49 protein-coding genes (2 of these 49 cut by a window edge) are annotated in these 57,671 nt (G+C 67.4%); 22 read left to right on the plus strand and 27 right to left on the minus strand.

The window, feature by feature from the left end; genetic code table 11:
* The 3 genes in view from QSU92_RS12170 to QSU92_RS12180 are tightly spaced (at most 21 nt apart) and all read left to right on the plus strand, a layout consistent with a single transcriptional unit that may run on beyond the window.
* A protein-coding gene (locus tag QSU92_RS12170) for a carbohydrate ABC transporter permease (RefSeq protein ID WP_289262214.1) crosses the window boundary here: on the plus strand, positions 1–913 show its 3' portion. The gene continues 50 nt to the left of window position 1, outside the view; only the last 913 of its 963 coding nucleotides appear in the window; its start codon lies off the left edge, out of view; it ends in the stop codon at positions 911–913.
* Positions 913–1,794, plus strand: coding sequence for a carbohydrate ABC transporter permease (locus tag QSU92_RS12175; RefSeq protein WP_289262216.1), 882 nt, complete (start codon positions 913–915; stop codon positions 1,792–1,794). Before QSU92_RS12170 ends, QSU92_RS12175 begins: the two co-directional genes overlap by 1 nt.
* A 21-nt stretch (positions 1,795–1,815) precedes the next feature.
* Complete coding sequence (locus QSU92_RS12180; protein WP_333783427.1) at positions 1,816–3,732, plus strand: glycoside hydrolase family 127 protein; 1,917 nt, start codon at positions 1,816–1,818, stop codon at positions 3,730–3,732.
* A gap of 120 nt (positions 3,733–3,852) precedes the next feature.
* Here the strand turns inward: QSU92_RS12180 and QSU92_RS12185 are convergent, their stop codons facing one another.
* The 11 genes from QSU92_RS12185 to QSU92_RS12235 form a co-directional block, all read right to left on the minus strand.
* Positions 3,853–5,664 carry a DUF4082 domain-containing protein gene (locus QSU92_RS12185; protein ID WP_289262218.1) on the minus strand — a complete coding sequence of 604 codons (1,812 nt, stop codon included), beginning with the start codon at positions 5,662–5,664 and terminating at the stop codon, positions 3,853–3,855.
* A gap of 182 nt (positions 5,665–5,846) precedes the next feature.
* Complete coding sequence (locus QSU92_RS12190) at positions 5,847–7,157, minus strand: UDP-glucose dehydrogenase family protein (protein ID WP_289262220.1); 1,311 nt, start codon at positions 7,155–7,157, stop codon at positions 5,847–5,849.
* Positions 7,158–7,421: 264 nt separating this feature from the next.
* The gene (locus QSU92_RS12195) at positions 7,422–8,471 is read right to left on the minus strand and encodes a glycosyltransferase family 2 protein (RefSeq protein ID WP_289262222.1); all 1,050 of its coding nucleotides are present in this window, start codon (positions 8,469–8,471) and stop codon (positions 7,422–7,424) included.
* Complete coding sequence (locus QSU92_RS12200) at positions 8,468–9,802, minus strand: wax ester/triacylglycerol synthase domain-containing protein (RefSeq protein WP_289262224.1); 1,335 nt, start codon at positions 9,800–9,802, stop codon at positions 8,468–8,470. Before QSU92_RS12200 ends, QSU92_RS12195 begins: the two co-directional genes overlap by 4 nt.
* Positions 9,803–9,824: 22 nt before the next feature.
* Positions 9,825–10,439, minus strand: a complete 615-nt coding sequence (locus QSU92_RS12205; RefSeq protein WP_289262226.1) for a 4'-phosphopantetheinyl transferase family protein — start codon at positions 10,437–10,439, stop codon at positions 9,825–9,827.
* Entirely contained in the window at positions 10,436–10,711 is a 276-nt protein-coding gene (locus QSU92_RS12210; RefSeq protein ID WP_289262227.1) for an acyl carrier protein, read from the minus strand. Before QSU92_RS12210 ends, QSU92_RS12205 begins: the two co-directional genes overlap by 4 nt.
* A gap of 41 nt (positions 10,712–10,752) precedes the next feature.
* Positions 10,753–12,483 (minus strand): fatty acyl-AMP ligase, encoded by a 1,731-nt coding sequence (locus QSU92_RS12215; protein ID WP_289262229.1) that lies wholly within the window; start codon positions 12,481–12,483, stop codon positions 10,753–10,755.
* A gap of 67 nt (positions 12,484–12,550) precedes the next feature.
* Complete coding sequence (locus QSU92_RS12220) at positions 12,551–14,281, minus strand: fatty acyl-AMP ligase (RefSeq protein WP_289262232.1); 1,731 nt, start codon at positions 14,279–14,281, stop codon at positions 12,551–12,553.
* A gap of 58 nt (positions 14,282–14,339) precedes the next feature.
* Entirely contained in the window at positions 14,340–15,317 is a 978-nt protein-coding gene (locus tag QSU92_RS12225) for a glycosyltransferase family 2 protein (RefSeq protein ID WP_289262234.1), read from the minus strand.
* Positions 15,314–15,865 (minus strand): acyltransferase, encoded by a 552-nt coding sequence (locus QSU92_RS12230; RefSeq protein ID WP_289262235.1) that lies wholly within the window; start codon positions 15,863–15,865, stop codon positions 15,314–15,316. The genes QSU92_RS12225 and QSU92_RS12230 overlap by 4 nt, the downstream gene beginning before the upstream one ends.
* Entirely contained in the window at positions 15,862–16,818 is a 957-nt protein-coding gene (locus tag QSU92_RS12235) for a glycosyltransferase family 2 protein (RefSeq protein ID WP_289262237.1), read from the minus strand. The genes QSU92_RS12230 and QSU92_RS12235 overlap by 4 nt, the downstream gene beginning before the upstream one ends.
* Before the next feature lie 248 nt (positions 16,819–17,066).
* On the opposite strand from QSU92_RS12235, the gene QSU92_RS12240 reads away from it, so the two are divergent.
* The 4 genes from QSU92_RS12240 to QSU92_RS12255 are packed head-to-tail and all read left to right on the plus strand — an operon-like array spanning position 17,067 to position 22,200.
* On the plus strand, positions 17,067–18,098 hold the full coding sequence (locus QSU92_RS12240) for a hypothetical protein (protein WP_289262239.1): 1,032 nt from the start codon (positions 17,067–17,069) through the stop codon (positions 18,096–18,098).
* A gap of 9 nt (positions 18,099–18,107) precedes the next feature.
* Positions 18,108–19,679: an O-antigen ligase family protein gene (locus QSU92_RS12245; RefSeq protein ID WP_289262241.1), complete on the plus strand. Its 1,572-nt coding sequence runs from the start codon at positions 18,108–18,110 to the stop codon at positions 19,677–19,679.
* Positions 19,676–20,524 (plus strand): glycosyltransferase, encoded by an 849-nt coding sequence (locus QSU92_RS12250; RefSeq protein WP_289262243.1) that lies wholly within the window; start codon positions 19,676–19,678, stop codon positions 20,522–20,524. The genes QSU92_RS12245 and QSU92_RS12250 overlap by 4 nt, the downstream gene beginning before the upstream one ends.
* Complete coding sequence (locus QSU92_RS12255; RefSeq protein WP_289262246.1) at positions 20,524–22,200, plus strand: lipopolysaccharide biosynthesis protein; 1,677 nt, start codon at positions 20,524–20,526, stop codon at positions 22,198–22,200. The genes QSU92_RS12250 and QSU92_RS12255 overlap by 1 nt, the downstream gene beginning before the upstream one ends.
* 13 nt (positions 22,201–22,213) lie before the next feature.
* On the opposite strand, the gene QSU92_RS12260 is transcribed toward QSU92_RS12255, so the two are convergent.
* From QSU92_RS12260 to QSU92_RS12290, 7 genes are all read right to left on the minus strand, one after another.
* A complete protein-coding gene (locus tag QSU92_RS12260) occupies positions 22,214–22,900 on the minus strand; it encodes a hypothetical protein (RefSeq protein ID WP_289262248.1) in 687 nt (228 codons plus the stop codon).
* 537 nt (positions 22,901–23,437) lie between these two features.
* A complete protein-coding gene (locus QSU92_RS12265) occupies positions 23,438–24,409 on the minus strand; it encodes a glycosyltransferase (RefSeq protein ID WP_289262250.1) in 972 nt (323 codons plus the stop codon).
* Between the two features lie 80 nt (positions 24,410–24,489).
* Positions 24,490–25,677 (minus strand): glycosyltransferase, encoded by a 1,188-nt coding sequence (locus tag QSU92_RS12270; RefSeq protein WP_289262252.1) that lies wholly within the window; start codon positions 25,675–25,677, stop codon positions 24,490–24,492.
* Positions 25,674–26,231 carry an acyltransferase gene (locus QSU92_RS12275; protein WP_289262254.1) on the minus strand — a complete coding sequence of 186 codons (558 nt, stop codon included), beginning with the start codon at positions 26,229–26,231 and terminating at the stop codon, positions 25,674–25,676. The genes QSU92_RS12270 and QSU92_RS12275 overlap by 4 nt, the downstream gene beginning before the upstream one ends.
* Positions 26,228–27,379, minus strand: a complete 1,152-nt coding sequence (locus tag QSU92_RS12280; protein WP_289262255.1) for a glycosyltransferase — start codon at positions 27,377–27,379, stop codon at positions 26,228–26,230. Before QSU92_RS12280 ends, QSU92_RS12275 begins: the two co-directional genes overlap by 4 nt.
* A 118-nt stretch (positions 27,380–27,497) precedes the next feature.
* Complete coding sequence (locus QSU92_RS12285) at positions 27,498–28,541, minus strand: alpha/beta hydrolase family protein (protein WP_289262256.1); 1,044 nt, start codon at positions 28,539–28,541, stop codon at positions 27,498–27,500.
* Between the two features lie 48 nt (positions 28,542–28,589).
* The gene (locus QSU92_RS12290; protein ID WP_289262257.1) at positions 28,590–30,002 is read right to left on the minus strand and encodes a tyrosine-protein kinase domain-containing protein; all 1,413 of its coding nucleotides are present in this window, start codon (positions 30,000–30,002) and stop codon (positions 28,590–28,592) included.
* Between the two features lie 54 nt (positions 30,003–30,056).
* Between QSU92_RS12290 and QSU92_RS12295 the strand changes: the two genes are divergently transcribed.
* A complete protein-coding gene (locus QSU92_RS12295; protein WP_289262259.1) occupies positions 30,057–31,457 on the plus strand; it encodes a P-loop NTPase family protein in 1,401 nt (466 codons plus the stop codon).
* A 3-nt stretch (positions 31,458–31,460) separates the two neighbouring features.
* Here the strand turns inward: QSU92_RS12295 and QSU92_RS12300 are convergent, their stop codons facing one another.
* The gene (locus QSU92_RS12300; RefSeq protein WP_289262262.1) at positions 31,461–32,390 is read right to left on the minus strand and encodes a nucleotidyltransferase family protein; all 930 of its coding nucleotides are present in this window, start codon (positions 32,388–32,390) and stop codon (positions 31,461–31,463) included.
* Between the two features lie 160 nt (positions 32,391–32,550).
* Between QSU92_RS12300 and QSU92_RS12305 the strand changes: the two genes are divergently transcribed.
* Both QSU92_RS12305 and QSU92_RS12310 read left to right on the plus strand, forming a co-directional pair.
* A complete protein-coding gene (locus tag QSU92_RS12305) occupies positions 32,551–34,164 on the plus strand; it encodes a hypothetical protein (protein WP_289262264.1) in 1,614 nt (537 codons plus the stop codon).
* 128 nt (positions 34,165–34,292) lie between these two features.
* On the plus strand, positions 34,293–35,036 hold the full coding sequence (locus tag QSU92_RS12310) for a hypothetical protein (protein ID WP_289262266.1): 744 nt from the start codon (positions 34,293–34,295) through the stop codon (positions 35,034–35,036).
* A 24-nt stretch (positions 35,037–35,060) separates the two neighbouring features.
* On the opposite strand, the gene QSU92_RS12315 is transcribed toward QSU92_RS12310, so the two are convergent.
* The 3 genes from QSU92_RS12315 to QSU92_RS12325 form a co-directional block, all read right to left on the minus strand.
* Entirely contained in the window at positions 35,061–35,195 is a 135-nt protein-coding gene (locus tag QSU92_RS12315) for a hypothetical protein (protein ID WP_289262268.1), read from the minus strand.
* A gap of 157 nt (positions 35,196–35,352) precedes the next feature.
* Positions 35,353–36,072: a hypothetical protein gene (locus tag QSU92_RS12320; protein WP_289262270.1), complete on the minus strand. Its 720-nt coding sequence runs from the start codon at positions 36,070–36,072 to the stop codon at positions 35,353–35,355.
* Between the two features lie 175 nt (positions 36,073–36,247).
* Positions 36,248–36,817, minus strand: a complete 570-nt coding sequence (locus tag QSU92_RS12325) for a YdcF family protein (RefSeq protein WP_289262272.1) — start codon at positions 36,815–36,817, stop codon at positions 36,248–36,250.
* A gap of 190 nt (positions 36,818–37,007) precedes the next feature.
* Between QSU92_RS12325 and QSU92_RS12330 the strand changes: the two genes are divergently transcribed.
* From QSU92_RS12330 to QSU92_RS12355, 6 genes are all read left to right on the plus strand, one after another.
* On the plus strand, positions 37,008–38,579 hold the full coding sequence (locus tag QSU92_RS12330; RefSeq protein WP_422880376.1) for a sugar transferase: 1,572 nt from the start codon (positions 37,008–37,010) through the stop codon (positions 38,577–38,579).
* A gap of 542 nt (positions 38,580–39,121) precedes the next feature.
* Positions 39,122–40,402, plus strand: a complete 1,281-nt coding sequence (locus QSU92_RS12335; RefSeq protein ID WP_289262274.1) for an O-antigen ligase family protein — start codon at positions 39,122–39,124, stop codon at positions 40,400–40,402.
* A gap of 14 nt (positions 40,403–40,416) precedes the next feature.
* The gene (locus tag QSU92_RS12340; protein WP_289262276.1) at positions 40,417–41,277 is read left to right on the plus strand and encodes a glycosyltransferase family 2 protein; all 861 of its coding nucleotides are present in this window, start codon (positions 40,417–40,419) and stop codon (positions 41,275–41,277) included.
* Positions 41,278–41,318: 41 nt separating this feature from the next.
* Entirely contained in the window at positions 41,319–42,356 is a 1,038-nt protein-coding gene (locus QSU92_RS12345; RefSeq protein ID WP_333783470.1) for a polysaccharide pyruvyl transferase family protein, read from the plus strand.
* Positions 42,357–42,414: 58 nt separating this feature from the next.
* Positions 42,415–43,758: a TolB-like translocation protein gene (locus tag QSU92_RS12350; RefSeq protein WP_289262280.1), complete on the plus strand. Its 1,344-nt coding sequence runs from the start codon at positions 42,415–42,417 to the stop codon at positions 43,756–43,758.
* Entirely contained in the window at positions 43,745–44,998 is a 1,254-nt protein-coding gene (locus QSU92_RS12355; RefSeq protein WP_289262282.1) for a lipopolysaccharide biosynthesis protein, read from the plus strand. The genes QSU92_RS12350 and QSU92_RS12355 overlap by 14 nt, the downstream gene beginning before the upstream one ends.
* A 420-nt stretch (positions 44,999–45,418) precedes the next feature.
* On the opposite strand, the gene QSU92_RS12360 is transcribed toward QSU92_RS12355, so the two are convergent.
* The 4 genes from QSU92_RS12360 to QSU92_RS12375 form a co-directional block, all read right to left on the minus strand.
* A complete protein-coding gene (locus tag QSU92_RS12360; RefSeq protein ID WP_289262284.1) occupies positions 45,419–46,543 on the minus strand; it encodes a glycosyltransferase in 1,125 nt (374 codons plus the stop codon).
* Positions 46,544–47,089: 546 nt separating this feature from the next.
* The gene (locus QSU92_RS12365; RefSeq protein ID WP_289262286.1) at positions 47,090–48,049 is read right to left on the minus strand and encodes a hypothetical protein; all 960 of its coding nucleotides are present in this window, start codon (positions 48,047–48,049) and stop codon (positions 47,090–47,092) included.
* Complete coding sequence (locus QSU92_RS12370) at positions 48,000–49,547, minus strand: tyrosine-protein kinase domain-containing protein (protein ID WP_289262289.1); 1,548 nt, start codon at positions 49,545–49,547, stop codon at positions 48,000–48,002. The genes QSU92_RS12365 and QSU92_RS12370 overlap by 50 nt, the downstream gene beginning before the upstream one ends.
* Before the next feature lie 149 nt (positions 49,548–49,696).
* Positions 49,697–50,287: an arsenate reductase/protein-tyrosine-phosphatase family protein gene (locus tag QSU92_RS12375; RefSeq protein ID WP_289262291.1), complete on the minus strand. Its 591-nt coding sequence runs from the start codon at positions 50,285–50,287 to the stop codon at positions 49,697–49,699.
* Between the two features lie 34 nt (positions 50,288–50,321).
* On the opposite strand from QSU92_RS12375, the gene QSU92_RS12380 reads away from it, so the two are divergent.
* The 3 genes from QSU92_RS12380 to QSU92_RS12390 all read left to right on the plus strand — a co-directional run bounded on the left by QSU92_RS12380 (position 50,322) and on the right by QSU92_RS12390 (position 52,656).
* On the plus strand, positions 50,322–51,077 hold the full coding sequence (locus QSU92_RS12380) for a CPBP family intramembrane glutamic endopeptidase (protein ID WP_289262293.1): 756 nt from the start codon (positions 50,322–50,324) through the stop codon (positions 51,075–51,077).
* Between the two features lie 252 nt (positions 51,078–51,329).
* Complete coding sequence (locus QSU92_RS12385; protein ID WP_289262295.1) at positions 51,330–51,878, plus strand: hypothetical protein; 549 nt, start codon at positions 51,330–51,332, stop codon at positions 51,876–51,878.
* A gap of 31 nt (positions 51,879–51,909) precedes the next feature.
* Positions 51,910–52,656, plus strand: coding sequence for a CPBP family intramembrane glutamic endopeptidase (locus QSU92_RS12390; protein WP_289262298.1), 747 nt, complete (start codon positions 51,910–51,912; stop codon positions 52,654–52,656).
* Here the strand turns inward: QSU92_RS12390 and QSU92_RS12395 are convergent.
* Complete coding sequence (locus tag QSU92_RS12395; protein ID WP_289262299.1) at positions 52,620–53,918, minus strand: wax ester/triacylglycerol synthase domain-containing protein; 1,299 nt, start codon at positions 53,916–53,918, stop codon at positions 52,620–52,622. The genes QSU92_RS12390 and QSU92_RS12395 overlap by 37 nt on opposite strands.
* 190 nt (positions 53,919–54,108) lie before the next feature.
* On the opposite strand from QSU92_RS12395, the gene QSU92_RS12400 reads away from it, so the two are divergent.
* The 3 genes from QSU92_RS12400 to QSU92_RS12410 all read left to right on the plus strand — a co-directional run.
* Positions 54,109–55,890, plus strand: a complete 1,782-nt coding sequence (locus QSU92_RS12400; RefSeq protein ID WP_289262301.1) for a fatty acyl-AMP ligase — start codon at positions 54,109–54,111, stop codon at positions 55,888–55,890.
* Entirely contained in the window at positions 55,887–57,341 is a 1,455-nt protein-coding gene (locus tag QSU92_RS12405) for an acyl-CoA dehydrogenase family protein (protein WP_289262303.1), read from the plus strand. The genes QSU92_RS12400 and QSU92_RS12405 overlap by 4 nt, the downstream gene beginning before the upstream one ends.
* 235 nt (positions 57,342–57,576) lie before the next feature.
* Positions 57,577–57,671, plus strand: partial view of a hypothetical protein gene (locus tag QSU92_RS12410; RefSeq protein ID WP_289262305.1) — the start only. It continues 1,192 nt past the right edge of the window; 95 of the gene's 1,287 nt are visible here — the first part of the coding sequence; the start codon lies at positions 57,577–57,579; its stop codon lies beyond the right edge, outside the window.

Below are 57,671 nucleotides of genomic sequence, written 5' to 3' on the forward strand. Positions count from 1 at the left end.
GCGTGGGGGCGGGCGCACCCCCGCCTCGAGACGCCGCATCACCGGCGCCGGCGGCAACCGCCACCTCTTCTTCATCCTCCCCGCCGCGCTCTTCCTCCTCGTCTTCGCCGTCTACCCGGTCGTCCAGCTCGTGCGCATGAGCCTCAGCGACGTGCGGGTCGACAACCTCGGCGCCGATTGGCAGTTCGTCGGTCTCGAGAACGTCATCCGCAACTTCGGTGACGGAGCGTTCGGCGGCGTCATCATCAACACCGTCGTCTTCGTCGCGATCGTGACGGTGCTCGGCCTCGTCGGCGGTCTCGCCGCCGCCATCCTTCTCGCCCCGACGGGAAAGTGGCCGGGCCTCATCCTCGCGCTGCTCGTCTTCGTCTGGGCGCTTCCCCCGGTGGTGAACGGCAGCGTGTGGAAGTTCCTCCTGGGCACGCAAGGCCTCTTCAACACCCTGCTCACCGACCTCGGGTTGGCATCCACCGCGGTGCCGTTCCTCTTCGACGATCGTCTGGCGCTGGTGTCGGTGGCCCTCGTCAACTCCTGGGTCGTCATCCCCTTCAACGCGCTGGTCTACCGCGCGGCGATCATCGGCATCCCCGGCGAGCTCTTCGAGGCCTCGCGCGTCGACGGCGCCTCGCGCTGGCAGGAGATCCGCCACGTGATCATCCCGTCCGTGCGCTCGACGACCATGATCCTGACGGTGCTCACCGTCGTGTACGGCTTCCGGTCGTTCGACTTCATCTACGTGATGACCTTCGGCGGCCCGGGAACGGCGACCACGACCCTGCCCTTCCTCGGATACGTGCAGGCGTTCGTCCGATTCGACTTCGGCCTCGGGGCCAGCACGGCGCTGATCGCGGTGCTGATGGTCCTCGTCCTCGCGGTGATCTACGCCCGCAACGTCCGCCAGGAGGAGAAGTGATGTCGACCGTCACCGCAACGCGCACCCTCACCACTGACTCCCCGCGCCCCCGACGGGCGCCTCGGAAGATGTTCGCGAACCCGGTCGCGGGTGGGCTGCGGATCGTCCTCTTCCTCATGTACGCCGTTCCGCTGCTGTGGATCGTCCTCACCTCGCTGAAGTCCCCATCGGATGTCATCGGCTCGCAGTCGTCCCTGCTGTTCCGGCCCACCATCGACGCCTATGTCACGGCGCTGTCGAACGCCGGCCTCTTCACTGCGATGCAGCAGTCGTTCGTCATCGCCGCAGGAACGACCCTGCTCACACTGGCCATCGCCATCCCGGCCGGTTACGGGCTCGCCCGCGTCAACTCGGCGGTGACGACGGTCATCCTCGGCGCACTCATCGTCTTCCAGATGCTGCCCCAGACCGCCAACGTCATTCCGCTGTTCCAGATCTTCGGACAGTGGGGGCTGCTCGACACCAACTTCGGCCTCATCATCGCCGACACCGCGCTCCTCACCCCCTTCGCCGTCCTGCTGATGCGGCCGTTCTTCCGCGCCGTGCCGGTCGCGCTCGAGGAGGCGGCGATGCTCGACGGCGCCTCGAGCATCCGGGTGTTCCGCTCGGTCATGCTGCCGCTCGCGCGCAACGGCATCGCCACGACCGGGACGCTTGTCTTCCTGCTGGCGTGGGGTGAGTTCCTCTACGCCGTGAACTTCTTCCTCAGCCCCGTCAACTATCCGCTGAGCGCGCTGCTCGCGGCTCAAGTGTCGGCGTTCGGCATCAACTGGCCGGGCCTCATGGCGCTCGCCGTCATCACGTCGGTGCCCATCCTCATCCTCTTCTTCTTCACTTACCGGCTCCTGCGCGAGGGACTCACCCTCGGCGCAGTCAAGTAACCGCCTCGAAAGGTTCGCACCGTGAGCGACGCCCTCCTGCAGCACCCCCATGCCACCACCCCGGTCGACGGACCGGTGAGTCCGAGCCGTGGAACGCTCTCACCGATCGGGGTGACCGGCGTGCGGATCGACGGCGGCTTCTGGGGGCGGATGCAAGAGCTGAACGGTTCCGCGATCATCCGCCACTGCTACACGTGGATGGAGCGGCTCGGCTGGATCGACAACTTCGTCGCCGCCGTAGAGGGACGCTTGCCGAAGGATCGCACCGGGCGGGAGTTCAGCGACTCCGACGTGTACAAGCTGCTCGAGGCGATGGTGTGGGAGATGGCCCGAGCGGATGACGCTGAGCTCGCCGGTCTCTATGAGGCGGTGGTCGCGAAGATCGTCGCCGCGCAGGAGGCCGACGGCTATCTCAACACCCGGTTCGGACGCCCGGGCCAGGAGCCGCGGTACTCCGACCTCGAGTGGGGGCACGAGCTCTACTGCTACGGACACCTGATGCAGGCCGCCGTGGCCCGCCTGCGGACGCACGGCGAGGACGACCTCGTCCGTGTGGCGCGTCGCGCCGCCGATCACGTCTGCGAGGTGTTCGGGCCGGGTGCCATCGAGGCCGTGTGCGGCCACGCCGAGGTCGAAACGGCCCTGGCGGAGTTCGCCCGCGCCACCGGCGAGGCTCGCTACCTCGAGCAGGCTCGGATCTTCGTCGAGCGCCGCGGCACCGGCACTCTCGCCGACATCGAGTTCGGCCGGGAGTACTACCAGGACGACGTGCCGGTGCGCGACGCGGAGGTTCTTCGCGGGCACGCGGTGCGCGCGATGTACCTCGCTGCCGGCGCGATCGATGTGGCCGTCGAGCTGGAAGACGACGAACTGCTGCACGCCGTAGAGCGCCAGCTCGATCGCACGGTCGCTCGCCGCACCTACCTCACCGGTGGGATCGGCGCCCATCACGAGGGGGAGTCGTTCGGTGCGGACTGGGAGCTGCCGTCGGAGCGGGCGTACAGCGAAACCTGCGCCTCGGTCGGATCGATGATGACGTACCACCGGATGATGCTCGCGACCGGGGAGTCGCGCTACGCCGATCTGGTCGAGCGGAACCTCTACAACGTGGTGGCGACCTCGACGGCCGAGGATGGACGCTCCTTCTTCTACACGAACACGCTGCATCGTCGCGCCCCCGGCACGGTGCCGGCCGCGGACGAGGTGAGTCCGCGCGCGGCGGCGAGCATGCGGGCGCCATGGTTCGCGGTGTCGTGCTGCCCGCCGAACGTCGCGCGCACCCTGGCGTCGCTCGGCAGCTACCTGGCTGCAACCGACGGGAACGCGGTCTACCTCGCGCACTACGCCGCGGGGCAGGTGACGGCGGCACTTCCGGGTGGCAGCCTCACCGTCGACGTCGAGACGGCATACCCCCACGACGGCCGGATCACCGTGCGGGTGACGGCGGCGCCCGAGGGCGGGGCGGATGTGGTGTTGCGAGTGCCGGCGTGGGCGGAGTCGGGCGCCGTGCTGACAGTCCGGGGCGAGTCAAGCCCGGTGTCGGTCGGCTGGGCCCGAGCGGAGTCGGTGCGTGTCGGCGACGAGGTCGTTCTCGACCTGCCGATGGCACCGCGCGTCGTGACTCCCGATCCGCGGATCGACGCGCTCCGCGGGCAGGTCGCTGTGGAGCGCGGGCCGCTCGTGCTGTGCCTCGAGCGCTCCGCGGACGCGGACTACAGCGCGGAGGAACTGCGTGTCGCGGGCGACCCGCTCGACTCCGACGAGGGCGTCATCCTCCCCATGGTGCCGGTCGGGTTCGACGACGAACCGTGGCCGTTCGGTGCACGGACGGCCACGGCACTCGGCGAGACGGTGATGGTGCCATTGATCCCCTATCACCAGTGGGGAAATCACGGACCGTCCACGATGCGAGTGTGGATGCCGGTGGCGGGGCACTGAGCCGCACCTTCGAGCAGGGAGGAGGACCTGCATCAGCGGCCCTCCTCCCCGGACGTCGTCCCCGCGCCCCCGCCCGACCCACACCGGGCGGGGGCGCGCCCCCGGATCATTCGATCGTCATCATCCCCAGATGGCGTCCAGCCGCTGCGCCGTGGGCTTCGGCGCGAGGCGGTCGATGTCGGCGAGAGTCACGGGGCCGAGGGCTTGGAAGCCGCGGTCGCCCTGGGCGCTCCTCGAATCGGTGACGCTCGTGAAGCTGTAGCTCGCGCTCACGGTGCCCGCGACGACCGAATCCTCGACCGTCAGATTCGACCAGGTTCCGTGCCACATGTTCGCGGCGAGGATCTGGTAACCCCCCGTGTAGATCGGGTAGCGGAGCTGACCGGTCGTGCCGCCGAAGAAGGCGGAGTCGGTGACCACCCCACCGACGTTGTTCCCCGCCATGATGCCCTGGTTCGACGACATGAAGACAGCCGCATCCTCGAACGCCACATCGGCGATGGTGCCGTCTCCTGACGTCGTCACGAACTGGATGGTGTCCACGTGGGCGGATGACCCGGCCGGCTTGTAGTGAGGCGCCGCATAGAACCCGGCGAAGCGCACCCCGTCGACGTCGTAGCCGCCTGCGGACTTCACCTCGACGCGGTCATAGGTGACTCCGCCCTGCGCTTCGACGCCGGCTACGACCTCGACGATCTCGACGTCGCGCACGCCGTTGCCGCCGTTCGCGGTGATGAGGAGCGTCGGTACGACGGTGTAGCCCAGCGCGAACTCCTCGGAGTTGCGGATCATGACCGACTGTCCGGAGAAGTCGATGCCGACGATCGACACACCTCTGACTCCGACGAAAGCGGCACCGCGGTCGCCGACGCTCGTGACCGTTCCGACGCCGTTGCAGGCGCTGACGAGAATCCGCGACGCACGCTGGGCGTTGCCGACGTTCTCCAGAACGCCCTTCGAGCTCGACCCCGCCCCGTTGCCGCCGGCGAGATTGCCCGGAGCGACGCAGATCACCACCTCATCGGACGTGTTCGCGTTCGCGGCGATCGCGGATGAGATCGCCGACCACGTCGGCGCGACGTTCACGACCCGTGCGCCCGAGGACGGTGTGTTCGTGGGCCAGTGCGTGCCGTCCGGCCCGTACGTCACCGCACCGACAGCAGCGGGCGGAGTGGATGCCGGCGGCTCCGTCGGAGCGGGAGACTCCGTCTCCGTGGGAGTCGGCGTGGGGGTCGGAGTCGGAGTGGGCGTCGTCGTCGGCTCGGGCGTCGGCGTCGGAGTCGGAGTCGGCTCGGGCGTCGGCTCCGGAGTCGGTTCCGGCTCCGGCTCCGGCGTGCTGTCGGGCGTGAAGACCGCATCCACGAAGAAGTTCGTCGTCACCCCGGTCGTGGGGAAGGAGCTCGACCACGAGAACTGGTACACGGCTGCGTCGCGGCGGGTGAGCAGACCGTCCGTCACCCGGTTCCCCGTGAACACGTTGTCGGTCAGCGGCGGACGACCGTTGGAGTCGAAGACGCTCACGGTGTAGGTCTCGCCGGCCTCGAGCCGCACGTCCACCGGCGCGGTGCGCCACCCGACGGTTCCCCAGGGGTTGACGCTGACCTCGTCGAGTCGCTCTCCCGTCGACGACCACACCGACGCGCTCGTCACACCCCCGTTTGCGGCGTTCTGATAGAACTGCACACCCGACAGCACCCCCGATGTCTCCGGAGAGAACCGCAGACCCACCTCGCCCCGTCCCGTCAGAGACGAGACGAGCGTCGCGGGAACCGCGGTGTCGGGGATGACGCCGACGGGCGTCGTGGCTGCTGCGCCGGGTTCCGCTGTCAGGAGCGCGGCGATCACGCCGGCGGCCGCAGCTGTGGCGAGGACGGCGCGAGCGCGCCGGCGGTCGCGGCGGGAGGGGGTCAGTTCGACGGACTTTGCGTTCACGGGGGGTGTGTCGCTCTCACTCGACGCGTGAAGGGCATGAAAAACTGAGACGTCCGACGCGTGTCCGGACACCGCTTGCCCACTTGCTGGTGAGATTAGCGCGTGAGAGCCGTGTTACGTCAAGTGTTTTTTGTGACGAATGTGACGTTTGTTACTCGCATCGAGATATCTGCGGTCGCGGGTCAGGGTCGTCCCATGCCGAAGTAGTCCCATCCGGCGGCGCGCCAGGCGCTGGCGTCGAGGCAGTTTCGTCCGTCGATGACGACTTGTCCGCGTACGAGGGTGGCGGCGTGTGCGGGGTCGAGTTCGCGCCGGTACTCGTCCCATTCGGTGACGACGATGACGGCGTCGGCTTCGCGGAGGGCTTCGTCGCGGTCTTCAACGTAGTTCAGCTGGGGGTGGATGCGTTGGGCGTTCTCGATCGCGGCGGGGTCGGTGATGGTGACCCACGCGCCGAGCCCGTGGAGCTTGACGGCGACGTCGAGGGCGGGGGAGTCGCGGATGTCGTCGCTGTGCGGCTTGAACGCCGCTCCCAGCACGGTGACGTTCTTCTTGAACACCGACCCGCCGAGCGCTTCGACGACGAGCTGGGCGGCGCGGTCGCGGCGGCGGAGGTTGATCTCGTCGACCTGGCGCAGGAACGCCACCGACTCCCCGCGCCCGAGTTCCTCGGCGCGAGCGGAGAACGCCCGGATGTCCTTGGGCAGGCAGCCGCCGCCGAACCCGATGCCGGCGCCGAGGAAGCGGCGCCCGATGCGGGCGTCGTGCCCGATCGCGTCGGCGAGCTGGGTGACGTCGGCGCCGGTGACTTCGGCGATCTCGGCCATGGCGTTGATGAACGAGATCTTCGTCGCCAGGAACGCGTTGGCCGACACCTTCACCAGCTCGGCGGTGGCGTAGTCGGTCACGATGAAAGGGGTCCCCTTCGCCACCGACGGGTGGTAGACCTCGCGAAGAACGGATGCCGCAGTCTCGCCCTCTTCGCCCGCGGGAACCCCCGCGACCAGTCGATCGGGATCCACGGTGTCCTGCACCGCCCACCCTTCGCGGAGGAACTCCGGGTTCCACACCAGCGTCGCGCCCGTCTCGGTCACCCGCGGCGCCAGTCCCGCCGCCGTCCCGACCGGCACGGTCGACTTCCCCGCGACGATGTCGCCCTCTGACAGGTAGGGCAGCAGTCCGTCGACCGCGGCGTTGACGTAGGTCAGGTCAGCGGCGTACCCGTCCTTCACCTGCGGGGTCCCCACACCGATGAAGTGCACCTTCGCGCCCGCAGCCTCCGACATGTCGGTGGTGAACCGCAGCTTCCCCGACGCGATGCCCTCGGTCAGGATCTCCTGCAGCCCGGGCTCGAAGAAGGGCGCCTCACCCTTCGACAGCGACGCGATCTTCCGCTCATCCACATCGATCCCGACCACCTCGTGACCGATCGACGCCATCGCCGCCGCATGCACCGCACCCAGATACCCACAACCGATCACAGACAGACGCATACCGCTCCCTCGTTGACGAACCCGTCATTCCTAACAGATCTGTGTTGCGTGTTCTGACACACCTGTAGCGGGGTTAGGCTGGGCCAGATTCCCCAGGCCTCGGCGCCCTGTTCGATGGCGGTCCTCCCGAGCCGGTTGCCGTGGGTACGGGCAGCTCGGGAGGACCTGAACACCACCGCACGGCGTGCGAGGCCTGGGGTGGCCTCACGCCATTGCTGAACGCTGGGGCGCGCCGCAGGCGCCGCCACGCAATGGGGTCTGCGTTCAGCGTATTGGCGCGGCAAGATCTTCACCAACGCCGGACCCATCTGTTTTCCCAGCCGTAACACGGGCGGTCGCGGGTGCGCTGTCACGGTATCCGCGCATGATGTATGCCCGGCGGAGCATGCGCGCGATTCCGTCCTGTAACGCCCAGAGTCGGGCGCCTCCCGCGAAGCGATAGAGGCCGACGACGAGCCGCTCTGCGACGCTCCGGTCGCGCCGCGAGATCCGACGTTGAAGCTCTGCGAGAACCCGGTTGTAGCTCGCAGGAATCTCGACCATCGGGGTCAGCTGCGCGGGTCGTTCTCCCCAGCGCGCCTCGAGCATCCTCACCGCGCCGCCACGGGCGAGACACTCGCGGCGGAAGCCGTCGAGCCCGCGACGGTGATGGTGAAGTGCGCGCGCCGCCGGATCGAAGGTGGCCTCAGCACCGAGCATCCCCAGCCGCCGGCCGAGATCGAGGTCTTCGTTGTACTCCAACCGCACCGACGGCTTCACCGCTTCGCCGCGTCGGTACAGATCCGTGGGCAGGCTGACGTTCCCGCCCCAGAGCGATCCGAGGATGTCGGATGACCCCGAGGTCACCCACCCGCGCACCTGCGCTTCGTAGTCGCGCGCATACAGGAACGTCGGGGCGTGATCGCGTCCCCGCCGGGTAGGCAGCGACACCGGCATGTAGCCCTGCAGGACGCGGTCGGCCAGCGCGGCGTGGAAGGCCCGATGACGCGCGACCAGGTCGGATTTCGGTTCCACGTCGTCGTCGACGGCGAGCACGATGTCGCAGGTGACGAGGTCGAGACCGGCGATCCTGGCGAGCGCGAGACCGCGGTTCTCCGGCAGCTCCGCCACGATGACGCGGGGGTCCGCCGACTCCGCGGCGAGGATCTCCTGCCACCCCTCGTGCGGACCGTCGAGCACCATGACGACCTGGTCGGCGTCCTGCGCGAGATACTCGCGCACGAGCGGGGGAATCCGCTCGAGGCGCCGGTACGAGGGGAGGACCACGGCCAGCGTGCGCCGGATCCGTGCGCCTTCCGGATCGTCGAGCGTCACGAGGCCTCCTCGCGGCCGGGCCCCACGAGAAGGTCGGCCATCCGCGCGACCGTGCCGTCGACGTCGCGATCGATCGGCATGTTCGCGCCGATGAAGAGCGACCCGTTGTACATGATCCCGGCGGCGGCGAACTGGTCGTGACCGAGCGACGCGGGGAACGGGATGATCGCGCGCACCTCGCCGCCGCAGAAATACCGCGGCCGCGAGACCCACGGGAGCAGCGTGCTGTAGCCGATGGGGAATCCCGGCACCGTGTCGTGGTCGAACGCCGCATCGCGCTCGGCGACCTGCGCGTGCACCGACGCGATCGTCGCGTCCAGAGATGCGTCCGCATCGCCGGTCACGGCCATGTCGCGGACATGGTTACGGATGTGCGGCTCGGCGGGGTTGTGGAACGACACGGGAAAGCGCAGGCGCACGACGCGCTGGGGACCGTCCCACGCCCCGATGATGGCGGCGGCGAGCAGATCGCTGAGTGTTCCGCCGTGCTCGCGCGCGCGTCGCCCGGCGACCGCGGCGTCGAGCCGGCGCCACGCGGAGTGCCGGGGCGGAAGCGCCCGCGCGCGGGCCGCATCGTCGGCGGCGTACCGCAGCGGCAGGATGTTCCGCGCGAGAACCCGGCGCACGCGGCGCAGGAAGGGCTTGGCGCGATACGAGCGCCATGCCGCACGCGGCTTCGGTGACGCCAGCCGTCCCCACCACTCACGCAGGGCGAGGTACGGCATCTCGACGCGCCGCGCGGCGCGGGCATCGGCGAACGGGTCGACAGGGTCGGGCAGCTCCTCGTCGGCGGACTTCTGGGTGATGCCCGACATGACCTTCATGCCCGACATGCCGTCGAGGGTGGCGTGGTGCAGCATCGTCCCGACGAGGACGTCGCCGCCCGTGAGCGGCGTGACCCGGATGCGCCACAGCGGGTGGTCGATCGGCATGGTGCCGTCATAGGCGCCGGCCAGTTCGCGGATGTCGGCGGCCGCGAGGTCGGCGGGCTCATCGACGAACACGACGTGCCGGGAGAGGTCGAAGTCCTCGTCGGGAACCCAGGCCGGCGGGGTCAATCCGAGGAAGGAGCGCTGGAGCCGCAGCCGGAACACGGGGTCGCTGGCGACCACGGCGTCGACATAGGCGAGGATCCGCGCGCGGTCCAGCGAACCGTCGGCGCGACGCAGCGTGCCGCCCGACACGATGAAGCCGCCGGGCGTGTGCATGCTCTCGAACGAGATCTGACGCGAGACGTACCCCTCCTCCCAGATCTGCATGAACTCGGCGTGGGGTCGGCGCCCGACCCGCGACGAAGCGGTCGAGACGGGAGCGGAGGTGACGGTCGACATGGAACTCCAGATGGTTCTCGGCTCACGCCGCAGAATCGAGGGGAAGAAAGACGGGATGCTGCGCCTCGGCCAGCGCGCAGAGGCAGGCGATCGCGGCGGCATCCGGGGTGGTTCGGACGGATGACCCGTGGGGAGCGCGGAACGTGCGGAAGTCCCGTGACAGGCCCTCCCCGGTTGCTTTGACGAACGCCTCCTTGGCCGTCCACACGCGCGCGAGAGCCGCCCGTGCAGAAGGGTCGTCCGGTGCGTCGCCGAGATGCTCTTCGGCAGGCGCGAGCATCCGACGGCGAAGCGCCGCGGAGCCGAAGGCGCGGAAGGGCGCGGTCTCGATGTCTGCCCCGATCGCCACGCCCTGGGCGACGGCGACGAGGACGAACTCACCGCTGTGCGAGAGCGAGAAGTCGAGGTCGGTGTCGCCCGCGAGGCGGGGTTTGGCTCGTGGGTTAGTCCGGGCGATCCCGCGCCAGGGCCAGGGTGTCTCCCGGCGCACGATGTCTTCCACCCAGGCGTGAGCGGCGCCGCGCGCGTCGGCGGCTCGGCCGAGCCGCCACCAGACGGGAGCGCCGCCGACGATCCAGCGATCCTCGGCCACGACGATCGCCGTGGCCGAGGATGCCGGCGCGCTGTGGGAGATCACGCCGCCTGGATACGCTCGCTGAGTGCCTCAGCGACCTCACCGAGCGTGGCATAGTCCGCGAAGAACGTCGGGTCCAACGGGTAGCCGTAGGTGTCCTCGACGTCTCCGCAGAGGGTCATGACGTAGATGGAGTCCAGCCCCAGTTCGCCCAGCGGCGCGTCGAGCCTGACGGTCTCGGCGGGGACCTGGTCGTAGAACCGGACGCGATCGATCAGCCACGCTCCGAGGTCGGAGGCGGATGTCGTGGCGTTGGCCTGGTCGGTGGTGCTCATGGTGTCTTCCTTCGGGTGGAGGTCGGGTGGGTCTGCACCGCTCAGGCGGTGGCGGTGAGGGCCGGGCGGAAGCCCGTCGTGTGGATGACCGGCAGCGTGCCCGACTCGATCTGAGCGCGCGTCGGGCGGCGGCGCACCTTGCCGGTCGCCGTCCGGGGAAGCTGCCCCGCGGCGACGAAGGCCACGGCGACCGACGGCAGCGAGTACGCCTTCATCAGCTCGGCGCGTACGGCCTCCGCGAGGTCGTCCAGCCCCGTGCCGGTCGGCGCGGTCTCCGGGTCGAGTTCGAGCACGATGCCGACGACCGACGGGTGACCCTCGAGCTCGAAGGACGATCCCATGCCGAGGGCGGGACTGACCTTCGCCGCCCGCGCTTCGAGGTCCTGCGGGTAGATGTTGCGGCCGCGGATGATGATCATCTCCTTGAGCCGTCCGGTGATGTACAGCTCACCGTCGAGCACCGCGGCCAGGTCGCCGGTGCGCATGTAGCTCCGGTCGTCTCCGGGCAGGGTGTGCCCGAAGGTCTCGGCGTTCGCGTCGGGACGACGGAAGTAACCGGGCGACACCATCGGCGATGCGACCCAGATCTCGCCGACGGTGCCCTCGGGCACGGGGCGGAAGGTGTCGGGGTCGACGATGACGACGCTGGTCTCGCTGCTCGGCCGACCGCACGAGACCATCTCGACCGCGTCGGGCCCCGTCGCGGGGACGAGCTCGCCCTCTTCGAACCGCGTCTTGTCGAACGTGCGGAGCACCAGCCCGTCGCCCGGGAACTTCCCGGAGATCAGCATGGCCTCCGTCATCCCCATCACCGGGGCGATGGACTCGGCCGGAAGCCCGGTCGACGCGAAGCGCTCGAGGAACCCGTTGACGGTCTGGGGTCGCACCGGCTCGCTTCCCGAGAACAGGACCTTCACGCTGGAGAGGTCGAGCTCGGCGATCTGCTCGTCGGTGGCGAGCTGGGTGCACAGGGCGAAGGCGAAGTTCCCGGCGACGCTGACGGTGCCGCGGTGCTTGCTGATCAGCTGCAGCCAGAAGATCGGGCGCCGCTGGAACTGCGCGGTGGCGGTGATGACCGCCTGCGCACCGAGGCTGGCGGGGTTGAGCACCTGCAGCATGAGTCCCATGACGTGGTGCAGCGGCGACCAGCCGACCAGCACCGAGGTCTCGTTCATCCCGAAGATCTCGCCGCACGCGCTGATCGTGGCGATGAGCGTCCCGTGGGTGCCGATCACACCCTTGGGGTCGCCGGTGGAGCCCGACGTGTAGAGCAGGAATGCGATGGAGTCGTCGGTCAGCGCAGGCTCGACCCACTCGTCGGCCTTGCCCGAGGCGAGAAGCTCGTCGAACAGGTGCGACGACACCTCGACGCCCGGGAGGGGGCCGCCGATCGCGGCCTGCACCGAGGGCTCGGTGATCACGACGCTGGCCTCGGCCGAACGGGCGATCCCGGCGATGCGCTCGCCCATGGTGCCGGTCGTGCCGTACCCGGCGACGGGCGCGGGCACGAGGGCCATTCCCGCGTAGAGGATGCCGTAGGCGGCATCCGCCCAGTGCAGACCCGGCTCGAGCGCGACGACCGCGGTCTCGCCGGGCTGGTGGCCGGCGGCCTGCAGCGCCTGTGCGATACGGCGGGCTCGTTCGTCGAGCTCGGCGTAGCCGCGGTAGGTCGATTCGTCGGGCGTGTCGTAGAACAGCAGCCCGTGATCGTCGCCGATGCGCGCGGCGGTGTCGCGCAGCGCGGTGACGAGGTTCGATGCGGTGAGTGTCATGGTCCCCCCAGGAGCGTTTTGTGAGTTCGGGTACTCGGCGGATAGGCGTAGACGTGTGCGAGCCGGCTCATGCGGACACCGAGACCGGGGATCGGAAACCGCTGCTGCGGATGACGGGAAGAGCGCCCGACTCGATGAGCGACGGGGTCGGGCGCCGCCGCACCTTGCCCGTCGCCGTCCGCGGGAGGTGACCGGCGGCGACGAAGGCGATCGCGATCGAGGGGAGTGAGTACGACGTCATCAGCTCGGAGCGGACCGCGTCGGAGAGTCGATCCAGTTCGTCGTCGCTGGGTGACGCGTCGGTGTCGAGTTCGAGCACGATGCCGACCGCCGACGGGTGGCCCTGCAGCTCGAACGCCGAGCCCATGGTGAGCGCCGGGTGCATCTCGGTTGCGCGCGCCTCGAGATCCTGCGGGTAGATGTTGCGGCCCCGGATGATGATCATCTCCTTCAGGCGCCCGGTGACGAACAGCTCGCCGTCGACGAACGCGCCGAGGTCGCCCGTGCGCATGTAGGGGCGGTCGTCGCCCGCCAGCGCGTGCCCGAAGGTCTCCGCCGTGGCATCGGGGCGCCGGAAGTAGCCCGGCGAGAGCATCGGCGACGACACCCAGATCTCTCCGATGGCCCCATCGGGTGCCGGGGTGAGGGTCTCGGGGTCGACGATGACGACGCTGGTGTCGCGGGTCGGGCGGCCGCATGACACCATCTCGACCGCGTCGTCGCCGTCGGCGGCGACCAGGGCGCCGTCATCGAGCCTGAGCCTGTCGAAGCCGCGGGCGACGAGCTCGCCGCCGGGGGAGGTGCTCGTGATGAACATCGATTCCGTCGTGGCGAGGATCGGTGCGATCGATGCGGCGGGAACGCCGGTGGGCGCGAAGCGCTCGAGGAAGGCGTGGACGGTCTGGGAGCGCACCGGCTCGCTGCCGGAGGCGAGCACCCGGAGGCTCGACAGGTCGAGCTCGGCGATCTGCTCGTCGGTGGCGAACTGGGTGCACAGGCCGAAGGCGAAGTTGCCCGCGACACTCGCCGTGCCCCGGTGCCGGCTGATCAGCTGCAGCCAGAAGACCGGGCGGCGCTGGAACTGCGCGGTCGAGGTGAGGACGACGTGGGAGCCGAGCGACGCCGGGATCAGCACCTGCAGCAGCAGGCCCATGGCGTGATGGAGCGGCGACCAGCCGACCATGACGGAGGTGTCGTCGAGCTCGAAGATCTCTCCGCCCGTCGCCACCGTCGACATCAGCGAGCCGTGTGCGCCGATGACGCCCTTGGGGTCGCCGGTGGACCCCGAGGTGAAGAGCAGGAAGGCGACCGATTCGGCCGTGAGCGGAGGTGAGGTCCACTGGTCGGACGCACCCTGGTCCAGCAGGTCGTCGAGGAGGTGGGATGTCACATCGGGGTCGGGGGATGTTCCGGCGATCGCGGACTGCACCGAAGGTTCGGTGATGATGACCGTCGCCTCTGCCGAACGCGCGATGCCCGCGATGCGCTCGCCCAGGGCGCCGCTCGTGCCGTAGCCCGCGACCGGAGCGGGGACCAGCGCCATCCCCGCGTAGAGCACGCCGTAGGCGGCATCCGCCCACGGAAGTCCGGGCTCGAGGGCGACGACGGCGGTCTCGCCCGGCCGGTGTCCGGCGGCCTGCAGGGACTGCGCGATACGGCGGGCGCGCTCGTCCAGGTCGGCGTATCCCCGGTAGGTCGAGTGATCGGGAGAGTCGTAGAACAGCAGCCCGCGCTCGTCGCCGAAGCGTGCCGCCGTCTCGCGGAGAGCGGCGACGAGGTTCGGTGCGGTGATGGTCAAGTCTCCCCCAGATGGATGCTGCGAATTCGGGTTCGCGGTGACGCGGTGGCTTCGGGATCTAGGCCTCTGCGACGGTGACGGGCGCCGGATGAGCGGTGTCGCCGAAGAGTCCGGCCTTGGCGGACGGATACCCGGTGCGCCAGAGCGCACGCTGGTCCCACACGATCTGCCAGGTCGTGTCGCGGCGCCCGCGAAGTCGGTGCGGGAGCGCGCGAAGACCTGCACCCGCCTGGAGCAGGGCCAGCCCGATCGGAATCGTCCGGCGGCTCCAGCGCCGTCGGATCACGGTGGCCTTGCCGGCCATGACCATGCTCATCTTCCGCCCGCTGCTCGCGGTCGATCCGCCGACCGCGTGGATGATGGTGGCCTCGGGCACGATGACCGGGCGCATGCCGGCCGCAATGGCACGCGAGGAGAAGTCGGCGTCCTCCCCGTAGAGGAAGTAGGTCTCGTCCATCCCGGCGAGGAGTTCCCAGTCCGACCGGCGGATGAACAGCAGGCACCCGGTGATGATGGGCACCTCGCGGACGGTGTCGCGCTCCCACTTCCCGAGCGACTCCGGGTCGAAGAAGCGGTTCCGCTTGAAGGCGGTGGACAGGCCCGTCGCGAAGCAGGTCAGAGACCAGAGCGTCATCGCCCCCCAGCACGAGCTGGGATCGGTCGTCCCGTCGGGGCGCAGCGTGCGTCCGCCGTAGAGCCGGTGGCTCGGGTGCGTTTCGGCGAAGGCGAGCATGTTGTCGACGGCGCCGTCCAGCACGACGGTGTCGGGGTTCAGGAGCATCACCCACGCGGCGTGCGCGTGCGCGACGCCCAGGTTCACCCCCGCGGCGAATCCGATGTTCCCTCCCGCGTCGATGACCGTGATGTCGGGGAAGGTCGCCCGCAGGTGCGCGGCGCTGTCGTCGATCGAGCCGTTGTCGACCACGATCACCTCGAGGGGAGTCGTCGTCGTTTCGAGCAGGCTCGCGATGCTGGTGCTGGTCTCGTCGCGGGTGTTGTAGTTGACGATGATCACAGCGACGGCGGGCACGTTCACGCTGCGACCTCCTGGGGAGCCAGCGCGGGGTCGCGCCAGCCGATCACCCGCGCCGGCACCCCGCCGGCGATCGCCCCGGCGGGAACATCCTTCGTCACCACGGCGCCGGCGGCGATGATGGCCCCGTCGCCGATCGTCACTCCGGCGACCACCACGGTGTTGGCGCCGAGCCACACGTCGCGGCCGACGATGATGTCTTCCTCGATCTTGGGCTGATCCATGACGAACTCGCCGGGCACCGTGGCGTAGTTCGACGCGGTCAGAGTGACGTTCGGCGCCAGCAGGCACTTCTCGCCGAAGACGATGCGGCCGGTGCTGTTGCCGGCCCAGATCACGCTGTGCTCGCCGATGTGGGAGCCGGCGCCGATCGTGATGCGCTCGGCGTTGCGGAACGACACGTTGGGGGCGAAGCTGACGTTCTCCCCACGGTTGAGCTTGGCCACCTGCTGCACGTGCGAGTACGACGCGAAGTAGAGCAGCCGCACGGCCTGGAGGTAGGTCTTGGGGTTCAGGAAGGCGCGCAGCGCAGGGCTGAGTCGACCGCTCATCCGATCACTCCTTCCGTGCTCAGCGGAACCTCGGCGGGCGGGTTTGTGTCGGTGAAGACCTGGCCGTCCACGGCCAGCCGTCGGCCCTCGGAGAAGCCGCGGCGCAGTCCCCGCAGATAGGCGACCTGGCCCGTGCGAGCCCGCGCAGACCGGAGGCGCCGGGCCAGCCGGGTGAGGGCCCGGCGCACGACGACGGCGGTGACCGCACGGCCCGCCGATCGGTCGAGCGTCAGCCACTTCGCGCACATCGCGCCGATTCCCAGCCCGTAGTTCTCGTTCAACCGCACGTAGTCGTCATCCCCGCGGGTGAAGACGTGGGTGACCACGGCCTGCGGCACGCGGACCACACGCGACCCTGCCCGCAGCACCCGGCACAGCATGTCCATGTCCTCGGCGCCGCCGAAGCGGCGCCCGGCGCCCAGAACCGGATCGAATCCTCCGAGCTCGACGGCGAGGGAACGGCGGAAGGCCATCAGCGCGCCGTGACCGGCATCGAGTCCCTCGGTCACGCGTTCCAGCGTCACCGCCGGACCGGTCGGTGCCGCACTCGTCGCGGTGTGGTCGCGGAGGTGCCCGGTCGTCGCGCCGACCGCGACGTCGGCGAACGGGGCCACCAGGGGAGCGAGGGCGTCGGATGCCAGTGCGCAGTCGTCATCGGTGAAGACGACGATCTCGCGTGCGGTGGAGCGCAGGCCCAGGTTCCGGGCGATCGAGAGCCCGGGGACGTCGGAGCGCACGTATCGCACGCCGGCGGCATCGGCGACCTCGCGGGTGCGCGGATCGCGCGAGGCGGAGTCCACCACGACGATCTCGGCGTCACCCGCTGCGGCCCGCGCCGCCACCAGCGCGTCGCGCAGGAGCTCGGGGCGGTCGCGCGTGCAGATCACGAGCGCGACGGATGCTGCTTCGACGACGAGTTCGTCGCGAGCAGCATGATGACGAGGCGCGGCCATAGATCCCCAGTTCCCCCGGCCTGAAGCGGTGTGCGTCCCCCTGCGCACCGCTATGGCTCTAGACTTGCGGTAACCCGCGTCAGACTGCAACTTGAGTGCGCGTTCTGTCATGGGTCTTTCCATGCTGTTTACACACGTGCAACAAACGGGTGGAACAGTGACTACTGCGGCTCAACATGGCGTCGCGTCGGTGTGAGCCATGGGGACGGCTCACGCCCGATTTACATCTTCGGGGGGAGAAGGTGCCCATGGATCAGCCCACTTACGTTCGCAGGCTTCTGAATCAGAAGGTCCTGCTCATCATCGGACTCGTCGTGTCGGTCCTGGCCGGCCTGCTGGCCGGCTTCACGATCGTCGACGGACAGGTCCAGTCGCGAGTGACCAAGACCTACATGGCCGCGTCCACGGTCTTGCTGACATCACCTCAGCCCGACATCTTCCAGACGGAGATCCCGGGCGTGACGCAGGAAGTGCCCACGGACGGCACCGCGCCCACGGAGCTGGTCGTCCGCGAGCCCACGCCGCTGAACCTCAGCCAGAGCGCGATCATCCTGGCCTATCTCGCGTCCTCGGACGAGGTCATCGATGCCGCCGCCCAGGCTGTCGGCGGGTTCGAGGACGGCGATGGCGTCACGGCCGTCCGCCGCACGACGCAGCCCGCGGGAGACGAGCGCTTCGGCGGCCGCCTGGAGTTGCCGATCATCGACATCACCGGTGTCTCGACGTCGGCGGAGCGCGCGGAGGAGATCGCGGCTGCCGCGACCGTCGCGTTCAACGACCTCGTCGTCGCGCAGCAGAACCAGTGGGAGGTGCCGGAGAACATCCGGCTGGCCCTCGATGAACTGAATGCGCCGGTCGCCGACGAGGGTGAGGGGAGCAACCCCGCGATCCCGGTGATCGTCACCACGGTGGGCGTGTTCCTGCTCTTCATCGCCCTGGCGCTGCTGATCGAGGCCATCCGCGACCGTCGTCGGCGGCGGTCCGCGCCCGACGATGACGACGCGCCGGCAACGAGGCGTCGCACCGGCCCCGTCGAGACGCTCGACACCACCGAGGCGTCGTCCGACGACGACATCGTGCCCGCTGAGGAGCCGGTCCGCACCCGCGAGCCCGTTCCCGTCGGTGCCGCCGACTCCGACGAGCACAGCGCCCCGGCGCGGTCGGCGCGCTCCATCCGCCGGCGTTCGCGCGGCGCCACCGACGAGCGGTCGGACGACCTCCGATCGGTGCTCGTCATGGATGACGATGACGAGGACGACTCCTCGGCGCGCCGTCCGTAGGGCCCGATCGTGACTGTGTCCGGGACCACCTCGGCCACGCCGCAGCCGTCCTCGACGAGTTCGTCGACCGGCGGTGAGCGGCGTGGAACCAAGCCGCTCGACATCGTGCTCGGTGTCGTCGTCGGCGCGCTCGTCATCGTCGCGGTGCTCTTCGCCGAACCCGTGATCATCGGCGGCGTGCTGCTGGTGGTGTGCGGTCTGGCCGTCTTCCGCCGCCAGTTCTTCAACTGGACGACGATGCTGTTCCTCACCGCGGCGGTCGTGCTGTTCATCCCGATCCGTCGGTACGCGCTGCCGATCGAGGTCGGATTCGCGCTCGAGCCGTACCGGGTGCTCATCGCGGGGCTCCTCGTCGCGGCGGCGGTCGCCTTCCTCGGCCGCGGACGCGACCGGTGGAAGCCCACGGTGTGGGGATGGCCGGTGGCCATCTTCCTGTGGACGATGTTCGCCTCGCTGATGATCAACTCCGTCGCGCTGACGCAGTCGGGCCTCATCACCGGTGGCTTCGCCAACGTCTTCCAGCTGAGCTTCCTGCTGTCGGTGATCTTCCTCACCCGGCAGATGCTCTCGACCGAGACGATCACGATGGTGCTGCTGAACGTCATCGTCTTCGGCGGCGCGATCATCGGCTTCTTCGCCTTCGTCGAGCGCGTCACCCGGCAGAACGTCTTCCTCATGCTGGCGAACTTCCTGCCGCTGACGATTCTGCGCGACGATGCGGAGTCGATCCGTGCCGGCGGCAACCGCGCGTACGCGTCGTCGCAGCATCCGATCGCGCTGGCCGTGCTGTTCTGCATGATCATCCCGATCGCGATCTACCTCATCAAGTACAGCCCGTGGCCGCGGTTCTCCTTCACCCGGAAGCTCGTGTACATCGGCGCGATGGGCGTGACGATGATCGGCATGCTCTCGGCGGTCTCGCGGACGGGGGTGGTGACGCTCGGCGCGATGTTCCTGTTCACGCTGATCTTCTGGCCGAAGGTCGCGGGGATCCTCGCTGCCGTGGGCGTGCCGATCGCGGTGGTGGTCGGGCTCCTTCTGCCACAGCTGTTCGAATCGATGGTGCTGTCGCTCTTCGACATCGAAGGGGTGATCGCGTCGCAGCTCACGAGCCCGGGAATGGCCGGTCAGGGGCGTCTGGCCGACCTTCCCGAAGCCTTCGCCGAGTTCGCCGCCGCGCCGCTCGCGGGGACGGGCCTGGGCAGCCGGATCGTCGTGGGCGACGAGGCGAACGCGCAGATCCTCGACAACCAGTGGCTCGGCACGCTTCTCGAAGCGGGCATCCTCGGCATCATCGGCCTCGCCGCGCTCCTGGTGTACCCGATCGTGCGGATGGTGCACTTCTCCTTCCGCTCCGACGCGCCGATCCACCGCAAGCACCTGACGTTCGCGATCGCGACGTCGACCGTCGGCTATGCGGCGGCGATGTTCTTCTACGACGCCTTCGCGTTCATGCAGACGCTTCTGCTGCTGGCGATCCTCTACGCCGTCGCCGCGTGGGCGATGACCACGCCGGCGGACGGCTGGACGCCGCCTCGCCTGCGTCAGCGGCCGCGCGAGGCGGTGGGGGCCACGGCATGACCGCTCTCACCGTCGTCGTTCCCGCGCACGACGAGGAGGCCCTGATCGAGGGCACCCTTCGACGGATCCTGTCCGTGCCGGCCGGCGAGATCGATCTCATCGTCGTGGCCAACGGCTGCTCCGACGCCACCGCCGAGCGCGCGCGGAGCGTGGAGGGCGTCCGGGTGATCGAGACCGCGCGGGCATCGAAGATCGCCGCGCTCAACGCGGGCTCCGACGCGGTGGAGACGTACCCGGTGGCTTTCGTCGATGCGGATGTCGCTGTCGACGGCCAGGTGCTCCTCGAGCTGGCCCGACGGCTCGACGACGATGCGGTGGCACTCGTGGCCGCCCCTCGTCTGCGCGTGCTGCCGTCGCGATCGTGGTGGGTGCGTCAGTACTACCGTGTCTGGGCGCTGACCGATTACCGCACCACGGCGCACGTCGGCTCGGGCATCTACATGCTGAGAGAGGCCGGCCGAGAGCGATTCGGTGAGTTCCCCGACGTCATCGCCGACGACCTCTTCGTGCAGCGACTGTTCGCGCCCGACGAGCGCCTCGCGGTCGGTGATCTCGAGTTCACGGTGCAGGCACCCGCGACCCTGCGCGCCCTCGTCGGCAGGAACGGCCGCATCGCGGCGGGCAACCGCCAGCTCGCGCAGGAACGCCCTGACCTCACCACCGGGGAGCGCGGGACCGGTGTGTCTCGCCTGGCGCGCCGGGTCGCTCCGCGGCCGGGGCTCTGGGCCGGCTTCGTCGTCTACTCGGTCGTGTACCTGCTGGCCCAGCGGCGGGGAGAGCGGATGCTGCGCAGCACCGCCCCGGTGCAGTGGACCCGTGACGACACCACCCGGGTGGTGAGCTGATGACGACGACGAACCTCGCCCACAAGGCTTCGCGGGGCATCATGCTCACCATGGGCGGGCTGTGGGGCCGTGCCCTGCTGCAGATGCTGTCGACGATCGTGCTGGCGCGGCTGCTCACCCCGGCGGACTTCGGCCTCATCGCCATGGTCGGCGCCGTCATGGGCATCGCCGAGCTGGTGCGCGACTTCGGCATGACCGGTGCGATCATCCAGGCGCAGAACCTCAGCGAACGCGTGTGGCGGAGCCTGCTGTGGCTGTCGGCCTTCTTCGGGCTCGCCCTGGCGGGCATCGTGGCGCTGTCGGCGCCGTTCGTCGCCATGCTCTACAACGAGCCGCGGCTCGTGGAGATCACGCTGCTGATGGCGCCGGGGGTGTTCCTGAGCGGGCTCGTGATGCCGCTGCAGGCGCGCGCGACGAAGGACCTCAAGTTCGGCACCCTCGCCTCGCTCGATGTCTCGACGATGCTCGTCGGTGTCATCGCCGGTATCGTCACCGCGTTCCTCGGCTGGGGCTTCTGGGCCCTCGTCGCGATGGCCGGGGCGCAGTTCATCGTGCGCCTGGTCGTGCTGTGGGCGATCGTGCGGCCGAAGTTCGGCCCGCCGCGCATCGTCAAAGAGACCTGGGCCCTGGTGGGAACGGGCGGCAGCATCTTCGGCGCCGAGCTGCTCGGGTACGCCGAGAAGAACATCGACAACGTCATCATCGGTGCCCAGCTCGGCCCGACGGCGCTCGGACAGTACTCCCGCGCCTACGCGCTCTTCCTCCTTCCGCTCCAGCAGATGAACGGCCCGCTCGGCCGTGTCGCGCTGCCGGTGCTCAGCACCCTGCGCGAGCAGGGCGAGCGGTACCGCCGCTACATCCGCAGCGCGGCCCTCGTCATCGGGTACCTCACGCTGCCGACCTATGCGATCGCCGCTGCGGTCGCCCAGCCGCTCGTGCTGCTGCTCCTCGGCCCGAACTGGTCGACGGCGGCGACGATCTTCGCCCTCCTCGGCATCGCCGGGTTCGGGCAGGCGATCGGGCGCCTGCGCACCTGGATCTACATCTCCCTCGGCCATTCCCACCGCCAGTTCGTCTACGACCTGGTCGCCCGGCCGCTCATCATCGCCGGGTACCTGTTCGGCATCTGGTGGGGAGGGCTCTACGGGCTCGTCATCACCTACGGCATCATGACGCTCATCCTGCTCGTGCCCGGTTTCGCCTTCGCGATCCGCGGCACCTTCGTGCAGGGCCGCGACATCTGGGGACCGATCCTGCGGCCGGCGTTCATGGCCATCATCGCGTTCGGCGCAGCCTTCGGCATCACCCGGCTGCTGCCCAACGAGATCGCGATCCTCGAGATCCTGCTCGGCATCGCCGCCGCGATCGTCTGTGTCGGGCCGCTGTTCCTCTTCCGCGCCTACCGCGGCGATGTGGCGCAGCTGATGGAGTTCGTCAAGCGCATGCGCAAGCCGCCGCGCAAGCCCGCCGCCGGCTCTGATGCCAGCGCTGAGGCGGACGCCGAGCCGCTCACGGCGCCCGTGGAGCCGGAGACCTTCGCCGAGGCGGCGATGGACGAGCCGGTCGTCCGCGAGGAGGAGGGCATCGTGCGACGTGACCACTCCGACCGCGGCCCGCACGACAGTCCGCGCCCGAGCGCGATGACCCGTCGCGAGTACCGGCGTCAGACCGACTGAGCTCGGGGAGGGTTCACCACTGCCAAAGGTCGCGCAGGGTGGGGACCTCGTAGTCGGGGATGGCCTGCTGGCTCATGATCTGCTCGGCCGACCATCCGGCGACCGCGGTGTCGACATTCCACGTGCCCGAGATGCTGGGCTGCTGCGATGACTGGGGGGCGTAGCTCAGCGTGCTGTTCTCCACGCGCGTGAAGCCCATCCGCCCGATCGCCCCGCACACCACCGTGTCGGTCAGCTGCACGTCGCGGCAGCCGCCCGAGAACGCGTTGGGGACGCCCTGGTAGTCGCCGGGCCGCAGCGGGAAGATCTTCCACGGGAGTTGATCGCCGAGGATCAGGCAGTGCTCGTAGACGGCCGAGCTCACCTTGTCCTGCAGCAGCTCCGCCGCGTTCGACGAGCCGTAGTCCACACAGTCGACGCTGGTGAACGGGCCGAACGGGCCCGACCCGGTGCCTTCGAGCTGGATGGTGTCGCAGTGCGCATCCGAACCCTCGGGCTTGACCGACGGGCCAAAGACGCAGCCGTAGCGCGAGATGTCGACCATCTCGTTCTCGTCGGTGGGGCGGATGCCGACGGTGTCCTCCGGGTTCTGGCGGAAGCCGAGCACCAGCTCGTAGAACGCCAGGTCGCGCCCCCCGCGGGTGACGCTGAGCGCGGAGAGGCGGCTCCATCCGACCTGGATGCCCGAGCACTCGGTCATCGTCAGACCGCCGGCGCCGACGAAGCCGAACAGGGACAGTCTTGCGCACTTGTCGATGCGGCTGCCCTCGGTGGCGAGACTGACCGAGCCTGAACCCCTCGAGCGGAGCGATCAGCACGTTGCGGCTCCACTCGGTGCTGCCGAGGTTCGCCAGGACGGCGGGGGCGGATGACCCCGAGCCGCCGCCTGCGAGCGTTCCGGGCTTCACTCGGATGACCGCGCCGGCGGCGACATCTTCCGGGGTGAGGCTCTCGATCTGCCGGGCGATGTCGTCCCAGTCGCACTCGGCGAGCAGCTCGGTGCCGGCACGCTCACCCAGCCAGGGCAGGTCTTCGGGGTAGTGAGTCGCGTTGGGCCCATAGGAGCGGGCGGCAGCCGGACGTGCCGACGTCGCCGGGCCCGTCTCGCTGGGGCCCGGCGACGTCGGTGTGGGCGATGGTGTGCGGGTGGGGGTTCGCGTGGGCCCGGCGCCTGCCGGGCCCGACGGCGAACACGCCGCGGCCGTGACGGCCACGGCGGCGGCGAGCCCTGTGGTGATCAGGGTGCGGCGGCCGAGCTCATAGCCCATGTAACTCCCGATTTCCGTATGAGTGTGAAGGGCGGCGGCGAGGTGTGAGCCACGGAACGATTGGCGGCCTCGACGAGATCGCCGGCTTCCAGGGTATCGGGAAAGCGCATCATCGCCAGTCCGCGACGGTTGAGCTCGCGGGCCACCTGTGCCTGGTGGCCGTCGATGTGCTCGTGTCGTTCGGCGACCCGGGGCACGAGGATCGGGTACTTCCCGACCTCCAGCGCGCTGAGAGCCGCACCGACCCCGGAGTGGGAGATGATGACGTCGGCTTCGCGCATGGCGGTGAGGAGCTCTGCGTGCGGCACGCTCTCCCGCGCCTCGATGCCGAGGTGCGACACATCGGCGTCGCCGGTCTGCCACAGCACCTCGTCGAAGTCCTTCACCAGCGGCGCCACGGCCTCGAGCATCGAGGTGAAGGGGTAGCCCTCCTGCGTGCCCACCGAGACGACGGCGCGCTTGGGCGCGCGGGCGGGTGTCTGCAGCGGCCCGGTCTCGAACTCGTCGAACACCGATCCGCCGTAGTGCCACTTCTCGTCGGCCCACGCCTGGTACTGCGTGTACGTCTGGATGCCCGGCACGCGCGAGATGATCTTGCCGGTCACCGACGGTCCGTCAGCCCGTGCGGCGCTTTCGATGTAGTGCGTCGAGATGCGGCGCATCGCCGCCTGCGGCAAGAACGCCACCGCCGGGCTCGAGCCGGTGCTCACCGCCTCGACGATGTTGTACTTGCGGAACACCGATGCTGCCAGCGGCAGCAGCTTCAGGAAGTTCTTGCCGTCGCGCGGTGCGGTGAAGGGGGCGTAGACCACTTCGCGCCCCTCGAGCAGAGATTCACTGAGTCCGTTCTTGAACGTCACCCAGAGCTGACGGTCTTCGGGATAGCCGAGTCTTTCGGCGAAGCCGGCGAGTTGCCGGAGGTGTCCTCCCCCAGAGCACACCAAAAGGATTCGTTCTGCAGTCCCCACTGCGATTCCCCCAGTCCAGTTTCTTCACTCCGAGCGAGCGCCCGGAGCGTCTGTCATCGATCGATAAGCCCCAGAATTTGTCGATGACGGGTCGTCCACGCGTTCGCGGTGACGAATCGGGCGCGTTCGCGCTCGTCTTGAATGCCCTGCTCGAGCGCCTCATCGATGAGGCCCACGAAGTCCGTGACGGACGGGGCGAGATGGACGAGGTCGCCGAGACCTCGGACGGGTCGAAGATCGGTCGCGAGCACCGGGCGTCCCGCCGCCAGGTATTCGTAGACCTTCAGGGGGCTCATCGCTTCGGTGAGCGGTGTGGTGCGATGAGCGAGAAGGGTGAGCTCGGTGTTTCGGAGCACCGAGACGACCTCGGCGCGCCCGACCTCACCACGGATGTGGATGTTCGGCTCGTCGCGCAGCGGCGCGATGTACTTCGCGCTCGGCGCGGGCCCGATGAGCACGAGGTGCAGATCGCGCCGCGCGCGGGCGAGCGCGACGAGACCGTCGATGTCGAGGCGCGAGTCGAGCGTCCCGACGTACACGGCGCGCGGGCCGGGGATCTTGTCGAACCAGCGCGCGGGCTCGGGCTGAGGGCTCAGCCACTCGGCCGGCTCGATGCCGTTCGGCACCACGGCATGCGGGCCGGTGGGCTCGATGCGGTCGATGATCTCCTGCGAGACGGCGGCTACTGCGCGGCCGCTCTCGGCGATCCGGCGGTATGCCTCTTTATATGCGGGCCAGTACCGTCGCCGTGCCGGCGAGCTCAACCAGTCGTCCCGGGCGTAGTACAGGGCAGGACCTGCCCAGTCCAGCTCGGTGAAACCACCGACGAGCGGGCTCGCGGTCACGAAGCTCGGAGTGGTCAGCTGCGCCTCATCAGCGGCCCGCTTGAGGATCTCCTCGTAGTCGGAGTAGACGCGGGCGACCTCGGTCACCTCGGTCGGGTCGGCGCGGGCGAGCCGCAGCGGGCTCACGTGCCGCACCTTCTCGGTGGTGCGCGGCCGGTGCGCGAAGTCGATGATGCTCCGGGCCCAGCTGGTGGTCCACGAGCGGAACGGATCGGCCACGAGCACGCGGCGCACGTCGGGTGAGGCGATGAGCGTCGACACCAGTCGGTCGGGCGGACGCATCATGCCGCGCTTCTGGGCGTCGGCGAACGACTCGTACGAGAACGTGAAGACGAAATCGCGCGAGGGCTTCCTCGACACCTCGGGGGTCGGAGGCGTGGCATCGGCCAAGGTCATGGGAGCTCCCGGAGAATGCGTGCGGGGACTCCGGCGGCCACTGTGCGATCGGGCACGTCCGATCGCACGACGCTGTTGGCGCCGATGACGCTGCCGCGTCCGATGGTCACGCCGGGCATCACCACGACGTTCTGTCCGAGCCAGGCACCGCGCTTGATCAGCACGGGTGCGATGCGGTCGAGGGGCTGATCGCGAATGGGAACTCCCGGGTCGGCGAAGCCGTGCGAATGGTCGGAGATGTAGCATCCGCGGGCGATGGCGACCGCCTCTTCGATCTCGACGCGCTCCACGGCGGAGATCGACGTGGTGTTCATGCGCACGCGGTCGTGGAGGATCAGGTGAGGTCCTTTTCCCTGCGCGTGCGGGACGGTCAGCCACGATCCGGCGCCGACGAGAACGCGCTCGCCGATGCTGATGTGCGCCGTGCCCGACAGGCGGGAGGGGAGGAGGATGCGCGAGCCGCGCCCGAAGTTCGCGAAGCCGCGCGCGGCAATGGCGGTGAAGACCAGGTCGCGGGTGCGCTGGATGCGATTGAGGATGTCGACGGTGTTCACCGTGCCACCCCCTCGGGGGCGGTTTCGTCGGCGGGAAGACGCTCGAAGACCTCGACGGCCGGGGGGATCGCGTCGTCGGCGATGAGGGCGTGGGTGACCGCGACGAGCCGGGCCACGTAGTCGGCCTCGCTCAGGCCGCGGCGAGCCGCGACGTCGGGGTCGCTCAGCGGCGGGTCGGCGATGGCCGCTTCGATTCCGCGCACGAACCCGTCGACGTCGCCGACGGGGACGAGAGTGGATGCGGCGTCGGCGAGGTATTCGTCGATGCCGCCCGTGTCGCTGGCGACCACGGGCACACCGGCCGACACGGCTTCGATGGCGACGGTGCAACCCGAGGCGTGACGGTTCGGGCGCAGCGGCAGCGCGACCACCGTGGCGTCGGCGTAGGCGTCGGTGAGGATCTCGCGCTGCGTGACGGAGCGCACCTGCACGTTCATCGGCCACGACATGGCGCGCACGTCTTCGGAGAGCGAGATGACATCGAAGTCGGCTTCGGGCAGGCGTTTCGCGACGGCGGCGACGAGCGGCCAGTCGCGATGCCGGTCGTTTCCGACGACGAGCACGCGAGGAGGAGTGGGGGGATCCGTCTCGGCGGTGCTGGTCTCGGCGGTGCGGGGTTCTGCGAAATGGGTTCCGAACGGCAGGCGCACGACGCGGCGCCCGGGAACGGCCTCGAGGGCGGCGTCGCGGTTGACGCGGCTGAGGACGACCTCGACGTCGACGTGCTTCAGCAGACGGGTGAAGAGGGCACGGCGGGGCGCGGAGACCCCGGGCCAGAGGTCCCACAGCCACACCGATTGGGCGATGAGGCGAGCGCGGTAACGGCGCGGCGCCAGCATGCGCAGCAGCGCGACGGCGAGGTGCTCGCGTTCGGTGTGCGTCCAGACCACGTCGCTGCGGGCGATGAGCGCGCGATTGCGCCAGACGTGCACGAAATCGAATCCGAGAATGCGGCGCACGGTCATGCGCCACCAGTGGGCGAGGGAGTTTTCGGCGCGGTCAGCCGACCACTCGAGCTCGAACGATGGTTCGGCAAGGTGGTACGCGTACGGCGTGGCATCGGAGACTTCCCCCCGAGCATGCCGCACTCTCCAGGCGGTCGCGTTCAGCCCATGCCGAACGACGATCGCCACACGTGGTGAACCCATGTGTGTGTCCCAAATCCCCCCGACGTCGTCGGGTCGACGTCGATGTATCCACCGTATCGGTGATTCCAGGGCTCGCCGAATGCTGTAACCTGATCGTCTTTTGCCGTGCACATGGCCTTTACAGGCCGGGCGTGAGCACCGAATCGAACGCTTCGACCACGATGTTCGCCACCTCGGAACGGTTGGGCGACAGGCCGTGGTCGGCGCCGTCGATGATGATCGCCTCGGACTCGTTGCCGGTGGCCCGCCAGGCCTCGGCGGTCTGCTCCGACCACTCCGGAAGGGTGGTGTCGTCCGCGCCGCCGTGGATGAGCAGCAGCGGCTCGGTCGCCCGGTCGAAGAACGTGATCGGCGAGACATCCTGCCAGTACTGCGGGTCTTCAGGCGGGGCGGCGGATCCGGTGAAGAGCTCGTCGGCCTCTCCGCTGTCGATGTACTGCTGGATGAGTCCGCCGAGGTCGGAGGTCGGCGCCGAGAGCGCGATGACGAGGTCGGCGGCGCCGGGCGCGATGACGGCGGCGTCGATGGCGAGCAGTCCGCCGAGGGAGTGCCCGACGAGCCCGACGCGTTCGGGGTCGACTCCCTCGACCTCTCCGCTGCGCAGCATGCGGAGGGCGTTGACGACGTCGAGGGCCATGCCCCAGTCGAGGTAGGTGGTCCACCCGAAGTTCGGGTCGATCGCAAGGCTCGACGTGTCGGCGGGGTCGGAGCCGGCGTAGCCGCGCATGTCGACCGCGAGCACGGTGTAGCCCGCTTCGAGCAGGGCCCGCTGCTCGGCGATGAGGTCGCCGCCGGGTTCGTAGTCGGCGGGGTCGACGCTGCCGTGGACGGCGACGACGGCCGGTCGGGGGCCGTCGCCGGGCGGTGTGCGCAGCACCCCGGTCACGTTCGTTCCGCCGCTGTCGTAGCTGACCAGCACCGCCGTCTCGTCGGCGATCGCCGTCGCCGGCTCACCGAGCACGAGCTCGGGAGTGGATGCCGGGGCGTCGATCATCGTGCGGAGCGTCGACGTGTCGACCGGCTCCGCCTCGGTCACGGTCGGTGTCGGCGTCGGTTCGACGACCGGTTCCGGCGCGCAGCCGGCCACCACGATCACGGTCGCCGCGACGAGCGCAGCCGAAAAAATGCGTGCGCGGTTCCCCCACGCGCGAGCGTCCCCCATGCCTGGAGATTACCCGGCGAATGTTTCCAGTTTTGACAGCGGGCGTCCTCAGCCGCGCGTCCCGGCCGCCGACTGGCCGGCGTCGACGGCGACCCCGGCCGACTCGTATCCGTAGTTCTCGTAGGCCGCTCGACCCCGCTTCGGCATCTTGTTCAGCACGAGACCGAGGACCCTGCCGTTGACGCGACGGATGTTCTCAACCGACCGGTCGAGCATCTCGTGCGTCGTGCTGCCCACCGAGGCGACGATGAGTGCGCCTCCGGTCGCGGTCGAGAGCACCGCGGCGTCGCTGACCAGGAGCGTCGGAGGCGAGTCGACGATCACGAGGGCGTGCTCGGTGAGCGAGGTGATGAGATCGCGCATGCGCTGCGACCCGAGCACTTCGCTCGGGTTCGGGGGGATGCGTCCCGAGGTGAGCACGTACAGGTTCCGTGAGCCGGCGACCGGCTGCACGACGTCGCCGGCGGTGGCCCGCCCGGCGAGGATGTCGGTGAGGCCTGCGCCTTCGGGAAGGCCGAACAGCTGCGCGATCACCGGGCGGCGAAGGTCGGCGTCGACGAAGACGACCCGCTGCCCGGCGGCCGCAAGGCTCATCGCGAGGTTGGCCGCGGTCGTCGACTTGCCGTCGCCGGGCACGGGGCTCGTGACGACGATCGAGCGCGGCGGGTTGTCGACATCCATGAACTGCAGATTCGTGCGCAGCTCTCGCATCGCCTCGGTGAGGGCTCCGCGCGCGATTCCCCCGGTGCCGGCAAAGTTCAGCACCTCGCGGCGGTTGTCGAGGTCGCGCTCGAGGGGCAGGGTGCCGACCACGGGGATGCCGGTGGCGCGCTCGACGTCGCCGGCGCTGCGCACCCGACTGTCGAGCACGCTCCGCAGCACGGCGTAGCCGATACCGAGGGCGAGGCCCACGAGCGTGCCGAGCGCCAGGTTCAGCGCGGTGTTGGGGGAGGACGGTGAGGTGGGAAGACGCGCGGAGTCACCCGGGATGAGGGTGACCGGGGCCGATCCCGGCGAGCCGTCGCCCTCGATCGCGTCGATCTGGGCGGTCATGCCGCGGATCCACGCCTCGGCCAGGTCGCGTGCGGCTTCGGGGCTCGACGCGGTGGCGGCGACATGAATGACCACGGTGTCGAGGGGGTTCGAGACCTCGACCGAGCGGACGAGCGCTTCGGGGGTGGTCGAGAGCCCGAGATCGGTGATCGCCGACTCGGCGACAGCCCGCCACGAGCCGATGTCGAGGTACGAGGTGACCTTGCTCCGGGCGAGCTGGTCGCCCACGAGAGACGATGTCGTCTCGCCCGACAGCCCGCTGGCCGTGACGTATCCGCTCGCGGTGGCGGTGTAGACCCGTGGCTGCAGGGTGTTCCAGCCGAGGGCGACGGCGAAGCCGAGCGCGGTGAGCAGCACGACGCCGACCCAGTGCGTGCGGAGGATCCGCAGGTAGTCACGCAGTTCCACGGGCTCCCCAATCGCAGCGCGGCACGAGCGCAGTACGCCCGTACACTAGCGCCTGTGTCGGCCGGTCTCGTGATCCACGCCCTGGGTGCGCGGATCGGTGTCGACCTCGCGGCTCTCCGCGACGACCAGCGTGCCGCGGTGCGTGACGCCTGGCGCGACGCGCTCGCCGATGCGTCCGACGACGCCCCGGTCGACCTCTCGATCGCTGTCGAGCTTCGCCCCGACACCGCCTGGTTGCTCGCGGGCCTCAGCCAGCGCATCACCCGCGAGGCGATCGATCACCGGCGCGGTGAGGGATGGATGCTGCATGCCGGCGCCGTCGCCGACGATCACGGTTCGGTGGTGATCCTCGTCGGGCTCTCCGGTGCCGGCAAGACCACCGCCGTGCACGCTTTGGGGCGCGACTTCGCCTACGTGAGCGACGAGACGGTGTTCATCGGCGACGACGGCACGGTGCTGCCCTACCGCAAGCCCCTGTCGCTGCTCGAACGGCGGCGCGGCCCGAAGGCCGAGCGGTCGGCGACATCCCTCGGCCTCGCCCTGCCGCTTCCCAGCACCGCCCTGCGGGCGCGGGTGATCGTGCTGCTCGACCGTCAGGCCGCCGCATCCGTCAGCCCTCGGCTCGAAGACGTCGAACTTGGTGATGCCCTGCCGGCACTGGTGGCGCAGTCGAACTACCTCGGTGACATGTCGCATCCGCTTCGCACCATCGCGCGGCAGGTCGGCGCGATCGGGGGAGTGGTGCGGGCGGTGTACCACGAGGCATCCGATCTGCGTCCGCTTCTTCGAGAGCTTCTGAAGGGCGAACGCCCCGCGGGCCCCGACGAGGTCGTGCCCGTCGACGTGGTCACTCGACCCGCCGACGCTGAGCTCGGAGTGCGGCCCGATCCGGTGCGCTTCACCCGCGCGCCCTACGACGACGCGCTGGCGCTGCGCGACCCCGACCGCATCGCCGTCTTGCACGACGGGGTGGTGAGCGTCCTCGCCGGGATCGCTCCCGTCCTGTGGCGGGCAGCCGACGATGCGACGCCTGCGGCCCTGACAGCAGCCACGGTGACGGCGATCGGACCCCCCACCGAGGGCGACAGATCGGCGGCGGAGCGCGTCGCGGCGGCGCTCGCCGAGCTCGTCGAGGTGGGAGTGCTGACCGAGCGCGTCGCGCGCTGGCAGGTGAGGGCGGATGTCGCCTGGACCGACGACGGAGAGCATGTGATGGCCCTGGCGCTCGCCGACTGGCGGCGGAGCGTTCCGCTGGCGATCGGGGGATCGGGGGCCGTGATCTGGCGCGAGTTGGCGGCGCGCCCCGGGCTGACCACCTTGGCCCTGACCAACGCCGTCGCTGCCGCGTTCGAGCGTGACGCCGCGGAGGTGTCGGAGTCGGTGGCGGTGTTCCTCATCAACCTCGAGGCCTCGCACCTCGTCGAGATCGTGGAAGACGACGCTGACGGTGCCTGATCGTCAGGTGCGAGGCCTGTCGCCGCGTCCGTGGCGCAGAGCGCGCAGCGCAGCGGGCAGTGTCTGCATCCCTCGTCCGTAGCGCTGCGCGCGGGCCCAGAGTTTCGCGGGGACGGTGTCGGGTGTCTCGGGGTGGGTGACGAGTAGGTCGTGGTCGCTCGGCCAGATCGCTCGCACGGCGATGACTGCTCGCTCACGTGCGCGGGCCTTGCGCAGTGCGGCGAACCAGAAGTAGGTGCCGTATCCACCGGCGGCGATGCGTTCGCGCCACTCCTGCAGCTCGGGGGAGGAGAGCTCCGCGGTGGGTGCGGCCGCGTCCACCCCGAGTCGGGGGAGCACCTCGTCGAGCGTGGCGGCGCAGCCGGTGCGGCGCGCGAGGTCCCCCAGCTCGTCTCGCTCTATCCCGGTAAGTCGGACGGTGGTCACCAGGTGCTCGAGTTCGGCGCGGTGGCGCGGCTGGTTGGTGCCGCCTCGCAGGGAGTGCAGGGCGAGGATGAGCAGCGAGCCGAGCCGGTCGGGGATCGCGCACTCCTGCCGGGCGATCCGGATCGAGACGCGACGGCGCCAGAGCAGGTCGAAGACGTCGGACGGGTCGGCGAGGAATCCCGGAAAGGAGTGGTGGATATCGAGGTCGCACGGCCACGACGGGTGGATCAGGCTGCGGGAATGGAGGGTGAACCGCGAACTGGCGAACGTCGCCGGTCGCTCGTCCCAGCCCGCCCGATTCAACGCGTCGATGTACTCATCGAACCGGACGGGGTCGACCAGCACATCGACGTCGCCCGAGGTGTGGTCGGGTCGAAGCCGATGGGCGGTCAGCGTCGGTCCCTTGAGCGCGAGGAGCCGGATTCCGAGGTCATCGGCGACCCGCTGCGACCACGCGTGACCGAGGGGGACGGCCGCGCGGATCGGCAGATCCACCGTGAGTGACACACCGCCACGTTATCGGCGCGGCCCGCCCAACGAGCGGTGACGAGGCCGGGTCTTCGGAGGTTCGCTATGCAAACGCTATGTTTCGAGCGCGCGCGCCGCAACAAAGTCGGAAAGCACATGCCCTAGCATGCAAGCGAATCGAACTGGATAGGGGACGACCATGTCTGATCTCGGCCGGCTCCCGGTGAGCCGACGAACTCTGCTGCAAACGAGCGTGTGGGTCGCGCCGGTGATCGCGTCGGCTGTGGCCGTTCCGTCACGGACGACGTCGCCGCCGACGGAGCCGACGGCGATCGCTCGGGCCGATGAGTTCGAGGGGTACACCGCGCTTACGGTGGAGTCGACCGAGGCGGGCATTCCGCTTCCTGCGGGGACGTACCTCTTCATCGCGACCGGTGGCGTCTCGCCGACGGCTGAGGTCCTGCGCGTCACTCCGGATCTGGGCGGCTACGTCACGCCGGCAGCTTCGGGTGAAGATACGGCGGTCGTCGTCCTTCCCGATGGTCACGTCGTCTCCACGTTCACGGTCTACCTGCTCAGCGAGCTCATTCCAGCGACAGTCGATCCGACCGCCACGCTGACCGTCGCCATGGATGCCGGGATCGGTGCCTCCATACCGATCCAGGGCTCCTTCGTCGACCCCGGTCCGGGGGCGACCGTCTTCGGCCCCGCGGGGACCAATTGGCCTGACGGTAGCCGTACCCCGCGGGTCACGGACACCTTCGATCGTGTTGTCGAAGTCCCACCGTCGTGGACCGAGATCTCGCGGGAGATCAAGAGCTCGCTTGCTACTCACCCCAACGGCAAAGTGAAGATCCTGGTGGAACCGGGCGAATTCGCGTTCGGTTCGGGCTCAGGTTCGACGGACGGGGGAGTTCTTCAAGACGTCCTTGGCGCGGGCCGTCCGTGGCGGATTCTCGTCGTTCCGCGAGACGGGTGGGGGACGGTCCGGGGAACGGGTACGGTCGCCGACGCGGCGACACGCGGATATGCGTTCGTGAATGTGCATGGAGTTGCGCTCGCTGGGTTCGACTTCACGTCTCAGGGGGTGCTCGTTCGAAATAGCAGTGATTTCGCGTTTGCCTGGTCGACGTTCGGCACTTTGGGTGTCACCGCGAACGACAGCGACACAACGGGAATCGAGTTCGTCGAGTGCGTGCTACCTGATCAACTCGACATCGGCTCGGACCGGATGGCTCTCAGAGCTGTAGATGGGTGGGCGATCGACGGGGTGACGATGCGTGGCTGCTACGTGGCGCCCGCGTACAAAGCCGCCGACGACCTCAAGGCCCACACCGACACCATTCAGCTGGACGTGCTGAGTGAGGGGCGCATGCGGAACATCACGATCGCCGACACGGTCCTTTTCCCCTCGAGCTCACAGACCATCCAAGCTGCGCGCAACGAGAACATCACGATCACTCGATCGGCGATCCTCGCGGGCTTGCGTGGGACGGGGCGCTATCCGCTCGGCCCCGACCGCCATGTGATGGTGGGCGAGAACGCGCTTTGGGGTGGAACCAACGCGGCGACGGGTGTCGTTGTCTCCGACAGCGTCATCATGGGGTCGATCGATTCAGATTGGTCGTTTGCAAGCGTGACCAACACCATCATCTCCAAGCCGACGCCCGCCATCCCTGCCTCCGGCTCGTTCACCGTCGACCCCACTCTGCCGGCCCAGGACACTCCGATCGACCCGGCCTGGCTGGCACAATACGCCCCGATGCCCAACTCCGCACGCCTGTCGCAGATCTGGGCTGAGCTGGCCGCCTGACGTTGTCGGATCCCGATTTGGTGAACAGCGGGTGAACACCCCTAGACTCACGGCTTAACGCGGGGGCTCACGCTCCACCGACCGCTTCGGTCATCTTCCCCGCAGCCGAGTGCTACTGGGGGGTAGTCGTGCGCTCATTCTCGGGATCTCTGGGGAGTCTCTGGCGGTGGTTCATCCACGACCAGCGCGCCGTGCAGGTGATGATCGTGCTGGTCATCGGCATCGATCTGCTGCTGGGTCTCACCCATGTCGTGATCATGACCTTCTTTGACGCGCCCAACGTGTGGCGCATCGACATGGACTGGAGCTTCGCCGAGGCCTACCAGTACATGAAGTACTTCTGGGTGGCGGCGCTGCTCGTCTGGTACGCCCGTGCGACGCGCGGCTGGGCCATCCTGGCGTGGGTGCCGCTCATCGTGTTCTTCCTTCTCGATGACGCGATGCTGTTGCATGAGCAGGCGGGGCTGTGGTTCGCCGCGCAACCGTGGGCGTTCGATGTCGGTCCGCTGAGCGCTCAGACCGTCGGTGAGCTCGGCTTCGTCGCCGTGATCGGCGCCGTGCTGGTCATCCCGATCGTCGGGCTCTACGCGATGTCGAGAGCCCGCATGCGGTGGATCTTCCGGCTGCTGGCCGCGATCGTCGTGGCGTTCCTGCTCTTCGCGGTCGTCGTCGATGCCGGGCACAGCCTGGTGCAGAACATCCGCATCCTCGACCGGTCGTTCGGCTTCATCGAGGACGGCGGCGAGATGATCCTCTTGTCGCTGCTCGTCCTGGTGGTGTTCCGTCTGAACATCGGCGGCGGCACGCTCGGCTTCAGCCTCTCGCGTGCCGACACGGCCGCACCCGTGGCATCCGTCGTCCGCCCCGCCTGATCCACGACGGTCAGCCGGCTGAGATCACCGCGTCGCGTTCGCCCACTCCTCGAGTTCGGCTTCGCGCGCGGCATCTTCGACGATGCGGTGCGACAGAAGCAGGTAGGCACTCACGGCCACCACGATGATCGTGCCGGCGACGTAGGCGAGGACTCGCATCGACTCTCCTCCGCAACGTTGCTGGGCTTCCCAACCTAGTCGAGCGGAAGTGAGCAGGGGCGGCAGGCGCGCTCGGCGCGTGACAGCATCGCGCCCCGCCGACGCGTCGCTGTGGGGCGACGCGCCAGACGGGGCGCGGTGACGGCGCCTGTGCCGGTCAGGCCTTGCGTGACCTCACCAGCAGCGTGCCGCCGACGATGAGTCCGCCGGCAAGGACGGCGATGCTCAGCGTTGTTCCGATCGCCATACCGGTGGCGGCGAGCGGCGGGGTGTCAGATCCGGCGGGCACCGGCGTGGGCGAGGCGGACGCGCTCGGCGTCGGCTCGGGGGTCACGGTCGGAGTGGTCGTCGGAGTCGGCGTCGGCTCGGGCGTGACGGTCGGAGTCGGCGTCGGCTCGGGCGTCACCGGCGGGGTGGGAGTCGGCGTCGGGGTGGGGGTCGGCGGCACGTCGCAGCCGATGACCGTGACCCGCGGGTCGGGGTAGGTGACCATGCCCGAGGTCCAGTCGATCTCTCCCGGGTTGCTGGCGTCGCTCGCCCAGGCCTGTGCCGAGGTGCGCTCGAGGTCTTCGCAGGGGTGCCCCTGCACGATGGTCGTCCAGGTCTCGGTCTCACCCGGTTCGACGTACTCGACGTCGGACTTGTAGGTGCGACCGTCGGGCCCGTACAGCTCCGCGAAGCCGTAGATCGGCACCGCTGAGGTGTTGGTTCCGGTGACCGTCGCACGGATGGTGGTCTCGCCGGTCCATTCCAGGACCGCACTCACCTCTGCCGTGATCCCGTCGCCGGCGGCGGCCACAGCGGTACCGGCGATGGCGCCGGTTGCGAGTGTGCCCACGATGGCGGTGCCGATAAGTGCGCGCGTTGAACGCTTCATTCTGTTGTATCCCCCGATAGTCCGGGGGGCATCTGCCCGCGGCGCACTCGAAAGGCGTCGCGGCAGCGTCGCCCCAAGTTCATTCGACGATAGCGGCAAACGCTCGCCCACTGAAAATCCGCTATGTAAATTCTTTGTTCACATTCGGGCCGACGCGCGTCAGCAGAACGTGTGTTCACCGGCACGCGGTGAGCGCCGCCTTGACGAAGCCGCCGGTCTGATAGGCGAACTGGTACAGCCAGCCGCCGAGGGTGATCCTGTCGGGCGCGGCGACGACGGTGGCGTCGTTGACCCCGCATTCGGTCGCGATGAAGCGGGTGCGCGAGACGTGCGGGGTAAACGTGACGATGACGGCAGTTGCGTCGGCGCCGTACTCCTCACGGAGCAGCATCATCTCGCCTTCGGTGGTGAAGGGCTCGGGATGTTCGCACTGCACGCCGTCCCTTCGGCAGACGCTGAGCTCATCGGCCGACTGCGCTCCCTCGACGGGGACGGAGATGAGGATGTCGTCGGCGACGCCCTCGTCGCGCAACTGCTCGGCGAGCGCGATGCGCTCCCTGGTGGGGGGACCGATGACGTAGATGACATCGGCGCTCTCGGGCGGGGCGGATTCAGGCGGGTAGACGTAGAGAGCGATAGCGGCGGCGATGCCGACGCTTCCTGCGATCAGCGTTGCGCCGGCAGCGGCGAGCACGCGGCGGGCGAGCCAGCGTGGTCGCTGTCCCATCGTCTGCGTTGTCTGCACTGTTGGAGGGTACGTGGGTGACGTGTCCGCGGGGTTACGCCGGGAAACCGGACCGAGGGCTCAGTAGCTGGAACTTGCGCCGGCCGTGTGTCGCAGCCACCGATCGTTTCGCCCGCGTAACCACGCCGACACACGCCCCCTGTTAGTGTTCCAGTCGGGGACGGATTCGCCTGGGGCGGAAAGGCATGACGTGACGTCGACGGTGGGAATCGACGCGACATCGGAGTCGTTGCAGGGCGAAAGAGCGGATGGCGGTGCGCGCCGCCCTCCGCTGGCCGCTGCCGGTATCGCGGCGGGCCCGACAGAGGTGACAACTCGCGGGCCGCAGCACTGGCGCCGGCTCTATGCCCGCCGCTTGTGGATCAGCGACCTGCTCGTTTTGAGCTGGACGGTTTTCGGCACCCAGCTGCTGTGGTTCGGGGTTGACAGTGCGGCGGTTGACACGAGTCGATCTCTGCAATCGGTGGAACTCTCCTACTGGATGTTCTCCGGCATACTCGTCGCACTATGGATGTGGGTGCTTTCCCTCATTGATTCGAGGGACCACCGAATTATCGGCAACGGCAACGTTGAGTACGTCCGTGTCGCCGATGCAAGCCTTCGATTGTTCGGCGGTATCGCGATCGTCGCCTTCTTGCTCCAAATCTCGATCGCTCGCGGATACTTGCTGATGGCGTTGCCGCTTGGAATTGCCATGCTGGTACTCGAGCGCTGGCTCTGGCGCCAGTGGCTGATCGCCCAACGATTCAAGGGCGAATACTCCGCGCGGGTTCTTCTTGTCGGTTCGGAGCAGTCAGTCACGCAGATCGCGCGCGAGCTGCTACGTTCCCCAAACGCGGGTTATCAGGTGGTCGGTGCCTGCGTCCCATCGGGCAGGATCGCGGGAACGATCGCTGGGACGGACATCCCGGTCATGGGAAGCGTGGACGCCGTCGAGCGGGCTGTCGCCATCACCGGTGCAGACACGGTCGCCGTGACCGGCACCGACGAACTTCCGCCCGACAAGGTCAAGCAGATTTCCTGGAGCCTCGAGGCTGGGCGTCAGCACCTCGTTCTCGCCCCGAGCATCGTCGACATCGCAGGCCCTCGCCTGCACACTCGACCCGTTGCGGGGCTTCCACTGATCCACGTCGAGACGCCGAAGTTCAGCAAGGGACAGCGCTTCATCAAGCGCAGCGTCGATCTTACCGCGTCGTTGTCCGGGATCATCCTGATCAGCCCACTACTCATTGCCCTGGCGCTGACCGTCAGGCTCACAAGCGAAGGACCGGTGTTCTTCCGCCAAACCCGCGTCGGGCTGAAGGGCCGCGAGTTCTCCATGATCAAATTTCGCTCGATGGTCGTCGACGCCGAGGAACGTCTCGCCGAGCTGGAGAATGCCCATCGCGACGCGGGCAACGAAGTGCTCTTCAAAATGAAGAACGACCCGCGTGTGACGCCTATCGGGCGGGTGATGCGCAAGTTCAGTCTCGACGAGCTACCACAGCTGCTCAACGTGCTGGGCGGGTCGATGTCGTTGGTTGGGCCGCGGCCGCCGCTGCCGAAGGAAGTCGCGCAGTACGCCGACCATGTGCACCGGCGCTTCCTCGTGAAGCCGGGCATCACGGGTCTTTGGCAAGTGAGTGGTCGCTCTTCTCTGTCGTGGGAAGAATCGGTGCGCCTCGACCTGTCGTACGTCGAGAACTGGTCATTGCTGAGCGACGTCGCGATCCTTTCGAAGACCGCCAAAGCCGCGTTAGCGCCGGGGGAGACTGCGCATTGACGACCTACTGACGACCAACCTATGGAGCGCGTGTTCAGCACGACTGGGTTCCCCTCTCGTCGAGACGGTCGATACCGGCGTGCCTGTAGGTTCGTCACTCCGACTAGCCGCGCAGCGACAGGATGCGCCTTGGTGGCCACAGAGGTCGCTAAGTCCCTCCCGATATTCGCAGCACGCGGGGTACATACTTCCGGTAATCTCGCCAAGCGGCAGCGAGCTACCCTGCGAGAGCAGACCCATGATCGCGAACCCGTGCTCGGGACCCGCTCACGCTGATCCTCAAGAGCAAACCCGCGTCGCAACCAATGGAGCCTAAAGATCTATCACATGACGTTCGTTCAATCGGGCCCGGCGACACTGTCCTCAGGCAGCGACGGCCAATTGGAGCCGGATAATTGCTGAATGGCATCCGTCAGGGACAGATGAGGCGGATCCGGCTGCGGTCGGCAGGAGCTTCGCATGTGATACGGGTGGCGTGTAGGGGCTCTACTACATATGTAGATTGTGAGATCGAGATGGCGAACTCCCAGGGGCGCACAAGGATGAGTTGGAAAGCGCGCCGCGCTTTCTATCTCCTCTACATCACGTTTCTTCTAGGCGCACCGTCGGTGATGCTGCTTCCGAACGCGAGTCTCGGCAGCGGAGCTTCTAGTAGCAACCAGGTCTTTTCGATTGCGTGGGCAAGTGTTCACCTTGTCTCGGTCGTCATCATCCTGAGCGGCAAGTGGCGCTTCAGCGACCTGATCACGGCGCCGATCTTGTTCGGTCTACTCACCATAGTTTCAAGCACATGGTCATCTGACCCTTTGGCATCGTTGCTATACGGTGGGATGCTGACAGGGAACATCTTGGTTGCAAGGCAATTTGCCCTCGAAACATCCCCGCGAGATATAGTGCGATTGGTAACTTTCATCATCATCGCTTTGTGTGGGCTGGGCATCCTCCTTTACTACTTAGGTCTGGATCAAACCATTTGGTATGACACCCGGAGCCGAGTGAACTTCTTCGGCGGCGAGTTCCTCCGAGGTCTCTTCCCGCATCGGATAACGGGTGCGATATACGCTGTGATCGGCGCCGTCGGAGCAATGGCAGTTATGACGGGAGCCCGCCGGATTGTATCGCTAGTCATTGCGTCTTGGTTCCTTCTGCTTTCCGCGGCTGCTACCGGCTATGTCTTGATAGTGGTTGGGTTCCTTGCCTACGCAGTTGCGAGGCGTTCGGTGCGGAAGAAGACTTCCTACCAGACGTTTTTTGTTACGCGTGGCATACTCGGCGTGGCTGGCGCCGTAGCCGTGCTAAGTCTGTGGGAAACAGTGCTGGGAGCGCTAGGCCGTGACGGCACGCTCACCGCGCGAACGCTCCTATGGGAGTGGGGGCTTGAGGCGTGGCGAGTGAAGCCGCTCTTTGGTTGGGGATACAACGCCTACTTCGAATCGGACCACGCCGCTTACGCGCATGCGCTCAGCGAGGGTCTTCGCTACTACGATGTACCCCACTTTCACCAATCCTTCATACAGACGGCGGTGGATTTGGGATTGGCTGGCGTTTTGTTGGTCGTCATTGTTCTGACAAAGGCACTCATAGATTCGTACCGAGTGGGTGTGATAGACGCTGGGGCGGGCTCTGCATTCTTCTCGTATACCGTGGTATTGATTGTTGCCGCGTTCTCAGGCTACGTTTTCGCCGAGTACAACTATTTCTGCACTTTTGTACTTTTTGTCATCTTTTACGCGGGTCAACGGGCGGCGCGCAGCCCTGACCCCAAAATTGGGGGGCAAATGCGCGGACCGAGATCTCACCTTGTCACCCGCCCACGACTATGAATGCGATCTATAACATGGAACCTTTGCTGGCGATTGTTTCTCCGATGCACAATGAGGCCCACAATATAACGGGGCTGGTGGCGTCTCTCAATCAGCAGACGTTTAGGAACTTCCATTGGTTCGTAGTGGACGATGGAAGCGACGACGGCACGGCCGAACACCTGAATCAGGCGGCATCGTCAATAGCTCCCCAGATAATCCGGAAAAAGAACGACGGCGGCCTCATAGGCGGTTCAGCTTTCTCTTCTTGGCGGAGGGGCGTCGATCGCGCACTGGAGTCGGAGGCTCAGTTCACTCATTTCATGAAGTTGGACGCCGACGTGCGCCTTGAGCCCGAATACCTCTCGCGAGTTCTCCAGCTTTTTTCAGACACGCGCGTCGGTCTGGCGAGCGGCGTGATCACCACGAGAGGCATGGCCGAGCAAGCGGTGCACACCCCGGGTCCCGTGAAGATGTACTCGCGGGAGGCGCTGGATGTAGTGCTGACTTTGCCGCAGGCCATCGGATTCGACATCATGGACGAAGTGTTGCTCGAGTCGCGGGGATTTGAGACGGTAGTCGATAAATCTGTCGGGTTTGATCTGTCCCGTGCTATCGGCGCGAGCGAGGGCTTGGTCCACGGCAGAGTCCGCAACGGGCGCGGTTGCCGATGGACCGGGTACAGTCTCCCCTACTTCCTGGTTCGTTGCGCGCGCTACTTCTTGCGCAGGCCGTTCATCGTCGGGCCGTTCGCCATGCTGTGGGGCTACCTGACCGCAGGACCTGGACCTTATAGCAAAGACTTGCGTCGACGACACGCGCGCTTACAGAGAACGAAGCTTCGCAGGGCACTCGCGCACCCGATGCGCTTCTACCGCGAGGTGTACGCGAGGTGATGATCTCTGTGTCGAAACGCCGGAGCAAAGCATCTAGGTGGATGCGGAGTCGGCAGGTGGCCGTCATCGTCAATCCTGCGGGCCAACGAGACAACATCGGGGATTCTGTTCTTCGTCGCGCCTATCTAGACGCGTTGCGTAGCCGTGGCGAATTGCACGTGCTAGTGGGGAAAGACCGTGACTTCAGTTCGGGATTGGGTCTCCAAGCACACGACGTGACATACGCTTCCCGGCTCTCGTGGTTGCGTTCCTTCTGTGGTCTCGTGCTTCGCCGCCGGGTCGTTTTTGGTGTCAACTCCGGCGAGTTCGTGGGGCATCGTCAAGACAAGTTGCGCTCGACGTGGCAGATTTGGCTTGCTAGGGCAGTAACGCTCACCGGCGGTAGCGTGGTCGTGGCGGGCGTAAGTATCCGACCGGGGACTAGCGTAGGAGCTACATACCTGCCGCAGCTCGCCAAACACGCGAGTATCGTCTCCTGGCGCGACGGTGCGACTTTGTCCGAGGTAGGTCTCGGCTCAGTGCAGCCCGACTGGGCGTTCAGATTCGGCGGCAACACACAGGAAGCCGAGCGCGGCTACCTTGCTGTATCGCTGCGTGGTGATCGCCCCGCTGTGAGCGACGCCTGGATCGACTGCATCAAGGCCTTCGCTCGTAGCGAGGATCTGCTACTGCGGGTTGTCGTCCAGGTGAGACGAGATTCGGCTGCGGCAATCTCGCTATCACGGCGACTTGAGGCAGAGCTTCTTGACTGGCCTGCTGAGCGACCTCACGGTGAGCACGAGCGCGTTGTGAGGGAGTTTTATCGATCGTGCCGAGTGATCGTAAGCGATCGGATCCATGCTCTGATCATCGCCTTGACTGAAGGAGTTATCCCGGTCGGCGTGGTGACCCAGGACGTGGAGAAGGTCCGACGCACCTTTGAGCATGTAGCCCCTCTAGGTATGGTCGACGCGACCCGAGAAAATGTGACGGAGAAGGAACTACTCGAAGCGGTGCGAGTCTCATCTGCCATTCAGAGGCGCTTACCCGCAATTCGCGAAGAACTCGACAAAGTCCAGAGTCGCATCAGTGCGTGCTAATTCCCCGCCTCGAGGCAGACTCGAAACTTTGCATAACCCCCTATCGCAAGGATGACAAGTGCTTACCCTGTCTGACACATTTCCGTTGTATGAAGAATTCGGCCCCCGTGTGCCGGTGTATCAGATCTCTCCCGCCGGGGTATCCGCAATCCACAGATTTTACGATACATCCCCGATTAGTCCGTCTGGCGAACTCATTGCCTATACGGAGTTCGACTTTGAGGACCGGCTTCCTAAGCCTGGAGACGCGGCGTCTGTAGTGGCGATTGACCTGCGATCCGGGCGAGAAATCTTCCGGACACGCACTCTGGCTTGGGACACACAAGTTGGTGCACAGGCCCAGTGGGGGTTTGATGATAGTGAGTTGTTCTTCAACCGGATGGGTAGTGACCTTTGGACTCCCTACGGCGTCAAGGTAGATCCACGGACAGGCGAAGAGTTTGCGCTCGACGGGCCGGTATACGTGATCTCACCCGATGGCAAGACCGCGCTGTCGCCGAGTCTAGCGAAGATTTGGCACGTTCAACCAGGCTACGGAGTCACCGTTCCCGGCGACATGCGCCAGAAGAATGTTGGATTCGCGGCAGACGACGGGCTTTACGTGACAGACGTTTCCACTGGCGCCTCGCGACTGGCGCTCAGCTTCGACGATGTTTACTCGCGATTCTCGGCCGATTTCGCTAAGTCTAAGCTCTCACCCGCAAACGGGGCGATGTACGGCTTCCACGTCAAGTGGTCTCCAGATGGTACTCGAATCATGTTTATCCTTCGCTGGAAGGAAAATTCCGCCCGCAGAGGGCGCAGCCTGAACTGGATTATCACCATGGATGCGGACTTCTCCAACATGAAGATCGCTCTGGATCCGCGGACCTGGGCTGGCGGCCATCATCCAAATTGGTGTCCGGACAGCGAGCGCATCGTGATGAATCTTCTGGTAGCTAACCGCACCCCGACGTTTCCAAGGACTGCCAGGCTGATTGACCGCATCGCGCGCCGGCTAAGGCTCCGCTCGTACCGCCCAGCCTATGCCCTCCGCTTCGTTACCTTCGGAGGGGACGGGTCCGACCTGCATCCCGTATCCACAAGACACTTGGGTTCAGGCCACCCCACGTGGCATCCCAACGGATTGATTCTCACTGATGCCTACCCCTGGGAGCCGGTTGCGAATGGCGACGGTACCTCTCCGCTGAGGATGCTTCGCGTCGACCGCGATACGGTCGATGAGGTCGTTCGAGTGCGGACCAAACCGGATTACTGGGGCCCACTGCGCGAGTGGCGCATCGATCCTCACCCGGCGTGGAACTATCAATTCGATACCGTCACCTTCAACGCCTATTCAGGCGGGAAGAGGTCAGTATTCGTGGCCAAGATGGATGACGTGGTAGGGCATGGTGTTGCGTAGGTTCCGTCGATTTCTTGGAACGGGGCCCGCGCGCAATTTGATTTTGGGCCAACTTATCGGCCAGTTGGCGATGCTCGCTTCACTTCCTTTTCTTACCCGCTTGCTCGCGCCGGAAGAAATGGGTGTATACCAATTCGCTCTCTCGTTGGCGATAGTTCTTCAACCTTTGGCTACATTACGTCGTGAACTGGTCATTCCTTTCGGCGATTCGCGCGAAGCACGGCAAGAAAGGCGGACTGGTCTCGTTGCCTCAGCTCTCCTAGTCTGCTTGATCCTGCTGTTCGGAAGCGTCACATGGGCGATCGGCGCCGATACCATATCGATCGGAGCGGTATCGACAGCTATGCTGTTGGCTTCGTTATCCCTCACCTATATCGAAAACGCATACCTGATCCGACTGAATGCGCAGAGACGCTTAGCGGCCCGAAATCTGGTCGGAGGCGTGGGATGTGCCCTGCTCCAAGTAGTGGCAGCTTTTTACTTTGGCGGTGCCCTGGCGGTAGCGTTTGCATACCTGATAGGTAGAGTAATCGCGACAGCGGTGACCATCACGCGTGCTCCGACTATCGACGAAGTCGCAGCGACGGGAAAGGCGCCTCGACGGCATCGATTTAGTGCAATCCTTTCGGGGATGATTGCGGCCGCGTCTAGTCAGGTTATCGTCATGGGATCGACGCTCGCTCTTGGGGCAGCGGGCGGAGCACAGGTTGCCGTCGCGCAGCGAGTGGCGGCCACACCAGTTAGTCTCATCTCGCAAGGGTTAATGCAGGTCACGCTTGGTGCGGTGGCGCCCCTCATACGTGAAGGGAATCCTGGCGTCACGAAGAAGCTTCGCGAGCAAACGTTGCGACTAACGGCCTTCTCGATCCTAGTTGTAGCTTCCCTCGCCGTCGGAGGCCCGCTGCTGGCCGGGCCGGTGCTCGGCCCGGAGTGGGTCGACGCGGGTGTGCTGATCGCCGTATTCGCACTTCCGCTCGGGCTTATGCTCGTCGCACTTCCCGGAACGACTCTCCTTGTTCCCCTTGGCAAAGAGAGGCTTCTCATGATGCTACAGTCGGCTCGGTTGGTAGCGATCGTGGTGACTTTCTTGATCGCGGGGTCGTTGACGAACAGTATCCTGGTGACTTCCATCTTCGCGTCTATCACCTGGGTTTTGGCCTATATCCCGCTTATGATCGCCGCGTTTGCAGCTTCTGCAGAGCACGACCGCGACCAGGGCGGACCACAACGCGCGGGCTAACCTCGCCGAGTGGGTGCGTCCGAATGGCCTCCTTCACGTCGCATGCCCATGATTCTGATTCCTCAGAAGTTGGCTCCCGCAGGCCGCGTCGAGCGACGCCGACCGAGGTCCCCAGCGTTCACCTGATGCGGGGATGAGCGAGGGGCGTTGCACTGCAAGGCAATTCAGCCGGATCGCCGCAGAGGCAGCCGTTTTCTCGGCCGATCGAGGGAGTCGGTTACCAATGTAACGTCGGCGTACAGATTCTGGGAACCCGCGGTTCTGCACCTTTGCGTTCCGCCCGTACGGGGTCGAGTGGGACAAGTAGGTTGCGATACCCCGGATGAATGGCTTCCATACGGATGACGAAAACAGCCGAGGTTAACGCAGCTGTTACACCGGCAGATCGACGTTGTCTGTGACCCGTGAATTCCAATGATCCTAGTCTTTGGCGTCCTGATGGGCGCGTTGCACCTGCAGCAACGAGAGGAGGGTAGATGCGTAGGCGGTGTTGACGTTGCTCCATGAATAGTGCTCGGCCGCGCGCCGGATATTGTGTTCGGCGTGACGGTCCATACCCCCTTGGTCTTGGAGCACGGACGCAACAGTTTCGGCTATGGCGTGGGGATCCGCCTCTACAAACCAGCCGTTGGCTAGCACCTCACGGTTGTAAGCCGTATCTCGAGCAACGATAGGCGCGCCCGCCGCCATCGCCTGCACGAGCGCTGGATTGGTGCCGCCAACGCTGTGACCGTGGAAATACACTCCGGCGTGTTGCCACAAGCTCAGTAACCTTGCGTCGTCACTGACATGTCCTAGCCAGTGAATGCGGGGGTTTAACTCAGCCAACTTCGACGCCCGCTCATCAAGCTCTCCGCCGTACCCCGAGGAGCCTACGATGACAACGTCAGTGTGCTTCGCGATCATGAGGGCGGCATCGAAGAACTGAGGGACTGTGTTCTCTGGAACAAATCGCGCAACCATCAGCACGTACTCACGGTGCTTCAAGCCTGGCTCAATCGGCAGGTCTGCCTCAACGGTGTCACCGCCATAGGGAATGAAATGGCCACGCCGCCGAAAATCTTCCTCCCATCTGCGGGCGATCTCCTTCGCATCGAATACCAAGCTCGTCCCGTGTCGGGCTGTCCAGGTAGCGCCAGTCCGAAACACCCATTTTGCGACGGGTCCCCACTTTGCGCGGTCCCATTCGATGCCGTCGACGTTGATGAGGGTGGGCACTCCGGCGTGCTTGAGAATTGGCAACCAGAACCCATTCGCGCAATTCATCACCAGCGCGACATCGGGCTTGTGACGCGCAGCGTGGATCGCGGACGTTAATCCAAAGCTCAGCGTGCTGAGCGACTTTGTCTCAAATCCGAATGTTTCGACAAGTCGAATGCGAGGATCGCGAGTGTGATCCTCAAGACGGGACGCATTCGGCCGCCCATATACGGTCACGTCCCAACCGTCGTTCGCCAAGTAAGGCGCGAGCTTCCGCACCGCGGTCTCGAAACCGCCATAATAACTCGGGTACCCACGCGTTCCGATGATCGCAACTGACGGCATGAGTATTCTCCTCTTGTCGTACTTCGGGCCAGTGAGCAGCCGGGGGATGAGCGCGAAGACTTGTTGGTCTTGCGTTGATGACTAGACAACAGCAAGAAGGGCATGTCTCTGACATATGACTCGCGGTGTGGCCGCTCTGGGCTTGCCCGCGCATTAGTTGGCGGAACACGCGTGACATCCAGCTTCGACAAGAACATGCATCGAATGTGATCCCAATGTTCCGAGACCTCGCTCGGTAAGAACGAGCCAGCCGGAGAAGAGATGCTGAGGTCGCAGTCGTATCCTGACAAGTGGCGGAACTAGGGACACCGTCGGGTCCAGGCCCGGTGTTGCTCACTGCCCGTGAGCGGCTGTTCGTCCCCGCGCGGAGTAGCAACGAAAGACGGTGCAGGTCTATATCTCTCGAGAGAGGGTCATCCACCTCTAGTGCGGGCACCGTAACAGATCGAAACCGGTCTTGACAGCCTTCCGATGACGCGAGGTCCCGGCGAGTATTTTGGGGGCTTACGTTTCGGTCGAATCGATCGACGATCGGTGGCTTGGCGATCACGAGGGAGCCAAAATCTGTTCGGCCGACCACAGGACCGGAACGCCGTCTGTGATCTCCAACGCAGCCGGCAGCGCAGGATCTGCGGTGGATATACAGCCGACCAGCACGGGCGCATCCGGCGATTCGGCTGGGAAGCGGCTGACTGTCGTGCCTTGGCACGCTGCGCTGGTATGTGCGACGAGCAGGTCTCGGCCGTCGAACGCAACAGCGATTGCTCCCTGCGCTGCGAGTCCTCGCCAGCCATCACCATTGCTGACTGAGGGTGACCCGTCGCACAGCAAAGCAACAAGATCGCCAGAGCTTCGCAGGCCGAAAGCGGACCCGCAGGGCGCGGGAATCGAGTTCGCTCCCAGGTCGACGGTCGCTGAGTCGGCGGAGTCGATATATCGGGAATTCGCGAGGACATCGGGATAGGACTCCCAGAAGCGGCCCTGCGTGTAGGTGCGTAGTGCCTGCAACTCGCACCCCGGGCCGACCCTTACCACCATCTCGGCCTCCGTCGGGGTGAACGGGTTTAAAGACAGCAGTTCGCCGATCTCAAGGTACCGGGGGGTCACGTCCAACCACGTCTGTCCGCCATCGACGGATCGTTCTACGAGGGGTTCGATAACACCGCAACGCCCTGCCGTTCCACGCCACCATGCATCTTCTCCGACGGAGAAAAACCGTTCTTGGCCGGGCGAAACCTGTACCGCACTTCCGGGCGGTTCGGCGGTCGGCGTTGGGGTCTGCGTCTGTATACCAAGCGAGAACGACGGTACGGGATTGGGTTGGGCGACAACGTCGCCCCGCAGACGACCGAGCGCGAGAACGGACAGGAATATGACGGTGAGTGCAAGAATGCCGAGGAGGCCGAGCGCCATCCAGCGGGCGCGCTTGAATTGCAAAGAATGTCGAGCCACGTTCTCAGCGCTGTTGTGAGCGGCCGACGTCGGCAGGGCGGCGAATGCTGGCATCACCCGGTGCTGGACGGTCGCCCTTTAGGGCGGACGTGGGAGCGGGGGCAGGAACAGGAACCACCGCGATCGGCGTTGCGCGTCGCCGCCCGGAGCTAGCGGTTCGCCGTCGCAAACCCTTTGTCGACTGCTCCTCGAAATAGCCGTAACCATATCCATAGCCCGCGCCGTATGCATAGTAGGCGTCGGGACCACGAGTGGGCACCATCGTCATCACCAGCCCCGCGATCTTCGCCCCGACCGTCTGTAGTGCCTCGATGGCACCATCCAGCTGGTGCCGATTGGTCTGTCCCGACGCCACCACCACGATTGCCCCACTTGTTGCTTTGGCGAGAATCGCGGCGTCGGTGACCGGAAGAAGGGGTGGCGCGTCACACAGGACCACATCGAAGTCGCGTTCAAGCACCTCAAGAAGCGTATGCATCTGCGCCGAACCGAGAAGCTCACTCGGGTTCGGGGGTACCTTACCCGCCGGCAGAACGTAAAGGCTCCGCTGGCCCCACGGCAGCATGACGTCGCCAACACGGGCACGGTTGATCAGCACGTCGGTCAGGCCCGCACCTCCCTCAATGCCGAGGTACTCGGCAACTTTGGGTTTTCGCAGATCGGTGTCGAGAAGAGCGACCCGCTTTCCGGCATCCGCTAAGGCGATGGCGAGGTTGATCGTTGTCGTCGACTTGCCCTCGCTCGGCACGCTCGAGGTGATAACAAAACTCGATCGACCCTCCATGTCGAGGAATTGCAAGTTGGTACGTAGAGCCCGGAACGACTCGGCGCGTGGGCTGAGTGGGTCGGCGTGCACGATGAGGGGCCGTTCCTTAACCCGGGGATCGAACGGTATGGCGCCGATCATCGGACGATCCGTGATCTGCTCGATGTCGCGCGGAGAGCGAATGCGGGTATCGAGGACGGAGCGCAGGATTGCCGCGCCGACCCCAAGACCGAGACCGACCAGGGCACCGAGTATCAGGTTCAACGGAACGTTCGGGCTCGACGGCGCGAGAGGCGGAAGAGCGTCCTTCACCCGAGTCAGGCGCACAGGGCTAGTGTCCGAGTCATTGGGCGTCTCGATCTCCTCAACCGCAGCAGTGAGGCTCGCGGCAAGGGCATTCGCGATGTCCGCAGCGCGGATCGGGTCGGGATCAGTCACCGTGATCGTGATCAGCGTCGTGTTAACGGCCGAGGACGCCTCGACTTGCTCATCGAGCTCAGCTGCGGTGACGCCGAGGCCAAGTGCCGCGATGACTGGATTCATGACAATCGGAGCGCCAACAAGATTGGTATATGTCGTCACGCGCTGCTGCGTGAAAATGTTTCCCTGCTGCAAATCCTGAGCAGTCGAGCCATTCTGGCTCGAGACGAAGACAGTGCTTTGGCTCTCGTATTGGGGCGTCCTCGTCAGTGAGTACGTGGCGGCGATGCCGATGCCCAAGAGCGTCGCGACCACGATGATCAGCCAGTTTTTCCGCAGAATGCGGATGTAGTCGATGAGCTCCATGGTGCCTCTCGTGTCCCGAACTTGCGGACCATACTGCCATGGGGGTGTTTCGGGGGTGTGATCTGAGGTGGCTGAGCGGGGTGTTGGCGTGGCGTTCTCGCTTCGCTCGGCTCGTATACGGCCACTGCGGCTTGCTCGACCACAGAACTCTAGAACGCGAGTTTGAGGGCTCGGACTGTGGACGTCACGGCGGGCTCCAGCTGAGACGCTGACAGCTCGTAGGTTCGCCAGGAGCGGCCGTAGGGGTCGATGATGTCGTCGTCGGCAGGATCAGCAGGCGGCAGGACGAGACCGCGTTGGGAGGCCACCGCTGCAGTGACAGACCGAACTCGAGATGATGCATCGGCGCCGCCAGCCTGCGCAGCGCTTCGTAGCTGATGGTCGGTGAGGGAGTCGGCGAGGCGGCCGAACTCTCGGATAGTGAAAGTCGACCGCATGCGCGACGGTGCGAGCTCGACGACCTCGCGGCGATGTTCGCGTGTCATTGCGAGGATGAGGTCCGGCCCGGCGAGGTGTGACTCCATCAAGAACCGCGAGCGGTGACGCGCGATGTCCGCGCTCGAAACCCCCAGCGCGGTGGCAAGGGCGACCGTTTCTTCAGTCATCGGCGCTTCGCGAAGGCCTCGGGTTCCGGCGCTCGCAACGAGGACGTCGAGCGGGGCGAGCCGCGTCTGAAGCAGCGCGGCGGCCAGCGGTGACCGGCAGATGTTGCCCGTGCACACCGTGAGGATCTCGAACACAGGGGTACCTTTCCCCTCGGGGTAACGTGAGCGAGTGCTCGATCACTCTAGCGATGTCGACACCGCCGCCCCGCGCCGATCATCGGGACGGCGGGCGCGTACCGACTGGAGACTCGGCGGTCACACCGTGCGTCGCTGGAATGAGTGGCTGCTCGCGATCGCCCTCGTCTGCCTCGGAGTGGGGGTCCTTTTCGGTGCCGTCATTGACTGGGCCTGGGATGCGCCGATCGCACCGCTTGTCGGGACAGTCATCGTCGGCGTGGCAATGATCGTGCCGATCGTTCTCGCGTTCCTGCGCTCGCGCCCGATCGGTTTCCTGAGATTCCGGCCGCTCGACCTGCTGTGGGGCGTTGGCCTGGGAGTGTTCGTTCGGCTCGTCCAGGGTCTGTTGAGTGGTGCGGAGCCGCTTCCGACCATGGCGACGATCGACGGACGCTCATCGGAGTGGTGGCCGATCGAGGCTTCCGGGGCGGTCGTCGTCGCGCCGGTCGTGGAGGAGCTTTTCTTTCGCGGCGTCCTCCTCGTCACGCTCTTCACGATCCTGCGCCGTCTGGTCGGTCACACCGCGGCCGGGATCATCGCTGCGCTCGTGTCGACCGGGCTCTTCGTGATGCTCCACGCGCTCGCCGGCGAAGCTGAAACCGAACAGGTGATCGGGCTCGCGCTTCTCGGATTCACGGCCTCCGGCGTGGTGCTGCTCACCGGCCGAATCTGGGGAGCTATCCTTCTACACGCGGTCTACAACACCTCGTTCGTGGTCCTCGTTGCGCTCGGAACCGCTCTGACCTGAATCCAGGAAAAAATTCTTTCGCCCGGCGAGACTCCGGAATTCCGCGGAAATCCGCTCCCTTTGTCCCCCAATTGGAGGACACGCCGTACCAAAATGTTACTTCCTGGAAACTTCCTGGGTTATGGAAACCCCTTGCCCTCCCGCTAGCATTGCGGAGGTACGGCGACACAGCTCGCACACAGCTAGCTCTCATGTCGCTCTCACCTCAATAACCAACATCCACGCCTAGGACCTTGTGGGGGGTACCAGCGCATGATCAAGAAGTCTCTTACCGCAGTCGGCATTGCCGGCTTCATCGTTCTCGCCGGAGCATCGGCGGCCAACGCCGATTACGCATCCGAGGTCGAGGCCACCGTCGCTGACCCGACCGTGGTTCCCGGCCAGGCGACCATCATCACCGCGACCAACGTCGACGGCACCACGACCTTCGCGACGTCGGGCCCCGGCGTCACCGAGAACACCCTGACCTCGATCTCGTTCGCCGCCGTTGCGGCTGACACCGCGGTCAAGGAAGCGGGCGACGACCGCACCGCGCAGGCGACCTTCACGGCGCCGACCGCGGGTGGCACGTACACCATCCAGATCGAAGACGAAGACGGTGACACGCAGAGCGTCACCCTCACCGTCGCTGCCGCAGGCAGCGGTTCTGGTGGCACCGGCGGCACGGGTGGCACGCTGCCCGCGACCGGTAGCGACGCCGTTCCGGCCGCAGCCATCTGGCTCGGTGCCGGCGCTGTCGGCCTCGGTGGCATCGCCGTGACCGCTGCGGTGGCTCGCCGCCGCGCTGCGTCGAACCGCTGAATCGCGGCCAGAAGCAGCTAGCCTCTTCTCTATGACAACGGCTCCGGGCGCCAGCCCGGGGCCGTTGTTCCTTTTCGCCCGCGCCTACCAGCACCCCTGGCGGGCGCTCCTCATCGGCGCCGCCGGCTTCGGCACGGCCGCGCTGCTGCTCTACGTCGTCGACGCCACCGGGCCGATGTGGGCGGGTATGCCGGGCTGGCTCGCGGCCGCGGCCTCGATTCTCGCTGCCAACGGCCCCCTCTTCCTCGCCGTCATCGCCGCCGCGACCTTCGCGTCGATCGTCGGATTCGGCCGCGCCACCGGCATCCGTCACTGGACCTGGACCGACCTCGCCCTCGGTGTCTCGGTCGGTCTCGTCGTCCGGGCCGCGGTCGAACTGGTCGCGCCCACCCTCGGCGGGTTCGGCGGACCCCTCGGCGGAGCGCTCTCGGGTGACGCCACGCTCGCCCTGGTGATCGCCGCCTCGGCGGCGGTGCTCATCTCGCCGATAGTCGAAGAGCTCTACTTCCGTGGACTGCTCGTGCGGGCCCTCTTCGACGCCGTGTCTGAGGCGGGGCGCATCGGCGCCGCGATCGTCGCGGTCGCCACCTCGACCGCCGCCTTCGTCGTGCTGCACGTCATCGCCGCCGGCGCCCTCGTACCTTTCGGGCTGCTCGTCGGCTCACTGGGAGTGGGCATCGGGTGCGGCGTGCTCGTCGTCGTCACGGGGCGCCTGGGCGGCGCGATCATCGCCCACCTGTTCTACAACGCGTCAGGACTCGCGCTGCTGCTCTGGTGAACTGGTGACGTGAGCGCATCGCCCAGCACGTCGAGCACCGCGCTCGTGTCGGTCTGCTGCTGCGTGGTCACCGTCACCGACAGCTTTCCGTCGTAGAGCAGCGCAAAGGTCGACAGCTCATCGTGCGGCAGGCTCGCCGGCAGCACGACGACCTCGTCGAGCCGCGCCCCCGCCAGATACCGGGCGCGCGACAGCCACGGCACGAGGGTGGCGTACCCGACCTCGCGGGCGGCAGCCCGCTCGGAGTCTGACGCCTCGGTTCCCGACAGCTGTGCCCTCACGGATGCCACCAGCTCGGCCGGATCGGTCAGGGCGCTGCCGACGATCTCGGCGTCGGTCACCCGGTTGCGGCTCTGCTCGGTCGCGCGTCGCAGCACCGGCACGCGCACGCGCACCGGCTCTCCCGTCGGCGCCGACGCGGCGGTGATCGCCGCGGCCACGACCAGGTCGTTCATCGTGCCGTCGAGCTCGGCGCCGCGCGCCTGCACCGCGTCGCCGTCGAACGTACGGAAGCCCGAGTGCGTCGTGGGTGGCGGCGCCGGCTGATCGCGGAAGCGACGAGTGACCCGCGCCGCGACCCGGCGCGCCCGGCGGACGACGGGCTTGCGCAGGTACGCCCGCACACGCGCCCCGGCCGAGTCGCCCGCGCTCCACCACGCGCGAAGCGCCAGTCCGGGCAGCTCGACGCTGCGCGCCGCGCGCTGACCTGCGAACGGGTCATCCGCGCTCTTGGGAACGCCGTCGAGCTTCGACGCGGTGAGTGCGGCGAGGAACTTCATCGTGCGCAGCGCATCGCCGCCGGCGTGATGCATGAGGATGCCCAGGGCGATGCGCCCGTCATCGAGCGGCGTGAGGCGCAGCCGCCAGAGCGGTGCCGACAGATCGAGCGGTCCCTCGTCCCATCCGATGAGGGTGCGCAGGCGCGCGGGTGCGAGCGTCTCCACCGCGTCGGCGAAGACGAGGTGGGTGTCGAGGTCGAGCTCGTCGACGGGGACCCACGCGGGCGGGGTGAGTCCGAGCGGCGCGCGCTGGAGGCGCGACCGGGCGTAGGGGAGCGGATGCGCCGCCCGCCCGATCCACGCGCGCACGCGCTCGCGGTCGATCGACCCGTCGGCGCGGCGCAGCTCGCCGCCGGTGAACACCGCCACCCCCTGCATGTGCATCGCGGTGAACGACGCCGTCGTCGAGACGTACCCCTCCTCCCACACCTGCATGAACTCGGCGTGAGGGGGGCGGGATGCGACGGGCGAGCGTCGGCTCATCGGGTGTCTCCCTCGGGTGCGGGTGGGCGGCGGGCGCCGCTCGGGATGCGTCGAACCCTGGCATCCCGGTGTTGCGACCATGTAAATACTGCCGAAACGAATGGGTGTGTCGGGGGTGTGCCCCGTAGGCTGTGCGCTAAGCCTCCAGTGTCGCAGGGCTATCGAAGGATCCACGACACAGGGGGTAGAAGTGGTTTCCACGGCATGGGGGATGCCCGAATCCCACGCAGCCGCACCGCCGGCGACGTTTCTCGACGCGATGCGGCGCAGCGCCGCCCGACGCGGCGACACCCGCGGCATCCGGTTCTACAGCGACGAGAAGACCTCGACGTTCCTGTCGTACGGCGACCTCGACACCCGCGCCAAAGCGCGAGCGGTCGAGTTGCGCGCTCACGGCGCCGCCCCCGGTGATGTCGCAGTGCTCGGGTTCCAGCCCGGGCTCGGCTTCATCGAATCGGTCTACGCCGCCCTCTACGCGGGCCTCATCATCGCGCCGGTGCCCGTCACGGTCGGACGCAATCCGCAGAGCGTGATCGACCGCATCGAAGCGATCGTCGCCGATGCCGGCAGCCGGCTGGTGCTGACGGATGCCTCGTCGGCACCGCTCTTCGCCTCGGCAGCGCTCGAGAACGTCGACGTGCAGATCCTCGCCGAACCCGATCTTGCGTTGGCCGAGGAGTGGGCTGCGCCGGAGATCACGCCCGACTCGATCGCGCTGCTGCAGTACACGTCGGGCTCCACCGGAACGCCCAAGGGTGTCGTCGTCAGCCACGGCAACCTCGTCGCGAACGAGGAGGCCATCGGCGCCGCCGTCTCGGACGGCGAGGACGCGGTGTGGGTCGGATGGCTGCCGCACTACCACGACATGGGTCTCATCGGTCTGCTGTTCCGGCCCATCTACGCCGGCGTCGACTCGGTGCTCACCTCGCCCTCGCGGTTCCTCCGCCGCCCGCTGCTGTGGCTGCGCCTCATCACCGCGCACAAGGGCACCTTCACCGTCGCCCCCGACTTCGCCTATCGCCTCTGCGCCCAGGTCGTCACCGACGAGCAGCTCGCCGAGCTCGACCTGTCATCGCTCACCCACGTCGTCACCGGCGCCGAGCCGATCAAGACCTCGACCGTCGCGCAGTTCGTCGAGCGCTTCGCCCCCGCGGGCCTGCGCGCCGAGGCGATGATCCCCGCCTACGGCATGGCCGAGACCACCCTCATCATCTCGGCCGTAGCCGGCCGCCCCGTGACATCCATCACCGCCGACCTCGGCGCCCTCGAGCGCGGCGACCTGCTGCCCGCCGCCGATGACCGCTCGGTCGACCTCGTGCTGTGCGGTCCGCCGGTGCCCGGATCGCACGTCGCCGTCGTCGACCCCGCGACGCAGGAGCCGCTGCCCGACGGACGCATCGGCGAGATCTGGGTGAGCGGCCCGAGCGTGGCGCAGGGGTACTGGGGGAGGGCCGAAGAGACCGCCGAGGCGTTCGGATTCGCTTTGCCCGGCACCGACGCGCGGTACCTGCGCACCGGAGACCTCGGCGCGATGATCGACGGCGAGGTCGTCGTGGCGGGCCGCCTGAAAGACCTCATCATCTCCCACGGCCGCAACGTCTTCCCGCAGGACGTCGAGGCGGTCGCCTCCGCCGTCGTTGGCACCGATCCCGGCTGCATCAGCGCCGCGTTCGCGCTCGACGAGTTCCAGCCCTCCGAGGTCGGTCTCGCCGTCGAGGTCGACCCGAAGACCCTCGCCGCCGCCGACCTGCCCGCCCTCGTGCACGAGGTGCGTCGCGCGGTGATGGCCGAGTTCGGGCTGCCGAGCGTCGGCGTGGCACTCCTTCGAAAAGGGATGCTGCCGCGCACCACCAGCGGCAAGATCCAGCGTCGCCGCGCCCGCGCCGAACTCATCGACGGCGCCCTCACCCTCGCGGTCGTCGACGGCATCGAGGTGTCGTCGCCCAGCGACGTGAGCGGGCGGGTGTCGTGACGGCGCCGGCCGTTGCGGCGCCGACCGCTACGGCTCCCGGGTCGTCGGTGGGCCGCGCGGCGGCGATGCTCGACGAGTACCTCGGCGCGCCCGAGGTGCCCGACTCGCGGGTGTCGGACCGGCAGACCCTCGCGTGGGATGCCGCCTCGGTCCTTCCTGCGGGGACGATCGCCGCCCTGAATGACTGGGGCGTTCACTCCCACTACATCCCCGCGCAGTGGGGTGGGCGGCTCACCGGCATCCTCGACGCCGTCCTTCTCCTGCGCACCGTCGCCCGCCGCGACCTCACCGCCGCCGTCGGGCACGGGAAGACGCTGCTCGGAGCGGTGTGCGCGTGGGCGGCCGCCGACGCGTCGGCCGACCGGATGGCGCGGATCGTCGGCGCCGGCGACCCGGTGTCGTGGGGGCTCACCGAACAGGGGCGGGGCAGCGACATCGGCACCTCGATGACCACGGCCGACCTGTCGGGGGAGCGCATCGTCGTCGACGGCCACAAGTGGCCGATCGGCAACGCCACCCGCGGGCGCGCGATCACCGTGCTCGCCCGCACCGATGAACGCCCCGGACCCCGCTCGCTCTCGCTCGTGCTCGTCGACAAGACCGAGGCGGATGCCGCGACGATCAGCTACCGCGCACGCCGGCCGCTGCACGGCATCCGCGGGGCGGACATCAGCGGCATCGAGTTCTCGGGCACCTCGCTCGGGCCGGACTCGCTCGTCGGGGAACCCGGCCGCGGACTCGAGCTCGTGCTGAAGAGCCTGCAGCTGACGCGCACGATGTGCGCAGCGCTCTCGCTCGGTGCGGGCGACCGGGCGCTGTCGATGCTCGCCGACCTGTCGGAGGGTGACCCCGGGCTCGACGGTTTCGTCGCCGCATCCGCCGCTGACATTTTGCTCGCCGAAGCGGTGACGATGACCGGCACGGCGGTGTTCCACGCGCTGCCCGACGAGATGGCGCTCGTGAGCGCGTTCGTGAAGGTGCTCGTGCCCGACCTCGTCGACGGGGTGTTCACCGACGCCGGTGCGGCCCTCGGACCCGCCGCCCACCTCGCCGACGGCGATCTGGCGATGTTCGAGAAGGGCGCCCGCGACAGCCGTGTGGTCGGCATCTTCGACGGCAACTCGGTGGTGAACCTCAACGTCGTCATCAACGAGTTCGGCAACATCGCCCGCGGTGACGACCAGCCGGCCGATGCGGTGCTGGCGGCTCTTCGCACCGAGCCCGAGGCATTCGACATGGCGCAGTTGCGCCTGGTCACCCGCCGCGGCGCCTCGGTGCTGCGGGCGCTGCCCGACCTCGTCGCCCGCCTGGACGACGGACGCACGCACCCCGACGCGGTGCGCTCGGCGGCGCGACTCGCCGCTCACTGGCGCGAGCTGCGTCAGGCCGTCGCCGCCGTCGAGCGGGCACCGCTCCCCCGGCGTCGCAGTTCGCGCTCGCCGAGGAACTGACCTGGACCTTCGCCGGCGCCTCGGCCCTCGCCGTCTACCTCGCCCACCGCGACGAGCTGACCGGGCGGGCGTGGGACGACGACGCCTGGCTGCGCGGAGCGCTCGCGCGCGTCGCGCGCCGACTGGGACTCGAGCGCGGCGGCGAGAGTGTCGTCGGGCAGCTCGACGAAGCAGCCCGCGACGCCGCGGCCGCCGGTGTGCCGCTGTCGCTGCTCTCACCGTGGTGGGGTGCGCGGTGAGCGTCGGGGTTGCCGTGGACGATGTCGCGGTGCCGGGCACGGACGCGCACCGGGTCGACGCCCGTGAGCTCGTGCCGGTGTCGGCGGGTGG

Origin of the sequence: Microbacterium sp. ET2 (genome assembly GCF_030347395.1) — a bacterium.
Lineage (GTDB): Bacteria > Actinomycetota > Actinomycetes > Actinomycetales > Microbacteriaceae > Microbacterium > Microbacterium albipurpureum.

Excerpts from the sequence above, each read along its gene's own strand:
- QSU92_RS12175 (WP_289262216.1), top strand. The coding sequence starts at position 913 with ATGTCGACCGTCACCGCAACGCGCACCCTCACCACTGACTCCCCGCGC.
- QSU92_RS12190 (WP_289262220.1), bottom strand. The coding sequence starts at position 7,157 with ATGCGTCTGTCTGTGATCGGTTGTGGGTATCTGGGTGCGGTGCATGCG.
- QSU92_RS12200 (WP_289262224.1), bottom strand. The coding sequence starts at position 9,802 with ATGTCGACCGTCACCTCCGCTCCCGTCTCGACCGCTTCGTCGCGGGTC.
- QSU92_RS12210 (WP_289262227.1), bottom strand. The coding sequence starts at position 10,711 with ATGAGCACCACCGACCAGGCCAACGCCACGACATCCGCCTCCGACCTC.
- QSU92_RS12215 (WP_289262229.1), bottom strand. The coding sequence starts at position 12,483 with ATGACACTCACCGCATCGAACCTCGTCACCGCGCTGCGCGACACCGCC.
- QSU92_RS12230 (WP_289262235.1), bottom strand. The coding sequence starts at position 15,865 with ATGAGCGGTCGACTCAGCCCTGCGCTGCGCGCCTTCCTGAACCCCAAG.
- QSU92_RS12235 (WP_289262237.1), bottom strand. The coding sequence starts at position 16,818 with ATGGCCGCGCCTCGTCATCATGCTGCTCGCGACGAACTCGTCGTCGAA.
- QSU92_RS12240 (WP_289262239.1), top strand. The coding sequence starts at position 17,067 with ATGGATCAGCCCACTTACGTTCGCAGGCTTCTGAATCAGAAGGTCCTG.
- QSU92_RS12250 (WP_289262243.1), top strand. The coding sequence starts at position 19,676 with ATGACCGCTCTCACCGTCGTCGTTCCCGCGCACGACGAGGAGGCCCTG.
- QSU92_RS12255 (WP_289262246.1), top strand. The coding sequence starts at position 20,524 with ATGACGACGACGAACCTCGCCCACAAGGCTTCGCGGGGCATCATGCTC.
- QSU92_RS12260 (WP_289262248.1), bottom strand. The coding sequence starts at position 22,900 with ATGACCGAGTGCTCGGGCATCCAGGTCGGATGGAGCCGCCTCTCCGCG.
- QSU92_RS12270 (WP_289262252.1), bottom strand. The coding sequence starts at position 25,677 with ATGACCTTGGCCGATGCCACGCCTCCGACCCCCGAGGTGTCGAGGAAG.
- QSU92_RS12280 (WP_289262255.1), bottom strand. The coding sequence starts at position 27,379 with ATGGGTTCACCACGTGTGGCGATCGTCGTTCGGCATGGGCTGAACGCG.
- QSU92_RS12285 (WP_289262256.1), bottom strand. The coding sequence starts at position 28,541 with ATGGGGGACGCTCGCGCGTGGGGGAACCGCGCACGCATTTTTTCGGCT.
- QSU92_RS12305 (WP_289262264.1), top strand. The coding sequence starts at position 32,551 with ATGTCTGATCTCGGCCGGCTCCCGGTGAGCCGACGAACTCTGCTGCAA.
- QSU92_RS12315 (WP_289262268.1), bottom strand. The coding sequence starts at position 35,195 with ATGCGAGTCCTCGCCTACGTCGCCGGCACGATCATCGTGGTGGCCGTG.
- QSU92_RS12320 (WP_289262270.1), bottom strand. The coding sequence starts at position 36,072 with ATGAAGCGTTCAACGCGCGCACTTATCGGCACCGCCATCGTGGGCACA.
- QSU92_RS12335 (WP_289262274.1), top strand. The coding sequence starts at position 39,122 with ATGAGTTGGAAAGCGCGCCGCGCTTTCTATCTCCTCTACATCACGTTT.
- QSU92_RS12340 (WP_289262276.1), top strand. The coding sequence starts at position 40,417 with ATGGAACCTTTGCTGGCGATTGTTTCTCCGATGCACAATGAGGCCCAC.
- QSU92_RS12345 (WP_333783470.1), top strand. The coding sequence starts at position 41,319 with ATGCGGAGTCGGCAGGTGGCCGTCATCGTCAATCCTGCGGGCCAACGA.
- QSU92_RS12355 (WP_289262282.1), top strand. The coding sequence starts at position 43,745 with ATGGTGTTGCGTAGGTTCCGTCGATTTCTTGGAACGGGGCCCGCGCGC.
- QSU92_RS12360 (WP_289262284.1), bottom strand. The coding sequence starts at position 46,543 with ATGCCGTCAGTTGCGATCATCGGAACGCGTGGGTACCCGAGTTATTAT.
- QSU92_RS12365 (WP_289262286.1), bottom strand. The coding sequence starts at position 48,049 with ATGCCAGCATTCGCCGCCCTGCCGACGTCGGCCGCTCACAACAGCGCT.
- QSU92_RS12370 (WP_289262289.1), bottom strand. The coding sequence starts at position 49,547 with ATGGAGCTCATCGACTACATCCGCATTCTGCGGAAAAACTGGCTGATC.
- QSU92_RS12385 (WP_289262295.1), top strand. The coding sequence starts at position 51,330 with ATGATCAAGAAGTCTCTTACCGCAGTCGGCATTGCCGGCTTCATCGTT.
- QSU92_RS12390 (WP_289262298.1), top strand. The coding sequence starts at position 51,910 with ATGACAACGGCTCCGGGCGCCAGCCCGGGGCCGTTGTTCCTTTTCGCC.
- QSU92_RS12395 (WP_289262299.1), bottom strand. The coding sequence starts at position 53,918 with ATGAGCCGACGCTCGCCCGTCGCATCCCGCCCCCCTCACGCCGAGTTC.